61 protein-coding genes and 1 riboswitch (1 of these 62 only partly in view) are annotated in these 57,504 nt (G+C 48.0%); of the genes, 7 read left to right on the top strand and 54 right to left on the bottom strand.

Annotated elements, in window-relative coordinates:
• The 8 genes from gcvT to comGA form a co-directional block, all read right to left on the bottom strand.
• On the bottom strand, positions 1-938 hold the 5' portion of the coding sequence (gene gcvT, locus QMA09_RS06815) for a glycine cleavage system aminomethyltransferase GcvT (protein WP_290212524.1). 163 nt of this gene lie to the left of the window's left edge; the window shows 938 of its 1,101 coding nt (coding positions 1-938); it begins with the start codon at positions 936-938; its stop codon lies off the left edge, out of view.
• 142 nt (positions 939-1,080) lie between these two features.
• Positions 1,081-1,173, bottom strand: a riboswitch (glycine riboswitch).
• Between the two features lie 140 nt (positions 1,174-1,313).
• Entirely contained in the window at positions 1,314-1,826 is a 513-nt protein-coding gene (locus QMA09_RS06810) for a shikimate kinase (RefSeq protein ID WP_290212523.1), read from the bottom strand.
• 205 nt (positions 1,827-2,031) lie between these two features.
• Positions 2,032-2,463: a competence type IV pilus minor pilin ComGF gene (gene comGF, locus QMA09_RS06805; RefSeq protein ID WP_290212522.1), complete on the bottom strand. Its 432-nt coding sequence runs from the start codon at positions 2,461-2,463 to the stop codon at positions 2,032-2,034.
• Positions 2,460-2,708, bottom strand: coding sequence for a hypothetical protein (locus tag QMA09_RS06800; RefSeq protein ID WP_290212521.1), 249 nt, complete (start codon positions 2,706-2,708; stop codon positions 2,460-2,462). Before QMA09_RS06800 ends, comGF begins: the two co-directional genes overlap by 4 nt.
• Positions 2,709-2,748: 40 nt before the next feature.
• Entirely contained in the window at positions 2,749-3,189 is a 441-nt protein-coding gene (comGD, locus tag QMA09_RS06795) for a competence type IV pilus minor pilin ComGD (RefSeq protein WP_290212563.1), read from the bottom strand.
• Positions 3,174-3,488, bottom strand: coding sequence for a competence type IV pilus major pilin ComGC (gene comGC / locus QMA09_RS06790; protein ID WP_135501250.1), 315 nt, complete (start codon positions 3,486-3,488; stop codon positions 3,174-3,176). The genes comGD and comGC overlap by 16 nt, the downstream gene beginning before the upstream one ends.
• Before the next feature lie 12 nt (positions 3,489-3,500).
• The gene (comGB, locus tag QMA09_RS06785; protein WP_290212520.1) at positions 3,501-4,544 is read right to left on the bottom strand and encodes a competence type IV pilus assembly protein ComGB; all 1,044 of its coding nucleotides are present in this window, start codon (positions 4,542-4,544) and stop codon (positions 3,501-3,503) included.
• Positions 4,516-5,541: a competence type IV pilus ATPase ComGA gene (comGA, locus tag QMA09_RS06780; protein WP_135501255.1), complete on the bottom strand. Its 1,026-nt coding sequence runs from the start codon at positions 5,539-5,541 to the stop codon at positions 4,516-4,518. Before comGA ends, comGB begins: the two co-directional genes overlap by 29 nt.
• Positions 5,542-6,261: 720 nt before the next feature.
• Here comGA and QMA09_RS06775 point away from each other — a divergent pair.
• Positions 6,262-6,504 (top strand): DUF2626 domain-containing protein, encoded by a 243-nt coding sequence (locus QMA09_RS06775; protein WP_135501257.1) that lies wholly within the window; start codon positions 6,262-6,264, stop codon positions 6,502-6,504.
• Between the two features lie 58 nt (positions 6,505-6,562).
• Here QMA09_RS06775 and QMA09_RS06770 read toward each other — a convergent pair whose 3' ends face one another.
• Positions 6,563-7,198, bottom strand: coding sequence for an MBL fold metallo-hydrolase (locus QMA09_RS06770; RefSeq protein WP_290212519.1), 636 nt, complete (start codon positions 7,196-7,198; stop codon positions 6,563-6,565).
• A gap of 140 nt (positions 7,199-7,338) precedes the next feature.
• Between QMA09_RS06770 and QMA09_RS06765 the strand changes: the two genes are divergently transcribed.
• Entirely contained in the window at positions 7,339-7,518 is a 180-nt protein-coding gene (locus QMA09_RS06765; RefSeq protein ID WP_135501260.1) for a DUF2759 domain-containing protein, read from the top strand.
• A 121-nt stretch (positions 7,519-7,639) separates the two neighbouring features.
• Here QMA09_RS06765 and QMA09_RS06760 read toward each other — a convergent pair whose 3' ends face one another.
• From QMA09_RS06760 to QMA09_RS06700, 13 genes are all read right to left on the bottom strand, one after another.
• Entirely contained in the window at positions 7,640-9,583 is a 1,944-nt protein-coding gene (locus tag QMA09_RS06760; protein WP_290212518.1) for an LTA synthase family protein, read from the bottom strand.
• A 181-nt stretch (positions 9,584-9,764) separates the two neighbouring features.
• Complete coding sequence (locus QMA09_RS06755) at positions 9,765-9,959, bottom strand: YqgQ family protein (protein WP_135501264.1); 195 nt, start codon at positions 9,957-9,959, stop codon at positions 9,765-9,767.
• Complete coding sequence (locus tag QMA09_RS06750; protein WP_290212517.1) at positions 9,956-10,531, bottom strand: 5-formyltetrahydrofolate cyclo-ligase; 576 nt, start codon at positions 10,529-10,531, stop codon at positions 9,956-9,958. The genes QMA09_RS06755 and QMA09_RS06750 overlap by 4 nt, the downstream gene beginning before the upstream one ends.
• Positions 10,532-10,654: 123 nt before the next feature.
• Positions 10,655-10,804, bottom strand: coding sequence for a 50S ribosomal protein L33 (gene rpmG, locus QMA09_RS06745; RefSeq protein WP_036809376.1), 150 nt, complete (start codon positions 10,802-10,804; stop codon positions 10,655-10,657).
• Between the two features lie 162 nt (positions 10,805-10,966).
• Complete coding sequence (phoU, locus tag QMA09_RS06740; protein WP_290212516.1) at positions 10,967-11,626, bottom strand: phosphate signaling complex protein PhoU; 660 nt, start codon at positions 11,624-11,626, stop codon at positions 10,967-10,969.
• A 19-nt stretch (positions 11,627-11,645) separates the two neighbouring features.
• Entirely contained in the window at positions 11,646-12,455 is an 810-nt protein-coding gene (gene pstB / locus QMA09_RS06735; RefSeq protein ID WP_290212515.1) for a phosphate ABC transporter ATP-binding protein PstB, read from the bottom strand.
• Between the two features lie 27 nt (positions 12,456-12,482).
• Entirely contained in the window at positions 12,483-13,361 is an 879-nt protein-coding gene (gene pstA, locus QMA09_RS06730; protein WP_290212514.1) for a phosphate ABC transporter permease PstA, read from the bottom strand.
• 1 nt (position 13,362) lies between these two features.
• Complete coding sequence (gene pstC / locus QMA09_RS06725) at positions 13,363-14,289, bottom strand: phosphate ABC transporter permease subunit PstC (protein ID WP_290212513.1); 927 nt, start codon at positions 14,287-14,289, stop codon at positions 13,363-13,365.
• A gap of 70 nt (positions 14,290-14,359) precedes the next feature.
• On the bottom strand, positions 14,360-15,304 hold the full coding sequence (locus QMA09_RS06720) for a PstS family phosphate ABC transporter substrate-binding protein (RefSeq protein WP_290212512.1): 945 nt from the start codon (positions 15,302-15,304) through the stop codon (positions 14,360-14,362).
• A gap of 144 nt (positions 15,305-15,448) precedes the next feature.
• On the bottom strand, positions 15,449-17,656 hold the full coding sequence (locus QMA09_RS06715) for a peptidoglycan D,D-transpeptidase FtsI family protein (RefSeq protein ID WP_290212511.1): 2,208 nt from the start codon (positions 17,654-17,656) through the stop codon (positions 15,449-15,451).
• A gap of 112 nt (positions 17,657-17,768) precedes the next feature.
• Positions 17,769-18,377, bottom strand: coding sequence for a superoxide dismutase (locus tag QMA09_RS06710; RefSeq protein ID WP_135501279.1), 609 nt, complete (start codon positions 18,375-18,377; stop codon positions 17,769-17,771).
• Positions 18,378-18,488: 111 nt separating this feature from the next.
• A complete protein-coding gene (locus tag QMA09_RS06705) occupies positions 18,489-18,968 on the bottom strand; it encodes a DUF456 domain-containing protein (protein ID WP_290212510.1) in 480 nt (159 codons plus the stop codon).
• An 84-nt stretch (positions 18,969-19,052) separates the two neighbouring features.
• Positions 19,053-20,684 (bottom strand): Na/Pi cotransporter family protein, encoded by a 1,632-nt coding sequence (locus QMA09_RS06700; RefSeq protein ID WP_135501283.1) that lies wholly within the window; start codon positions 20,682-20,684, stop codon positions 19,053-19,055.
• A gap of 201 nt (positions 20,685-20,885) precedes the next feature.
• Here QMA09_RS06700 and QMA09_RS06695 point away from each other — a divergent pair, with 201 nt between their 5' ends.
• From QMA09_RS06695 to QMA09_RS06685, 3 genes are all read left to right on the top strand, one after another.
• Positions 20,886-21,371: a DUF1189 family protein gene (locus QMA09_RS06695; protein ID WP_290212509.1), complete on the top strand. Its 486-nt coding sequence runs from the start codon at positions 20,886-20,888 to the stop codon at positions 21,369-21,371.
• A gap of 135 nt (positions 21,372-21,506) precedes the next feature.
• A complete protein-coding gene (ispG, locus tag QMA09_RS06690; protein WP_135501287.1) occupies positions 21,507-22,628 on the top strand; it encodes a flavodoxin-dependent (E)-4-hydroxy-3-methylbut-2-enyl-diphosphate synthase in 1,122 nt (373 codons plus the stop codon).
• Positions 22,629-22,640: 12 nt separating this feature from the next.
• Positions 22,641-23,231, top strand: coding sequence for a hypothetical protein (locus QMA09_RS06685; RefSeq protein WP_290212508.1), 591 nt, complete (start codon positions 22,641-22,643; stop codon positions 23,229-23,231).
• A 259-nt stretch (positions 23,232-23,490) separates the two neighbouring features.
• Here QMA09_RS06685 and QMA09_RS06680 read toward each other — a convergent pair whose 3' ends face one another.
• The 5 genes from QMA09_RS06680 to QMA09_RS06660 all read right to left on the bottom strand — a co-directional run bounded on the left by QMA09_RS06680 (position 23,491) and on the right by QMA09_RS06660 (position 27,831).
• Positions 23,491-23,901, bottom strand: coding sequence for a Fur family transcriptional regulator (locus QMA09_RS06680; RefSeq protein WP_135501291.1), 411 nt, complete (start codon positions 23,899-23,901; stop codon positions 23,491-23,493).
• Positions 23,898-24,752, bottom strand: a complete 855-nt coding sequence (locus tag QMA09_RS06675; RefSeq protein ID WP_135501297.1) for a metal ABC transporter permease — start codon at positions 24,750-24,752, stop codon at positions 23,898-23,900. Before QMA09_RS06675 ends, QMA09_RS06680 begins: the two co-directional genes overlap by 4 nt.
• 2 nt (positions 24,753-24,754) lie before the next feature.
• The gene (locus QMA09_RS06670) at positions 24,755-25,519 is read right to left on the bottom strand and encodes a metal ABC transporter ATP-binding protein (protein ID WP_290212507.1); all 765 of its coding nucleotides are present in this window, start codon (positions 25,517-25,519) and stop codon (positions 24,755-24,757) included.
• A gap of 111 nt (positions 25,520-25,630) precedes the next feature.
• Positions 25,631-26,524 (bottom strand): deoxyribonuclease IV, encoded by an 894-nt coding sequence (locus QMA09_RS06665; RefSeq protein WP_290212506.1) that lies wholly within the window; start codon positions 26,522-26,524, stop codon positions 25,631-25,633.
• Between the two features lie 11 nt (positions 26,525-26,535).
• Positions 26,536-27,831, bottom strand: a complete 1,296-nt coding sequence (locus QMA09_RS06660; RefSeq protein ID WP_290212505.1) for a DEAD/DEAH box helicase — start codon at positions 27,829-27,831, stop codon at positions 26,536-26,538.
• Between the two features lie 125 nt (positions 27,832-27,956).
• Here QMA09_RS06660 and QMA09_RS06655 point away from each other — a divergent pair, with 125 nt between their 5' ends.
• Positions 27,957-28,937, top strand: coding sequence for a 4-hydroxy-3-methylbut-2-enyl diphosphate reductase (locus QMA09_RS06655; protein ID WP_135500762.1), 981 nt, complete (start codon positions 27,957-27,959; stop codon positions 28,935-28,937).
• A 62-nt stretch (positions 28,938-28,999) separates the two neighbouring features.
• Here the strand turns inward: QMA09_RS06655 and QMA09_RS06650 are convergent, their stop codons facing one another.
• The 8 genes from QMA09_RS06650 to ccpN form a co-directional block, all read right to left on the bottom strand.
• Positions 29,000-30,109, bottom strand: a complete 1,110-nt coding sequence (locus QMA09_RS06650; RefSeq protein ID WP_290212562.1) for a Nif3-like dinuclear metal center hexameric protein — start codon at positions 30,107-30,109, stop codon at positions 29,000-29,002.
• On the bottom strand, positions 30,096-30,809 hold the full coding sequence (locus QMA09_RS06645) for a tRNA (adenine(22)-N(1))-methyltransferase (protein ID WP_290212504.1): 714 nt from the start codon (positions 30,807-30,809) through the stop codon (positions 30,096-30,098). Before QMA09_RS06645 ends, QMA09_RS06650 begins: the two co-directional genes overlap by 14 nt.
• A 75-nt stretch (positions 30,810-30,884) precedes the next feature.
• Entirely contained in the window at positions 30,885-31,277 is a 393-nt protein-coding gene (cccA, locus tag QMA09_RS06640) for a cytochrome c550 (RefSeq protein ID WP_290212503.1), read from the bottom strand.
• Positions 31,278-31,405: 128 nt separating this feature from the next.
• A complete protein-coding gene (locus tag QMA09_RS06635) occupies positions 31,406-32,545 on the bottom strand; it encodes an acyl-CoA dehydrogenase (protein ID WP_135500759.1) in 1,140 nt (379 codons plus the stop codon).
• Between the two features lie 129 nt (positions 32,546-32,674).
• Positions 32,675-33,829 (bottom strand): RNA polymerase sigma factor RpoD, encoded by a 1,155-nt coding sequence (rpoD, locus tag QMA09_RS06630; RefSeq protein WP_135500758.1) that lies wholly within the window; start codon positions 33,827-33,829, stop codon positions 32,675-32,677.
• A gap of 34 nt (positions 33,830-33,863) precedes the next feature.
• Entirely contained in the window at positions 33,864-35,672 is a 1,809-nt protein-coding gene (dnaG, locus tag QMA09_RS06625; protein ID WP_135500757.1) for a DNA primase, read from the bottom strand.
• A gap of 200 nt (positions 35,673-35,872) precedes the next feature.
• Positions 35,873-36,676 carry a pyruvate, water dikinase regulatory protein gene (locus QMA09_RS06620; protein WP_135500756.1) on the bottom strand — a complete coding sequence of 268 codons (804 nt, stop codon included), beginning with the start codon at positions 36,674-36,676 and terminating at the stop codon, positions 35,873-35,875.
• Between the two features lie 10 nt (positions 36,677-36,686).
• Positions 36,687-37,325 carry a transcriptional regulator CcpN gene (gene ccpN, locus QMA09_RS06615; protein ID WP_135500755.1) on the bottom strand — a complete coding sequence of 213 codons (639 nt, stop codon included), beginning with the start codon at positions 37,323-37,325 and terminating at the stop codon, positions 36,687-36,689.
• Between the two features lie 312 nt (positions 37,326-37,637).
• On the opposite strand from ccpN, the gene QMA09_RS06610 reads away from it, so the two are divergent.
• Positions 37,638-39,014, top strand: a complete 1,377-nt coding sequence (locus QMA09_RS06610) for a glycine--tRNA ligase (protein WP_290212502.1) — start codon at positions 37,638-37,640, stop codon at positions 39,012-39,014.
• A 201-nt stretch (positions 39,015-39,215) separates the two neighbouring features.
• On the opposite strand, the gene recO is transcribed toward QMA09_RS06610, so the two are convergent.
• The 19 genes from recO to hemW all read right to left on the bottom strand — a co-directional run bounded on the left by recO (position 39,216) and on the right by hemW (position 57,363).
• Positions 39,216-40,010, bottom strand: a complete 795-nt coding sequence (gene recO, locus QMA09_RS06605; protein WP_135500753.1) for a DNA repair protein RecO — start codon at positions 40,008-40,010, stop codon at positions 39,216-39,218.
• 11 nt (positions 40,011-40,021) lie between these two features.
• Positions 40,022-40,942 (bottom strand): GTPase Era, encoded by a 921-nt coding sequence (gene era / locus QMA09_RS06600; protein ID WP_135500752.1) that lies wholly within the window; start codon positions 40,940-40,942, stop codon positions 40,022-40,024.
• Complete coding sequence (locus tag QMA09_RS06595) at positions 40,926-41,336, bottom strand: cytidine deaminase (RefSeq protein WP_135500751.1); 411 nt, start codon at positions 41,334-41,336, stop codon at positions 40,926-40,928. The genes era and QMA09_RS06595 overlap by 17 nt, the downstream gene beginning before the upstream one ends.
• 19 nt (positions 41,337-41,355) lie before the next feature.
• Positions 41,356-41,709, bottom strand: coding sequence for a diacylglycerol kinase family protein (locus tag QMA09_RS06590; protein WP_290212501.1), 354 nt, complete (start codon positions 41,707-41,709; stop codon positions 41,356-41,358).
• Entirely contained in the window at positions 41,696-42,178 is a 483-nt protein-coding gene (gene ybeY, locus QMA09_RS06585; protein WP_290212500.1) for an rRNA maturation RNase YbeY, read from the bottom strand. The genes QMA09_RS06590 and ybeY overlap by 14 nt, the downstream gene beginning before the upstream one ends.
• A 14-nt stretch (positions 42,179-42,192) precedes the next feature.
• Positions 42,193-44,316 carry an HD family phosphohydrolase gene (locus tag QMA09_RS06580; RefSeq protein WP_290212499.1) on the bottom strand — a complete coding sequence of 708 codons (2,124 nt, stop codon included), beginning with the start codon at positions 44,314-44,316 and terminating at the stop codon, positions 42,193-42,195.
• A gap of 109 nt (positions 44,317-44,425) precedes the next feature.
• Positions 44,426-45,388 carry a PhoH family protein gene (locus QMA09_RS06575; RefSeq protein WP_135500747.1) on the bottom strand — a complete coding sequence of 321 codons (963 nt, stop codon included), beginning with the start codon at positions 45,386-45,388 and terminating at the stop codon, positions 44,426-44,428.
• A 147-nt stretch (positions 45,389-45,535) separates the two neighbouring features.
• Complete coding sequence (locus QMA09_RS06570; protein WP_290212498.1) at positions 45,536-45,979, bottom strand: hypothetical protein; 444 nt, start codon at positions 45,977-45,979, stop codon at positions 45,536-45,538.
• Between the two features lie 26 nt (positions 45,980-46,005).
• Entirely contained in the window at positions 46,006-46,992 is a 987-nt protein-coding gene (gene floA, locus QMA09_RS06565) for a flotillin-like protein FloA (protein WP_135500745.1), read from the bottom strand.
• A gap of 3 nt (positions 46,993-46,995) precedes the next feature.
• Positions 46,996-48,321 (bottom strand): NfeD family protein, encoded by a 1,326-nt coding sequence (locus QMA09_RS06560; RefSeq protein ID WP_290212497.1) that lies wholly within the window; start codon positions 48,319-48,321, stop codon positions 46,996-46,998.
• A 288-nt stretch (positions 48,322-48,609) separates the two neighbouring features.
• Positions 48,610-48,783 (bottom strand): 30S ribosomal protein S21, encoded by a 174-nt coding sequence (gene rpsU / locus QMA09_RS06555; protein ID WP_008431605.1) that lies wholly within the window; start codon positions 48,781-48,783, stop codon positions 48,610-48,612.
• Between the two features lie 95 nt (positions 48,784-48,878).
• On the bottom strand, positions 48,879-49,547 hold the full coding sequence (gene deoC, locus QMA09_RS06550) for a deoxyribose-phosphate aldolase (protein ID WP_290212496.1): 669 nt from the start codon (positions 49,545-49,547) through the stop codon (positions 48,879-48,881).
• Between the two features lie 42 nt (positions 49,548-49,589).
• The gene (locus QMA09_RS06545) at positions 49,590-50,327 is read right to left on the bottom strand and encodes a 16S rRNA (uracil(1498)-N(3))-methyltransferase (protein WP_290212495.1); all 738 of its coding nucleotides are present in this window, start codon (positions 50,325-50,327) and stop codon (positions 49,590-49,592) included.
• Between the two features lie 12 nt (positions 50,328-50,339).
• Positions 50,340-51,281 carry a 50S ribosomal protein L11 methyltransferase gene (prmA, locus tag QMA09_RS06540; protein WP_290212494.1) on the bottom strand — a complete coding sequence of 314 codons (942 nt, stop codon included), beginning with the start codon at positions 51,279-51,281 and terminating at the stop codon, positions 50,340-50,342.
• 15 nt (positions 51,282-51,296) lie between these two features.
• Entirely contained in the window at positions 51,297-52,409 is a 1,113-nt protein-coding gene (dnaJ, locus tag QMA09_RS06535; protein WP_135500740.1) for a molecular chaperone DnaJ, read from the bottom strand.
• A 110-nt stretch (positions 52,410-52,519) separates the two neighbouring features.
• A complete protein-coding gene (dnaK, locus tag QMA09_RS06530; protein WP_135500739.1) occupies positions 52,520-54,346 on the bottom strand; it encodes a molecular chaperone DnaK in 1,827 nt (608 codons plus the stop codon).
• 23 nt (positions 54,347-54,369) lie between these two features.
• On the bottom strand, positions 54,370-54,960 hold the full coding sequence (gene grpE / locus QMA09_RS06525; protein WP_290212493.1) for a nucleotide exchange factor GrpE: 591 nt from the start codon (positions 54,958-54,960) through the stop codon (positions 54,370-54,372).
• A 19-nt stretch (positions 54,961-54,979) separates the two neighbouring features.
• Complete coding sequence (hrcA, locus tag QMA09_RS06520; protein WP_290212492.1) at positions 54,980-56,011, bottom strand: heat-inducible transcriptional repressor HrcA; 1,032 nt, start codon at positions 56,009-56,011, stop codon at positions 54,980-54,982.
• Positions 56,012-56,220: 209 nt separating this feature from the next.
• The gene (gene hemW, locus QMA09_RS06515) at positions 56,221-57,363 is read right to left on the bottom strand and encodes a radical SAM family heme chaperone HemW (RefSeq protein WP_290212491.1); all 1,143 of its coding nucleotides are present in this window, start codon (positions 57,361-57,363) and stop codon (positions 56,221-56,223) included.
• Positions 57,364-57,504 lie beyond the last annotated feature (141 nt).

The raw sequence follows: 57,504 nt of genomic DNA, 5'->3' as shown, positions 1-57,504 counted from the left end.
TCACCGATTTCCTCGCCATTCGCGAATACTTTATAACCGTGGCGCGGGATGCCTTTGTCGATCATTTCAATGCCTACAAGTTTGCGCGGGATCCCATCAGCTTTCTGGGCTGCAAGCGCTGCTTTGCCGTTGAAATCCTGCTCTTTGTCCAATTTGACGACAAAATTGATGCCAGCTTCCAGCGGCGAAATGTCTTTTGTCAATTCCTGGCCGTAAAGCGCCAGGCATGCTTCAAAGCGCAATGTATCGCGTGCCCCTAAGCCCGCAGGCAATGCGCCGTCTTCTTTGCCTTCTTCCAAAATCTTGTCCCATAACGCCACAACGGCTTCCGGGCTTGCATAAATTTCAAAGCCATCTTCACCGGTATAGCCCGTACGGGATAATAAGACCGGATAGCCGCCAACTTCAACGTCGGCTTTGAAACGGAATGGCCGGATCGAAGACAAATCTTCTTCCGTCAACCGCTGAAGAATCCCAGCTGCCTGGGGTCCTTGGAAAGCCAATAAGCCATAATTTTCAGATTCGTTTTTGAGAACGACGCCATCTCCGGCGTTTTTTTGCATCCATTCAAAATCTTTTTCGATGTTCGAAGCGTTAACGACCAGCAGGTAATCATTGTCGGCCAGTTTGTAGACCAGCAAATCATCCACTGTTCCGCCGTCTTCATAGCACATTGCCGTGTATTGGGCTTGTCCGTCTTTGATCTTGGAAACGTCGTTTGTCACCAAGTTCTGAAGAAACTCGAGGCTGCCTTCGCCTGACACAAAAATTTCGCCCATATGGGATACATCAAATAATCCAGCTTTCGTTCTTACTGCTTCATGTTCTTCTTTGATGCTCGAAAATTGGACCGGAAGTTCCCAACCGCCAAAATCGATCGTCTTACCGCCATACTTTGAATACGCCTCAAAAAGAGGTGTGCGCTGCAATTCTCCCATTCGTCTTCCTCCTTGGATGTCAAATTCCACAAAAAAAGGACAGAGATTCCCCTGGAATAGGGAAATCTCTGTCCTGGAACCTGAAAGTTTACCTTTACGGCTTTCCTCTTTGGTAGCTGCTGAGCAGCGTTCTCCAGAGATGCGTCCTGCACGAGTCTTTTTGCCTGAGAGATTCATGACATATTGTCATTTGCTCCTTCGGCGACGCTTTCGCGTTCTCTCCCCGTGCACTCATCCGCCCAAATCAAATGTTTGGTCCAAACCGTTATACAGAATAGTATAACTTTGTCTATATCCTAACATTGTATAAGCGGAAGCGCAATCTTTTTTAATAGAACTAATCAAACACGAACGATTATTAATTTGACAATCAAATCATTCGCCTTTTAGGCGGTTTACTTGAAAAGCAGCGTATTGCGTAATCTGCCGCAGCGTGCGAAACTCCGTGCGGATTGTGATATGCGCCGCTTCTTTATAAAAACGGTACCGTTTTTTAAACATCGCTTCAATCTCTTCCCGAGATGAGTTGCGGACAATCGGCCGGTTCGGATCTTTATGGATCCGCCGCCAAATCTCCCGGAATGGGGCGTCGAGGAAAAGGACCAGCCCTGTCGCCCGCATGATCTTGCGATTTTCTTCACGCATCGATACACCACCGCCTGTGGAAACGATGCAATTGTCGTGACTGAAATTCTTCAAAAACTCTGTTTCGAGATCCCTGAAATGTTCTTCGCCAAACTGCGCAAAGATTTCGGGGATCGCCATTCCAGTCTGCCGGACGATTTCCTTGTCCATATCATAGAAAGGGACTTTCAATAAAAAACTGAGCCTTCTGCCGACGGCACTTTTGCCGCAGCCCATAAATCCGACCAAATATATTCTTTTCATCTTACCACCCATTGCATCCTGCTACTCAGGTATTTTATGTTGCGCGATTTCTTCTAGTAGTTGTATCGTAGCATGTCTGTGCAAATTTTCCAAACTGTCATACGTCTTATATTGAATAATATAAACAGTTACTGCGTGCGACATGAGGATAAGGGCAGAAAGGAAAAAGACTGCGGACACTGGATAAATCGAACCTTTTTCGCATCTAAGGCTGCGTGAAAACATATTCCTCCTCCAAAATTATGCCATCGGTGAATTCTACTTGCAGCAGCAGGCTGTGGCCGCGCAAAGAAAAACTGGTCTTTTTGACGCCCGTCAGCATGACTTCATGCCCTTTCTGAAAATACTGCTTGCGGATGACCTTGTCATAGCTTTCAATATCGTATTCATCTATCCCTCGGACAATTCTTACGCCGGCGCCAGTATTGATGATCACAAGCGATTCTGCGCCCGATAAATAGCTTTGCAATTCCCCTGCAAACAAAAACCATTCCGCTGCCCGGGGATCGGCTTCTTCGAAAAAGCCCCGCATAAAAACAAAGAATAAGACAATGAGCGGCAGAAATATCATTAGCAGCAGCAGCTCAAAAAGCGAGGTGAGAAACGTAAAGCCTTTTTCGTCCGCCACTCGGTTCATTCGATGCATTCCTTTTGCTCTTTATTCCGGGAATCATCGTAATACACACAAAGCTGTTCTGCTATTTCCCATCGGTAAAGTATACCTCCGGATTTCCGCTCACCCCTTGCTACGCCATATCCCGCAATCTCAATTGCGGCTTCATGCAAGGTTTCATAAGCGGCGAGCCGCTCTTTTTTCGCGTGGAGCGATTGCTGCAGCCCTTGCATCACAGGAAGCAGCGTGCCGAACATCATGAAAAGCATGGCCAGGCTCAGCATTGTTTCCGGCCATGAAAAACCGTTTTCATCCAGAAAACACCAGCCTCCCTTTGCCGATATGGACGATCAGCGATTTCTCGCCATCGCTCGTATCGAATAATAAGGTGCCCGCAGCCGTAACAGAACCGTTGGCAGAAAAAGACACCGCCTTCAGATTGCTGGCAGCTTTCAGTTTGACGGTTGCCGGCAGCTTGCGCGGGGGCAGTATCGCTTTGAATGACTGGACGACTTCATATCGCCCTTCCGTTTCCCGAAATACCACCATAACCGGTGCCTTCGTCCGATACGATTCGCTCTGCGCATAATAGATGTCGCGCATCAGATTGTCGAAAAAGCGGTCTTCTTCCCTGTCCGTCGCCATTGCTTGATATGACGGCACGGCTATCAGCGATACCGTCATCAGTAAACCGAGCACCAGCAGCATTTCCAGCAGCGTAAAGCCATTTTGCTTTAAGAGGCTGTCGATGACACGACACCGTCAATTGAGATATTAATGGTGTCGCCGTTCGGGCAGCTTGTCTCGCCATCTTTCAAATATCCGTTTGACACAAGGCTTTCCAGCGTCGGCACCGCCTTCTCATCCATGCGGTAAGATTCAACTTGCCCTTGAACCATGTGGACAAAAGCTTTGCAGCCTTTTTCATCGACCGATGCTGATTGTTTGGTGACATTGGGAATGGCGATGGCAATCAAGACAGTGATGATCAGCATGACGATAAGCATTTCAATAAGTGTAAATCCTTTTTGATTTTTAATAAAACGCATGGTTTTTCCCCCTTAGATAGTGTGGACCAAATTGTACATCGGCAGCAGAATCGCTAAATAAGCACCGATAATGCACGCCGCAATCATGATGAAAAAAGCAGGCTGGATAATTTTCAAGAGGCGCTGTGTCTGGGCTTCGATCCTCTCCATCATCACTTCGCTGTAAAGGATCAATTCCTTGCCTAAAAATCCGGCCATCTCTCCGTGCTGGACAAACGCCGCCATATCTGGCGCGAAAAACGGATGTCTTCGCAATGCATCGGACAACGGCACGCCTGTCACGACTTCGCTGCGGCATACTTCCGCCATGAATTGGATAATCGAATGGTGATTCTGTTTTTGCAGCAGCTGCAGCGATTCCTGCAGCGAGATGCCGCTGTGGAGCAGCGTTCCCAGTTCCCGCGACAGCAGATGCGACCAATAGAAAACCATGGTCTTGCGCAATACAGGAAGACGCGTCAGCCAAGCGATTTTTTGCGCCGGCCCCATTTTCCTCAACATCGCCGCAAAAGCAGACGCGCCGATGCCGGCAATAGCAAAACAGCTGATGAACAAATCCGGAAGGTTCAGCAGATAGGCCGGCACACCCGCCCCTTCACCGTCTGCGTTCAGCGAGGCCATCAGCTTTTCAAGGTTCGGCACATAGCTTGTGCGGAAAAACAGGAACAAACCGGAAGTGAAGAACAGCAGCGAGACGGGATAAACCAAAATATTGCGCAGCTTTTTCTGAACTTGTTCGGTCCGGGAAAAGCTTTTTGAAATGCTGTCAATCGATTCCGGAAGCCGCCCGTGGTGCTCGGCTATTTCAACCGGGAATAGCACATTGTCTTTAAAGCCCAGGAATTTCAAGATCTCCGCCGCGTTTCCGCCGCCCTTTAGAATCGATGTCACGCCGTTCAATGCTTCATCCAGTTTTGGCGTGTGCATCGGCAGCAAAAGCGTCAGCGCTGTCGGCAGCAGATAGCCTTCCCGTAAGAGGACGGCTAGCCGGGACAGAAAATTCTCGCGGTCACGGAAGATAATCCGCTTATTTCTCTGCAGAAGCTTCAAGGGCACCGATTTTCACCCCCTCACGGATCTGGCCGCCAAACGATAAATGCTCGGGCAATACATACAGCTGCTGATTTTTTGCGGACTGCAGCGCTTCATCGAGCCGTTCTCCATGGAGAATTTCATACAGTGCCCGGTAAGCGGCACTGGACTGTTCGATATCCGCGTAGACCGGCACTATGCGCTGTGCGGAAATGGCAATAAGCGTTTGGGCCATGTCTTCAAACGACACGCCAAGATCGTGCAGGCGGTGCAGACAGCCAACTGAATGGCGCGCATGGATCGTCGAAAAGACCAAGTGGCCGGTTAACGCAGCCCGTACGGCAATTTGGGCAGTGTCAGCGTCGCGGATTTCGCCGATCATGATGATATCCGGATCGTGGCGCAAAATGGCTTTCAGGCCGGCCGCGTAGCTGAGCCCAGCTTTTTCATTTACTTGGATCTGCAGAATCGACTGGTTCTTGCGCTCGACCGGGTCTTCCAGTGTGATGATATTGCGGTTGAGTTTTTCTGCGCAATGCTTCAATAGCGAATACAAAGTCGTGGATTTTCCGCAACCGGTCGGGCCAGTTAGCAGTATCAGCCCTTGGTCCGCTTCCGACAATTTTTCCAGCAGCCGTGCGGAATCCCGAAAAGCGGCCAATTCATGGATGCTGCGCGCCACTTCTTCTGCCATCACACGGATGACAATGCTTTCTTTCGTCAAGACAGAAGGCAGCGTTGATATTCTAAAATAATATGGAAGTTCTTGAATCGGGAGATGGAAAGAGCCGGTTTGGGGTTTTCTTTTTTCGCTCATATCTAAAAGGGAAAGGTATTTGAAATAGGCAATCATGCGATCACCGAGGTCAAGGGGGATTTTCATCACTTGCCGCAACGAGTGGAACGTGCGGAAAGAGACGTCGTAGCCGGTCGGGCCGGGTTTGATGTGGATGTCTGTGGTGCCGCTCTCTGCCGCTTGGGCGAGCAGCTGAATGCATCTGCGTTCAACGATTTCCTGCATAGCCGCCTCCTGTCCTGAGTTTTGAACAAGAGCCGCCGCCCTGTTCCCCCATAGTATAACCGGCGTTTTTTCAGAAGGAAATAGAATGTGCCAAAATAAATTTTTGATCGCCGTATCCGTGCCAAATCTCATTTTCCACAATATTTTTAACCTTACCTATTTACAGAAGTTGAACAAATGATTTATCAAAGTCGATATGAAGCAAAACAGCTACGCTTGCCGCGGGCGAGCGCCAAGCCTCCTCAGTCGCTTCGCTCCTTGCGACGAAGCGCATAGCGTTGCAGGAGCAGTAAGGTTTTCTCCGCTGTTTTGCTCCATATCGAGAGATATCTTAGCAAAGGCGCGTCAAAGGGCTGGGCAAGGAGATGGCCAAATGGAATTTGGAACATTTCCTTTGCTTCGAAGCTAGCGCAGCGATACAGAAGCAGAAAGTTCTTAGCAATGAGACGAGTGTTCTTCTCGGCTCATAGCGAGAGCCAAGGAGGTGCCGGGCACTTTTGGCAACTCCTTTGCGACGAGCTTGCGCAGGAGCAATAGTCTTTGCTCTGCCCAAAGCTTCCGAAGCGGTATATAAACTCGAAATTATTTCAAATTAAACACCTTGGAAAATTCATACACTTGTTTGTCACAAAGAATCGTCATCTCGCTGTTTACACATTCACTCCGTTTCCTATATAATAAATAAGAGATTATTGTGTTGTGGCAAAGGAGGGATTACCCATGGATAAGATGTTCAAATTAATGGGATGGTGGACTGGCATTTTTGCAGTTCTGTTTTATGTAGGCGATATGGTGGAAGTATCATTATTAATGGTCGCTAACACTGGATTTTTTGTACTTCTTGGATTCTTAAATATTTCTGAACGCATGTACATGTACATTTTCGCAGCTTACTTAACTGTATTCTTCGTAGGATTCACGTATTACACAACGTTCATCCATATTCCCGGAGCTGGACATTAATTAACGAAATCAAAAGCAAAAAGCGGCCAACTTTGGCCGCTTTTTTATTATGCATTTTTTAACCGCGCAAGAATGGATTTGATTGTTTCTCTTGCTCTGGTGTCGTTTCCGGCCCGTGGCCCGGGTAAAGGATCATGTGCTCCGGCAACGTCAATAACGAGTCATTGATCGACTGCAGGAGCTTCTTCTCAGAACCGTCTACAAGATCCGTCCGCCCGATGCTGCCGCGGAACAATGTATCGCCGACTATCGCAAAGCCTTCTTTTCCGAACGAATAAGACACGCTTCCTGGCGAATGGCCGGGTGTATGGAAAACATCCATCTTGAAGCCGTTGATTTCCAGCTGCTTTTCTCCGTCGAGCAGAATATCCGCATCTTTCAACCGGTAATCAGGCACCATTGAATACTTGCCTGAACCGTTCAGATTGGGCTTGCCCAGCCATTCTTTCTCCAGCTTATGCAGATAGGCGGGAATTTCGTATTTCTCCCTTAGCGTGTCGACAGCTCCAATATGATCGAAATGCGCGTGCGTCAATAAAATCGCCACTGGCGTCAATTGTTTTTTCTGAAGAAACCCGATGATTTTATCCGCTTCTTCGCCCGGGTCGAAAATCAGGCATTCTTTGGCATCATTCGAAATGATGTAGCAATTGGTTTGGACCGGTCCTAATTCCATTTGGTTAATTTTCAGCATTTTCTTCACCTCGGTTTAAATTATAGCATTTCAGAGTTCATCGGTCTGACAATATTATCTCTCGACAAACATCCGGAATTTCTTTACAATAAAAGAGAAGAAGACGGCACTGGCTGTTAAAGTTGAAGGGAGTGTCATAGATGAACTTGCTTATGGTTATTTTTGGTCTAATTGCTGTATTAGCGGCGATTGGCTCTGTACAAACCTTAAAAAACAAAGAAATTTTAGGATTCCTTTTTAACTTCGGTACGTTTGTGATTTTCGGTGCTTTCACAGTAGCGACCATCATTACACAAGGATATCCACCAAGCCTGCACTAATCCCTGAAAGCTGATGCGTATGCATCGGCTTTTTATTTTTTCTAAAAACAGGCTGTGAATGATCACATGAAAAAAGCGTCCCGCACATATTGTACGGGGACGCTTTTTATTGAAGTTTATTTTATTCTTTTGTTTCAGCTTCTTTTTGGAGCTGCTCTTGTTCAAGCTTGGCTTCTTCTTCCTCAGTCAAAATCAATTGGCCGTTCTTCTCATCATAGAATCTGAGCAAATCGCCATTGATGATTGATTCGGAATAATCGAGTTCCTGCAGAGCCGGCTCAATGAAAGGCTGGCATTGCGCCATGTCCGTTTCTTCCCCGGTTTCGCTGTCGTAGCAGACATTGCCTGCATAGACATTTTTGTCAGTGACGAATCGTCCATCACGGAACACGACGAATTCTTCATGCTCTTTAGAAAACAGATCGCCGCCGAACTGCATGTCTTTTTCAGTTTCTATGCCAAGCAAGTGCATGATTGTCGGGCGCATATCGATTTGCCCGCCAACTTCTTCTTCGACATAGCCTTTATCGGATCCCGGGATATGCACGAAGAATGGCACTTTTTGCAGCTGTGCAGACTCATAAGGCGTAATTTCTTTGCCCAGGTATTGCTGCATCGCTTCGTTGTGGTTTTCTGAAATGCCGTAATGGTCGCCGTACATGACGATTACGGAGTTTTCGTAAAGGCCTTTCGCTTTCAATTCATCGAATAGCGTTTTCACTGCTTCATCCAGGTAGCGTGCTGTCTGGAAGTAACGGTTCAATGTGCCTGAATTCGAATCGTATTCGTCGATCAGCATGTCTTCTTCATCCAAGTAGAACGGATGGTGGTTGGTCAGCGTCAGCATGCGGCTGTAGAACGGTTCCGGCATTTCAGCCATCAGGTCAACCGACTGTTCCATGAACGGAATATCTTTCATGCCCCAATTCACGGCGTCGCCTTCACCGACTGTATAGCTTTCAACGTCCTGAAATTCTTCGATATTCAGCGATTGGTACATCATATCGCGGTTCCAGAAACTCTTCGTATTGGCATGCTGCACAGCCGTGTGGTAGCCGTTTTCTCCTAGGCTTTCAGCCATGGAATTATACGTATTGCCGCTGTGCGTGAAGAACACCGCGCCTCCGCTTAACGGATACAGTGAGTTCTCCAATAGGAATTCCGAATCGGACGTTTTCCCGAGTCCGGTTTGGTGATAGAAATTCGGGAAATAAATCGTGTCGTCATCTTTCGTCAATTCGTTGAGGAAAGGCGTGACCGTCTGGCCATTCATTTCTTCATTGATGACGAACGACTGAAGCGATTCGAGCGTTACGACAATCAAGTTCTTGCCTTCTGCCGCTCCGAACATTTCTTGGGATGGATCCGGCTGGTTCGATTGCACATAGCTGTTCACTTCGACAAGCTCAGAGCCGTCAGCGAGTGCACGCTGCGCCTGAGATTTGGATTGGATGTAAATATCGTATAAATGGTAATTGTACATGCCGATATTTTTTACCAGCATTTCGCGGTCGAAACTGCGCGTCAATAATTGAGGGCGCTCCGTTTCTGCCAAGCCAAGGTTAAAGAACAGCACAGCTGCAGATAAAATCAGGTACGATTTACGCTGGGCAGCTGTCAGGTCTTTCGCTGAAGGTTTGATGTTCAGCAACTTGATGGCAACAAAAATGATGATGACATCTGCAAAGAATACGATGTCTGTCCAGAAGATGCTTTCTGAAGCACTTGACCCCAAGTCACCGAAGTTATTGGTCTGAAACAGGACTGGAAGCGTGATAAAATCGCTGAAGAACCGATAAAAAGCCACATTGCCATACAAGATGATCGACGTGATAATCGCGACCGACATAATGTATCGGTTTTTCACCTTATCGCTCTTGAAGAACAACGAAATCCCGTAAACGAACAACAAAAGGCTCAGCGGGTTGAGAAATAATATAAATTCCTGCAATGCATTATCAATGGTAATGGAAAAACTCGTTTTATAAACAATATAAGTTTTGAGCCAAGTAGCTATGATGGCGATTGCCAGGATAGAATGTTTAGGCCATTCCTTTTTAAACATCCGGCATATCCTCCTTTTATTAAAAATCATGTTTTATTAATGAAAATCATACTTTACAATATCTTATTGCGTCCTTTATGTCCACTCTACAAACCTGCGTTATACTGATGAGATGCTTCTATAATAGGACTCCCCGTTATAAGACGTTTCAAACCTCGAAACGTTTCACTTTTTTTGAAATTTATTTTTTTCGGCTTGAACTTTTTTGCCTTAAAATCAACAAAGCTGTTGAATATTCTTTCGGCGTAATAAATTGCAAGCGGTACAACTCCTTGATCTCATCTTCCATCATTTCCAGGTCTGCCTGGTAATCGCCGGTATATATGAACGTACCATAGCGCTTCAACAATTGCATCACATCATATAATGTCTTCAACGCGGCACCTTCCCCGTTTCAATATAACCCTTTTCCGTATAAATGCCTTCCACAGGAATATCATGAGCTTCGGTTTCGATTGCTTCTGCCAATTGGACACCGAATGCAAGCGACCTCGTGTGCCCACCGTATCCTGCAAGATAGCGGTCGTAATAACCGCCCCCAAAACCGATGCGGTAGCCCTTCCGGCAATAAACGACGCCTGGCACGATCATCAAATCGATTTCATCGGGTGCGGCGTAGCGCGTAATAGAGGTCTTCGGTTCTTGTAAATTCATGTAAACTACTTCAAGTTGGCTAAAATCATCGATGATGTAAAAATCCATGCCTCTGCTTTTTGGAATGCATTTCGGCACAGCCGCTTGCTTCCCTTCCTGCCAGATCCGCTCGATGAGCTTTTTCGTGTCAACTTCAGGATGAGCCGAAATGGTCAGGCCGATAATATTCGCGGATTTAAAAACAGGATCCGCAGCCAAGCCCTCAATAATTGCCGCCGACATCGCCGTATGTTTTTCTGCATCAATTTCTTTCAGTTTCGCCAATACCAAATTCCGTTGCGCGGATTTCTCCATAACCCAATCTTCCTTTCCTATGTATATTCTTTCTTTATATAGGGCCGGGCTCATGTGTCGCCTGAACACAGCCCTATATAAAGAAAAAAGCCAAAACCCCTTGAGGTTTTGGCAGTCAAACAATTACTTCGTTTCACGGTGTAGAGTCATTTTCTTTTCACGTGAGCAATATTTTTTCATTTCAAGACGCTCAGGGTTGTTGCGCTTATTTTTAACAGTGCTGTAGTTACGTTCGCTACATTCTGTACAAGCTAAAGTGATGTTAACACGCATCGGTATCCCTCCTAATTCTTTCAAAGATCGGTTGTAAATAAGCATGATCTATACGACTTAATAATTATAGCACATCCAGCCGGAAAGTCTACCGATATTCCTCAACTTTTACCGGCTCCTGCAAAAATAAAATTCCCCGGCCCAACTGTCCGGGGAAAGATCTTATTTATTTAAATCGTAATGGCGTCCGCGTACAAGGTAGAACAGCTGCTCTGCGATATTCGTTGCGTGGTCCGCTGAACGTTCCATATAGCGGCAAACGAACGCGAGCTGGGTGATCTGGTTGATCTTGTCGGGGTTTTGAGCACCCGCCAGCATCAATTTATTGATGACTTCTCCATATAGCGCATCAACTTGATCGTCAAGTTCAGCAATTTCTTTTGCCTTGATGATGTCTTCTTCGACGAACGCTTCGATGACTTGCGTCAACATCGCTGTCGCCAAAGCGTGCATTTGCTGGATTTCATGGATTGGCGAAAGCAATTCCTCTTTGCCGATGCGGATCGTTTCTTTCGCGATATTGACCGCGTAATCACCGACACGCTCCATGTCTGTTGCCACTTTGATGATAACAATCAGGCGGCGCAAGTCTGTTGCGACCGGCGATTGTTTGGCAATCAGCAAAATCACGCGGTCATTGATTTCTTCTTCCAGCTGGTTGATGTCCGCGTCGTCTTCAATCACTTCAAGCGCCGCGTCGATATCGTGTGCAGCAAGTGCATTGACTGCTTTCGTCAATGCGTTTACCGCCATATTGCTCAATAAAATCAGCTGCTCTTGGGCAGAGTTTAATTCGTAATCGAATTTTTCGCGTACTGACATTTTTCTATTCCTCGCTCTCTTAGCCGAATCGGCCTGAAATATAGTCTTCGGTCCGTTTATCGGACGGATTGGAGAAAATCGTATCAGTGTCGTCATATTCGATTACTTCCCCGTTTAAAAAGAACGCTGTTTTATCAGAAATCCGTGCTGCTTGCTGCATATTATGCGTGACGATGATGATGCTATAGTCTTTTTTCAATTCCTGCACCAGTTCTTCGATTTTCAAAGTGGAAATCGGGTCCAATGCTGAAGTCGGCTCATCCATCAAGATGACATCCGGCTCAATCGCCAATGCACGCGCGATACAGATCCGCTGCTGCTGGCCGCCTGATAGGCTATAGGCATTCTCGTCAAGACGGTCTTTTACTTCTTCCCAAATTGCTGCGCCGCGAAGACTCTTCTCCACGATTTCGTTCAGGATTTTCTTGTTTTTGATGCCATGGATGCGCGGGCCGTAAGCAATGTTGTCATAAATCGATTTCGGGAACGGGTTCGGCTTCTGGAACACCATGCCGACCCGTGTGCGCAATTCTTCCACGCCATAATCCTTATCGAAAATATTGCGGTCGCGATATAAAATTTGGCCGGAAGTCTTAACCGATGGCACCAATTCAACCATGCGGTTCAAGGTTTTGATGTAAGTCGACTTGCCGCAGCCGGACGGTCCGATAATGGCCGTTACTTCGTTTTCTTTAATGTCCAAATCGATGTTCTTGAGGGCGTGGTTATCTCCGTACCAAAGGTTCAGCTGTTTCGTTAAATAAACAGACTTTTTGTCCGTTTTTTGGACAGGCTCTTTTTTTGTTATAGACGTTTTAATCGTTGTCATGTTGAAACCCCTTCCGCATAAAGTGCTTTAATAGCGTTTTTGGAATTTATTGCGGATGATGACCGCAATTGAATTCATGATCAGCAAGAAAATCATCAAGACGATAATCCCTGCTGCAGCCACCACTTGGAATTCTTGCTGCGGGCGGCTTGCCCAGTCGTAAATTTGAATCGGCAAGGCTGTAAATGTATCGAATACACCTTTTGGCAAAAACTGGATGATAACCGGTATACCAACCACGATTAGTGGTGCTGTTTCCCCGATGGCGCGCGATAATGCCAAGATACTGCCTGTTAAAATACCAGGAACTGCTGTAGGTAAGATGATGTTAGCTACAGTTTGCCACTTTGTTGCGCCCATGCCAAGCGAGGCATCCCGTAATTCTTTTGGTACTGCACGGATTGCTTCTTGTGAAGCGACAATGATGACCGGTAAGATCAAAAGACTCATCGTGAACCCGGCGGCAAGTATGCTATTGCCAAGTGCCATGGCACGAACGAAAATAGTTAAACCCAAAAGTCCGAAGACTACAGACGGTACGCCTGCCAAATTTGAGATGTTCAGGCGGATAAATGTTGTCAAGCGGTTTTGTTTAGCGTATTCCTCCAAGTAAATGGCAGAACCGACTCCGAGAATAATTGAAGTCGGTGCGACGACCGCCATCAGCCAAAGCGAACCGACTAGCGCAGCTTTAATGCCGGCCTGTTCCGGGAATCGTGAAGCGAAATTCGTCAGGAAGTCCAGCGACATGTGGCTAGCCCCTTGAGATATGATGCGATATAACAAAACAACCAATGCCAGAAGTGCCAAAAGGGTTGCTGCCATGAAAAGCCCTTTGAAAATTGTGTTGACTACCAAACGGCCGTTCATGCGTTTAACTACTTTTTCCTGTTCGATGTATCTCATATTAATATTCCTCCCTGAAACGTTTTGAGACGTACTGGGCGAGGATGTTCATTAGCATGGTGAAAAGGAATAATGTGAAACCTACAGCATAGATGGAATAATAGATTGTTGTACCGTATCCTACATCCCCTTTTGAAACTTGGACGATATATGCAGTCATTGTTTGGATGGAACCGGTAAAATCGCCGTCCAGTTTTGGCGTCGATCCACCAGCAAGCGAAACGATCATGGTTTCCCCGATTGCGCGCGATACTGCAAGCACAACCGATGCGATGATGCCCGAGAAAGCTGCTGGTACAATGATTTTCCAAGCAACTTCAAATTTTGTAGAGCCCATCGCCAACGCACCATCGCGAATTGATTTCGGCACAGCCGACATCGCGTCTTCTGACAGCGAAGCAATCATCGGAATGATCATGATGCCGACAACAATTCCGGGAGAAATCGCATTGAAGATTTTGATTTCCGGGAAAAAAGTCTGAAGTAACGGCGTTACGAATGTCAATGCGAAAAAGCCATAGACGATTGTCGGGATGCCTGCCAATACTTCCAGAACCGGTTTGACGATGCGGCGCACCGTTTCACTGGCGTATTCACTCAGGTAGATAGCAGCTGAAATGCCGATTGGTACAGCCACGATTACTGCGATTAACGTTACTTTTAATGTCCCCACGATTAAAGGCAAGATGCCGTATAATTCTTGTTTATTCGAGAATGGCAGCCAAGTGGTGCCAAATACAAAGTCGAAAACCGAAACGCGTGTAAAGAATGTGATGGTTTCGATGATTAATGTCAAAACGATGCCGATTGTTGTCAACACAGACACTGAAGCGATGAGCAATAAAATCCACGGAATGATTTTTTCAATAAACTTCTTGTTTTTCTTGCCTTTCGACTGCGCGATCATTTCCTGCACAGATGCACCCATAACGAATCCCCTTTCAACCGCAAAAGGCGAGCAGCGGCTGCTCACCCTTTAACTAGAACTTAATTAGTATTTATTTTTTTAAAGCTTCCAATTTTTCCATATCTTCTTCGTATTCTGCTTCAGGAGCTGCTACATAGCCGACTGCGTCAGCCATTTCACCTGCGTTTTCAATCGTGTACTGCATGAAGTTATAAGCTGCTTCGTTTTCAGTTAACGAATCGTTGCTAGCGTAAGTGAATAATGGGCGTGATAGCGGCGCGTATTCACCAGACTCGATTGTTTCACTGTTCGGCTCAACTCCACCGATTTTAACAGCTTTCAACGTGTCTTTGTTAGCTACGTAATATGCGTAGCCGAAGAATCCGATCGCGTTTTTATCGCCTTGAATACCTTGGACAAGCACGTTGTCATCTTCAGATAACGTAGCTGCGCTGTTCAGTTCTTCTTCTTCAAGAATCACTTCATTGAAATAATCGTATGTTCCAGAAGATGTACCAGGAGAATAGAAGACGATTTCTTCAGCAGGCCATTCTGGATTGATGTCAGACCATTTTTTGGTCGTACCATCTTCAACCCAAAGTTTTTTCAAATCTTCTACCGTCAAATCCTCGACCCAGTCATTGTCTTTGTTGACAACTACAGTCAAGCCATCGTACGCCAGCAAGAATTCAGTGTAATCGATGCCTGCTTCTTCAAGGCTTGCGATTTCCTCTTCTTTAATTGGGCGTGATGCGTTTGAGAAATCAGTTTCGCCTTGCATGAACTTTTCGAAGCCGCCGCCAGTGCCGGATACACCAACAGTTACTTGCACGTCTGGCTCAACTCCCGCATATTCTTCAACAATGCCTTCTAAGATCGGTGCAACAGTCGAAGAGCCGTCACCAGTTACTGATCCGCTTGCCGACCCGCCTTCTCCATTTTCACCAGGTTGCGTCGCGTTACCGCCTCCGCATGCTCCCAGCATTAATGCAGATCCAAGGATTGTTGATGCCATTGCGTATTTCCAAATTCTCATTTGACGTTTCCCCCTAAATTTCATGTTTGCTTTACAGTCCTTACTATAAACCCTGATTGTTGAGTACATATAAAGGCAATGTTAAGAAATTGTAAACGCAAAAAAGCGCCGGTAGCATGGGATTTCCATGCGCCTGCGCTTTTCTTATTCGGGGATTGCTTCATCTTCTTCGCCTTCTTGAATCACATTTTTCGTAAATGGTGCTTTGATGACAGAAGATGGTTCAGCAGATTCTTTGTTTTTCAGTTCAAAATATTTATCGACCGCTTCGCGCGCAATTTTATGCGTTGTCGTCGGCACCCGGCTAGGGTCTGTCGTGATATAGGGAACCATCACCGCATATGCGATCTCGGGGTTGTCATATGGTGCAAAGCCGACATGTGCCGTATTGACGGAAGGCTCCGCATAAAAAGGACTGTCCTTGTCGTCGTAATACTGGATCTGGGCTGTTCCGGTCTTCCCTGCGCCTTCATACGAGGCGTCGTTAAAGAACGAACGCGCCGAACCGGAATTTCCGGAATACACGAGGCGCATGCCTTTTTTCACCTGGTCAATTTCTGCTTGCGTATTATTGATGCGGTTCAAAACCGTCGGCTCGATAACCGTTTCAACCGGGCCGAGGCTTTGGCCGTCATCTGATGGCTGGCGGATTTCTTTCACGACATGCGGTTTCATTCGGTAACCGTCATTGGCGATTGTGGAAATGTACTGAGCCAGTTGCATCGGCGTATACGTATCGTATTGGCCGATCGCCAAATCCAGGAATGTACCCGGCTGGACTTTCGTATAATCTCCGGCATAGCCGGTGCCTTCATTCGGCAAATCGATTCCGGTTTGAACCCCAAGACCGAATTGGGCGAATGAATTGCGCATCGTTTCCCAATGTTCAGGCTTGACGCTGAACCCGCGATTGTATTCATACGTATTGCCGGACAGCGCCAAAGCTATTTTAAACATATAAACGTTTGACGAGCGTTCAATTGCTTGTAAGTCGCTCATCGGAATGCGGTTGAACATTGTCCGGTTGAAAATAGAACCTTTCATCGAAGCACCAGGAAATTGCAGTGGCTCATCAATCATGACTTGGTTCAATTCGACAGCGTCTTGATGGTAGCCTGTCAAAAGCGTCGCGCCTTTGACAACAGAGCCGCTCGGATAGGCTGCCGTAATGGCGCCGAATGAATAATCACGCACAATCTGTTTGCCGTTGTCATCTTTGCCGAGCTGCTTGCCGACCATTGAAATGACTTCACCGGTTCTCGGATCCATCATGACGACATAAGCATCTTTTACCAGCTGTGAGTTCGGACCCGCTTTCAGTTCAAGCAGATGCTTTTCGACGATGTCTTCCACAGCGCTCTGCATTTCGGAATCGATCGTCAATACAAGGTCTTTGCCTGGCTTGCCTTCATCAACAGGAACGGTCTCAACTACGCGGCCTTTGCCATCCGTTATGTTTTTGACGATGGATTTCTCGCCTTGCAATTCTTCTTCATAAAATTGTTCGAGGAAACTCACTCCGACACGGTCATTGCGCGAGTAATCGCGCGCTAAGTAATAATCCAGCTTATTCGCCGGAATCCCTTGTTCAGGTGTAGTGGTGCTGCCAAGAATCGTTAAATCGCTCGTTTTGACGCGCTTCCAGTCAGTAACCGTATTGACGCCTTTTAATTTCGGGTCTGTCAACCGCTCTGAAACGCGCGCGAATTCAGCGTCTGTCACGCCTTCATTCTTGATGATTTGTGGAGCCAACGCATAACCTGACGTCATTTCACGGAAAATCGCCAAGGTTTCCAATTGCTCCGCTGTTAGGCTATCCAGTTCTTTATCAGTGATTTTTTCTCGCACGAGCGCATCGATTTTCTGGTTTTTCTCTTTTTCTATAATGTCTTCAGCTGCAATTGCCGCTCTTTCTTCATCGGTCACTTTTGCTGCTGCTTTTTCACCGTTCAGCATTATGTAAAAATCCTGTTTATCACGCAACGTGACCCGTTTAGGATCTTTTTCAATCAGCTTCGCAAGTTCCGTGGCCACTTCAAGCATTTCTTCCCTCTTCGTTGTCTGCATCGCTGTATACGTGATTGCGTTCACGGGATTGTTATCCACTTGGACTCGGCCTTCACTATCAAAAATACGGCCGCGCGGAACACTGGTATTGACCGGGACTTCTTCTGTCCGCGCCAACGCCCGAGTGTAATCCTCGCCTTTGACGATCTGCAAGTAACCCAATCTTAAAATCAACACAGAAAATAGAAGGAATATGGAGAAAAAGAGGACATTCATCCGAAAGACGGTATGTGATTTCAGTTTTGCTTTCGCAAGCGAAACACGTCTTTTCTGGGGGGTATTCATTTTTTGCGCACTCCTTCCGCCAAAATATGCACTTGTTAGTATATCATCGAACATAGAAAAACACACACTTTTTCAGACGAAAAAGTGTGTGTAAAGTTTCAATTATTTACAATTATTTTGCTGCTTCGAAACGTTTAGAAACTTCATCCCAGTTTACTACGTTCCAGAAAGCCGCCAAGTAATCAGGACGGCGGTTTTGGTATTTCAAGTAGTAAGCATGTTCCCACACGTCTACTCCAAGAACCGGTGTTTTGCCTTCCATTACCGGTGAATCCTGGTTTGGAGTCGATACAACTTCCAATTCGCCGTTAGAAACGATCAGCCAAGCCCAGCCTGAACCGAAACGTGTTTTGCCAGCAGCTTCGAATTTTTCTTTGAATGCATCAAAGCTGCCGAATTTAGCGTCGATTGCTTCAGCAAGTGCACCTGTTGGAGTTCCGCCGCCGTTAGGAGACAATAACTGCCAGAAAAGTGAGTGGTTCGCATGTCCGCCGCCGTTGTTGCGTACTGCTGTGCGGATTGACTCAGGTACTGCATCAAGATCAGCGATCAATTCCTCAACTGATTTAGAAGCCAAGTCATCGTGCCCTTCCAATGCAGCGTTAACGTTCGTGATGTAAGTATTATGGTGTTTTGTGTGGTGAATGTTCATCGTCTCTTTGTCGATATGTGGTTCAAGTGCGTCATACGCGTAAGGTAATTCCGGTAATTCATAAGCCATGATTAAATTCCTCCTTGAGTCTAATTGTCTACCTTTACAGGTTATCAAAGTTTCCGGACCGTTACAATCAAAATGCATGAGCTGTCCGTTTAATCAGACTTTTGGCCGACTTCAGATGACGAAGAAGAACAACGCAACCATGACCGTCTGGATGATGCCTTTCGTGAATACCGAAGTGATGAACCCTACTACCGAACCGACACCCGATTTGACCGCCTGCTTAGGCGTAGAACGGTTTACAGCCAGTTCCGCAAGAATGGCGCCGAGGAACGGGCCGATTAAAATGCCGGCGATCGGGATGACGAACGGACCGATGAGGAGCCCCAGCGTACTGCCCCATAACCCTGCTTTTGAACCGCCGAACTTTTTGACGCCGAAAGCATTGGCGAGCATATCAGCGCCGAACAGCAAGATGACGAATAGCGACTGGATCAGCCAGAACCACCAAGGCAGTTCGCTGAAATCGAAAAACAGCCCATAAATAAGAAAACCTCCGAATATGAATAAAACTGCCGGGATGATCGGATAAACCAGCCCGATAAATCCGATGGCGAAAAACAGCAGCACAAGCACCCACCCGATTATTTCCATGTCACTCCTCCTATTAAATAGAAAACTCCCTTTCATCGTGCCCCACATTTTAAAAAATGTAAAGCGATGAAAGGGAGTGTTTCATTATGCGCGGTTGCCTAAGATGGCTTCTGCGATATTCACTGAATGGTCGCCGATGCGCTCAAGGTTGCTGACGATGTCGACAAAGACGATTCCGGCTTGCGCTGAACATTGTCCTTCAGTCAAACGCAAAATGTGCTTTTTACGGAATTTGCGTTCCATTTTGTCGATTAAGTCTTCTTGCTCTGCTACTTCGCGTGCCAATTCATGATTCGTTGTGTCTAATGCATCAAGTGATTTTTGCACAGTAGCAATCGTCAACGTGAACATTTCCGTCAGGTCTTCCAAAGCATCTTCTGAAAGGATGACACGGTTGTTTTCCTGGTAGTCGATCAATTCGATGATGTTCTCGAAATGATCGCCGATCCGTTCAATGTCGCGCACTGTTTCCATCAACACTGTGTGGCGGGTTGAATCGCCAGCTGACAATGATTCTGCAGAAATCAACACAAGGTAATCTGTGATTTTGCTGTCGAGGTTATTGATTGCATCTTCCAATTGATAACCCATTTCAGCATTTTTCTTGCTCTTTGTTTTCAAATAAGCATACGATTCTTCCAAGCCTTGGACTGCGTATTGGCCCATGCGGAGGATTTCCTCTTTAGCTTGGCCAAGTGCGATTGAAGGAGAAGCTTCGATAAAGTTCGGATCTAAATGTTTCGGTTTGAACTCGATCAGCACTTCTTCACCCGGAATCACTTTTGTGACCAAGTATGCCCATGCACCGATCAATGGGAACTGGATAATCGTGTTTGCAACGTTGAATGAACCGTGGGCGAATGCGATCTGCATCTTCGGTTCAAGCGCTAACACGCCCGAAATCCATTGGACATAAGCAGTGAAAGGAATGATGAGAATCATGAAAATGATCGTGCCCACTATATTAAACAAAACGTGGACTGCGGCTGCACGGCGCGCAGCGATAGACGTCCCTAGAGCAGCCAAAACAGCTGTAATGGTCGTTCCAATATTGTCTCCGAACAAGACCGGCAATGATGCCTGCAAGTTCAAGATGTCTTCGGCGTATAGACCCTGCAGAATGGCTACAGTCGCACTTGAACTTTGAACAATAACGGTAAAAATAGTACCAACTAGAACGCCTAGTATTGGCATTTCACTGAGATTAATGGTCATATCAATAAACGCTTGGGACTCGCGCAAAGGTTTCATGCCATCACTCATCAGCTCTAGACCATAGAATAGGCCTCCGAAACCGAAAATAACTTGGCCGATATTTTGGATTTGATTCTTTTTAAAGAAGAAAATCATTGCAGCACCAATTGCCATAATCGGCAACGCGTAGGCACCAACATCAAGGCCGATAATGAACGCTGTAACGGTCGTCCCGATATTCGCCCCCATAATAACGCCTATTGCTTGTCTTAGCGTCATAAATCCGGCGCTTACAAGACCGACGACGATGACGGTAGTTCCTGAACTCGATTGAATCAGAACTGTAACGACAATCCCGACCAAAACGCCCATGAAAGGATTGGTTGTAAATCGGTCTAGAATTCCACGAAGCTTATCGCCCGCAGCTTTCTGCAATGCATCCCCCATGTATTTAATGGAGAATAGAAAGATCCCTAGCCCTCCGAAGAAGATAAAGAGCATTTCCTGCCAATTTGTTTCCACTTAAACATTCAACTCCTGTATTTGCGATTTCACACCTAGTCTATTATGAGGAGTTCACTATTGAATTGTAAACACCTTTATTTAAAATTTACATTCCCGTAACAAAGCGGAAAAATATTCTCGTTCTGCCGTGGTACGATAAAGGTATATATAGAAAGGGCGATGTTCGTGAATATTTTTCAATTATTCAAGGCTAGTTTAATGGAACCTAAAAAACAGGCAGCCGTCCGTATTATGACAATCGGCCGCATTCTCCGCTTTGTATTTGCCGTCATTGCCGTCATGACACTCATTTCGTTTATCGGATTGGCATCCGGCTTGAGCGATACAGCGAGCAATGTAGAAGGATTGCTGGAGTTTGTGGAAGAAATCGAATGGCTTCTTTACCCGTTCGCTTTCATCTTCTTGTTTGTGTCAACGACCATTTATCATTTTGTGAAAATCAGCCTTTTCGCCTTCGTAGGCTTGGCGTTTCTTTCTATAAGAAAGCGCCGCGGCGAATACCGCCATTTGTGGCGGACGGCAGCTTTGGCTGTCACGGTTCCGACATTTATTTCATTCGGTTTAAGCTTCTTGGATGCCGGCTTATGGATTTCCGGGCTGACAAGCTTGTTGACGATCGCCTATCTTTACTTGGCGGTGGGCTATTATCCAAAGCTCCCTCCTGCTAAAAACACAGGTGCGTAACCGTCTTTCTTGTCTTTTATAGGAATAGACTGCTAAAATGGCTATAGGTAATGGAACAAATTAGGGACGCTTCGAGTAGCAGAAATGCGGGCTGGCGCTAATTCACCGGCCTCCCAAAAAAGGAGAGAATTTTAAATGAGTGAAATTATTCACCGTACAAAAACACGCCCCGTTAAAGTCGGAGACCTGACAATCGGTGGCAGCAATGAATTATTCATTCAAAGTATGGCAACAACCAAAACCCACGACGTCGAAGCGACAGTCGCTGAAATCCTGCGTTTGGAAGAAGCAGGATGCCAGGTTGTCCGCGTCGCTTGCCCGGATGAGCGTGCAGCTTATTCAATCGGTGCAATCAAAGCACGCATCAACATCCCGCTTGTTGTTGACATCCATTTTGACTATAAATTGGCGTTGATTGCCATCGAACAAGGCGCCGACAAAATCCGCATCAACCCGGGCAACATCGGCCGCCGTGAAAAAGTGGAAGCGGTCGTCAATGCGTGTAAAGCAAAAGGCATCCCGATCCGAATCGGCGTCAATGCCGGTTCATTAGAGCGTAAAATCCTTGAAAAATATGGCTACCCAACGGCTGACGGCATGGTCGAAAGTGCGTTGCACCATATCAAAATCCTTGAAGACCTGGACTTCCATGACATCATCGTGTCAATGAAAGCCTCAGATGTCAGCCTGGCAATCGAAGCTTACGAAAAAGCATCAAAAGCATTCGATTATCCCCTTCACCTCGGAATCACGGAATCCGGCACATTGTATTCAGGAACAATCAAAAGTGCTGCTGGCCTTGGCGCCTTGCTGGCAAAAGGCATCGGCAACACGCTCCGCATTTCTTTGAGCGCCGATCCGGTTGAAGAAGTGAAAGTGGCGCGTGAATTGCTGAAAGTGTTCGGTTTGTCTTCAAACGCTGCGACATTGATTTCGTGCCCGACTTGCGGACGCATCGAAATCGACTTGATCACGATTGCCAACGAAGTGGAAGAATACATCTCGCACATCAAAGCGCCGATCAAAGTGGCTGTTCTCGGCTGCGCGGTCAACGGACCGGGTGAAGCACGCGAAGCGGATATCGGCATTGCCGGTGCACGCGGCGAAGGCTTGCTGTTCATGAAAGGCAAAACCGTCCGCAAAGTGCCGGAGGAAACAATGGTCGAGGAATTGAAAGTGGAGATCGACAAAATCGCACAGGAATATTTCGACAAGCAGGCTGCTGAAAAAGAAGCCGCTGGAAAATTGGAAGTATAAGGTTGTGAAGCAATGAGATACCGTTTCGGCATTGATATCGACGGCACTGTAACGTGCCCGACATCGCTGATCCCGCACATCAATGAAGCGTTCAACAGCGAGTTGACGCTCGAAGACATCAAGCAATACGATTTGACTGCAGCACTTCCCCACCTCCCGAGAGGCGAATTCTACGATTGGTTCCGCGGAGCCGAATCAACGATCTACGCTGCCTCTCCGGTGTCGGAAAACGCAAAGTCGATTTTGGACAGCTGGAAAGACCGCTACGAGTTGTATTACATCTCAGCGCGCAGCGAGAACGTCAAAGACATCACAGTCGACTGGTTCGCCCAGCATGCGATCCATTACGACCACATCGAATTGATCGGTTCGCACAATAAAATCGCAACGGCTAAAAAGCATGCCGTCGATTTGTTCTTCGAAGACAAGCATGACAATGCTGTCGAGATCTCCGAAGAGCTCGACATCCCGGTGATTTTATTCGACACTCCCTACAACCGGGAGCCGATTCCGAAAAACGTCATCCGCGTCTACAATTGGCTGGAAGCCCAGCAATGGGTGGAGAAAGAATTCGCCATCCAGGACAGTTTGCAGACGAAATAAAGATAGAATGCCATCAGCTTGAGCGCTGATGGCATTTTGCGTCTATATTGACCTATTCGATGAGTTTATGTGCGTTCAGAATGTTTTATGCGCGTTCAGCGTAGTTTATGCGCGTTCAAAAAGTTTTATGCGCGTTCAGCGAGATTTACGTGCGTTCAGAACTTTTTACGCGCGTTCAGCGAAAATCCACAATCATATCATGATACACAAAAGCCGGCTCATCCGTTGAGCCGGCTTTCCCCATGTTTTATTGAAATAATTATTTGCACGCCGGGCATTTGCCGTAGATTTCGAATTTGTGGTTGGCGATTTCGTATGCCGGCAATGCCGCGCCGACCATTTCCATCGGACAGACAGGAATTTCTTTAATCTTGCCGCAGTCCATGCAGATGAAATGGTGGTGGTGATGGTCGCTTTCGCATTGCATGCGGAAATGGCGTTCGCCGGACAATTCCGTTTCCTCGAGAATCCCTAAGCCGACGAATGTCGCCAAATTGCGGTAGACGGTGTCGAAGCTCATGCTCGGATAATCTTTCTGCATGACGTCGAGAAGGTCGCGCGCCGTCAAGTAGCGGTCGTCCTGCGAGAAGAGTTCCAATATCTGCGTGCGTTTAGACGTTTCCTTGTAGCCGTTCTGTTTTAAGATGTCCCATGCTTTATCGATGTTCATGCGACTGCCCCCTTCTTCATTGACACTGAAAGCTTTTTGAAACCGATGACAAACAGCAGCAACATGATTGATGTGACGACGATTGTACCGCCGGGTGCCAGGTCGAAATAAAATGCCGTGACAAGGCCGGCGATGACCGAAATTTCACCGAAGACGATCGACAGGATGATCGTCCCTTTAAAGCTTTTCGACAAGCGCATTGCTGTTGCAACCGGAATTGTCATCAGCGACGACACCAAGAGGATGCCGACGATGCGCATGGAGCCCGCGATGACGAGCGCCGTGACGATCATGAAGAGGAAATGGATCCACTTCGCTGGCAGGCCCGAAGCTTTTGCGTATTCATCGTCAAACGACAAAACGAATAATTCCTTGAAGAAAATACTGATAAACAAAAAGACGATGACGGCGATTCCTGCGACAATGCCGAGGTCTTCACGGCTGACAGCCGAGACGGAACCGAATAGGTAGCCGAACAAATCGCTGGAGAAGCCTTCAGCGAGCGAGATGAAAATCGCGCCGAAGCCGATGCCCGCTGACAGGATGATCGGAATCGCCAATTCTTCGTAATGCTTGTAGAGGCTCCGCAAGCGTTCGATCAGCACCGAACCGAATACGGAAGCCGCAATGCCGAGGAATAAAGGATTCAGCAGCGCAAACGCTGCAACGCTCTGGCTCAAGTACAAGCTGCCCGCGATGCCGGCAAGCGTCACATGGCTGAGGGCGTCGGCAATGAGCGACAGCCGGCGCACGACGATAAAGACGCCAAGAAGCGGCGCAATGACGCCGATGATCAAACCGGCGGCAAAGGCGTTCTGCAGGAATTCATAGGAAAATATTGCGTCGATCATGGTCAATGGGCACCTCCGGCGTGATGGATTTTCCGCACGGAATGGCCGTACCACGCTTTGCGCTTTTCATCGCTCATCGTATCCAGCTGATCTTTATAGCCATGGAAATGGATGGTCTGGTTCAAGCACGCGACATGGGTGATCTTATCGGTCACGGTGTCGACGTCATGCGTCACCAGCACAAGCGTGATGTTTTTATCGCGGTTCAGCGATGCCAGCATATTGTAAAACGACTGGACGTTCTGATGGTCGATGCCCACTGTCGGTTCATCGAGAATCAGCACTTTCGGCTTGGCGACGAGCGCGCGCGCAATAAAAATCCGCTGCTGCTGTCCGCCTGAAAGTTCGCTGATGCTGCGGTGGCTGAAGGCGTCCATGCCGACCGCTTCCAGCGCTTCTTTTACTTGTGCTTTGTAATTTTTCGGCATCCGGTGGAACAAACCGGACTTTTTCGCCAGTCCGCCAGCTACGACTTCCTCGACTGTCGCCGGAAAGCCCGAGTTGAACGAATTGGATTTTTGCGACACGTAGCCGATCCATTCGCGATGCTTGAAATTTTTCGAGTCTGTCCCGAACAATTCAATCTTGCCTTTTGTCGGCTTGATCAAACCGAGCATGATTTTCAATAACGTTGATTTACCGGAGCCGTTGGGGCCGAGAATCGCCAGGAAATCCCCTTCTTCCACTTTCAACGAAATATTCTCAAGTGCTTTTGTTTGTTCGTATTCAAAACTGATGTCTTGAATGTTGATTAATGGCGCGTTCATAACACTGCCTCTTTTCCAATTCATAATGATTACGATTTACATCATTAGAAAAGTATAAAACAAGCACGGACGCTTGTAAACCAATAAAACTCATAAAAAAAAGCCCTCTCTTTACAGAGGGGCTTTCAATTCTTCGATGACGCCTGGCGTGAAAACACCGTTTTTGAACATTTCGATTTCAAATGCGTATGGCGCTTTTTTGTTTTTCGCGTCAATGCCGACGTATGGCGTTTCCAGGATTTTCGGCACGTGTATCAATTGTTCATGATGGACGATGCCGTGCAGCGCCTGGAAGCCTATTTCGCCGAAGCCGATGTTTTCATGGCGGTCTTTGGCGGCTCCGCGGACGTTTTTGCTGTCGTTAATATGGAGCACTTGCAGGCGGTCAATTCCGATAATGCGGTCGAATTCCGCAAGCACGCTGTCAAAGTCTTCATTGATGGCGTACCCTGCGTCATGCGTATGGCAGGTGTCAAAGCAAACCGACAAGCGTTCGTTATGGGTCACCCCGTTGATGATCGCTGCCAGCTCTTCTAAATTCCGGCCGATTTCCGTGCCTTTCCCAGCCATTGTTTCAAGTGCGATGTTCACCGGAAAATCCTGTGACAGGACTTCGTTCAAGCCTTCGATGATTTTTGCAGTACCCGCTTCAACGCCAGCGCCGACATGGGCACCGGGATGAAGCACGATTTGCTTAGCGCCGAGCGCCGCCGTGCGTTCGATCTCTTTTTGGAGAAATTCCACGCCCAGCTCAAAAGTTTCCGGTTTCACGGTATTGGCGATATTGATGATGTACGGTGCGTGAACGACGATATTCGACATATTATGCTGCGCCATATGCGCCTGCCCCGCTTCGATATTCAACTCTTCAATCGGTTTGCGGCGCGTGTTCTGCGGTGCGCCGGTGTAGACCATAAAAGTCGTCGCTCCGTATGAAAGAGCTTCTTCGCTTGCACCAAGCAGCATTTTTTTCCCGCTCATTGATACGTGTGATCCCAATAACATGAAAAAACTCCTTACTTTTTGCGATTTTTGCGGCGTTCGACTTTTTTGATTTCGTCCATTTTCCATTTCATCTTCTTCTTATAGCCAGGTTTGACGGCTTTCGGCTTATGGACCATTGATTTTGCTTTTACATCCGCTGCATCTGCTGTTCTGACACGGTTTTTACGGCTGTGGCGGTCTTTCAGATCAACGAATTCGCCGTTGACGATGTCTTTCTGTTGGAACGGAATGCCCATCTTTTCGACGCGGACGATTGCATCTTCTTCTTCCGGATTGAAAATTGTGATGGCCAACCCTTTCATGCCAGCGCGGGCTGTACGTCCAACACGGTGGATGAAGAACTCCAAGTCTTCCGGCAATTCATAATTGATTACATGGCTGACGCCTTGGATGTCAATGCCTCGTGCAGCCAAATCCGTCGCTACGATGTATTGATATTCCAGATCGCGGACTTGTTTCATCATTTTCACCCGTTCGCGCGGCGCTAAATCGCCGTGCACACGGCCGACGCGGATTCCCGCTTTGCCAAGTTCTTCAGCAACATAATCCGCATTGAATTTCGTATTGACGAAAATGATCGCCAAATAAGGGTTGATGATTCCCATGATCTCTTTCAATCGTTCAACTTTGCGCTTGCTGCGGGCAGGAATCAGGTAAAAATCCAACCCTTCTGCTGTCGGACGCTTGTCGCCGATTTTGACATGGACTGGTGATTCCATGTATTTTTTCAGGAATGGCTTGAGTTTTTCCGGAATCGTCGCCGAGAAAACATACATTTCCAAATGCTCCTGCATTTTGCCGGCCACTTGGTCGATTTCTTCGATAAAGCCCAGATCGAATGCCAGATCCGCTTCGTCGACAACCAAAATTTTACCGGTATGGACCAAAAGTGCGTTTTCTTTCACTAAATCCCGCAAACGCCCTGGCGTACCGATGACGATATGCGGCTGCGTCTTCAATTTATTGATGGAACGCTGTTTGTCTGTGCCGCCGATAAAGCTCTTCACTTCAATATCGGAGCCTTCGACAAGCTTCATCATTTCATTGTAAATCTGCGTTCCGAGTTCGCGTGTCGGCGCGCAAATAACCGCCTGCACTTCTTGGCGGCTCGTGTCGATCCGTTCTGCGATCGGAATGATGAAACTATGTGTTTTGCCTGTCCCTGTATGGGATTGTCCAATCGCGCTTGTGCCTTTCAATATATGGGGCATAATTTCTTTTTGGATTGGCGTCGGCTCGGTAAAGCCCAGTTTTTCTACCGCTTCTAGTATAAACGGCTTCAAATTGTATTCGTTGAATTTTGTCATGGGATTGAATCCCCTCCTTATGCTCTTGACATTATAGCACAAAATCACTTTTTCCGTAATGCAACTTTTGTAAAGCCGCGCCGTCTCCGTTATAATGAAGATATGATTTTGAAAGGAGTGCGGTTATGAAAGTAATGAAAATATCGCCAAGGGGCTATTGCTATGGAGTAGTGGATGCAATGGTCATTGCGAAAAATGCGGCAATGGATGAAACCTTGCCACGCCCGATCTATATACTTGGAATGATCGTCCACAATAAACACGTCACCGACGCTTTCGAACAAGACGGCATCATCACGCTTGACGGTAAAAACCGGCTCGAAATTTTGGAGAAAGTGGAAACAGGCACGGTCATTTTCACCGCACACGGCGTTTCGCCGCAAGTGCGTGAACTGGCTAAACGCAAAGGCCTCGTATCGATTGACGCCACTTGCCCGGATGTCACCGTGACGCATGACCTGATCCGTGAAAAAACGGCTGAAGGCTACCACATCATTTACATCGGCAAAAGCGGTCATCCGGAACCGGAAGGCGCAATCGGCGTCGCACCGGACCTCGTTCACCTTGTAGAAACTGTCGAAGATGTCAATGAACTTGAGCTGAATTCCGACAAGATCATCGTTACGAACCAGACGACGATGAGCCAATGGGATGTTGTGGAGTTGATGGAACGCCTGAAAGAGAAATTCCCGCATTCCGAAGTCCATAAAGAGATTTGCCTGGCGACCCAAGTCCGGCAGGAAGCGGTCGCGACACAAGCAGTCGACGCCGACTTGCTGATTGTCATCGGCGACCCGATGAGCAATAACTCAAACCGCTTGGCGCAAGTATCACAAGACATTGCCGGCACACCGGCATACCGCATTTCCGATTTGTCCGAACTGAATCTGGACTGGCTGCAAGGCATTGAAACTGTCGGGGTCACAGCCGGCGCTTCAACGCCAACGCCGATTGTCAAAGAAGTGATGGTGTTCTTGGATAAATACGATCCGGAAGATCCGTCGACGCACGATTTGGCGCGTTCTGTTCCGCTGAACAAAATATTACCGAAAATCAAGCACCCGAAACCGTCGGACCGCATCGAACCATACCCGGTCGGCGAATAAAGCCATAAACAGCAAAAAGACACGCCCCCAATCGGAGCGTGTCTTTTTTATCGTGCATGGATTTATTTGAAACGGAACGGTTCGGTATTGGTTTCCGACGCCAGGAATGTGCAATTCAAGCCGCTATGTTGTGCCATATAATCCACGACCCCTTGGATCATCACTTTTTCCACATGATGGCCTGGGTCGACAACGGCAAGGCCGATCGCTTCCGCATCTTGGGCGACGTGGAAGTAAAGGTCCCCCGTCACATAAACATCCGCTCCCGCGCGTTTCGCAGCGGTGATGTATTTATTGCCATCGCCGCCTAGCACAGCAACTTTCTTGACCGGTTTCGCGAAATCCCCGACGACGCGCACGGCAGGAACGTCGAGCCGTTCTTTGACGAATTCCGCAAAGTCCTCCAATGACATGCCGGTTTCGAGCGTGCCGACACGTCCGAGGCCCATTGGCAATTCCTTGTTTTCAAGGGCGAACACATCGTATGCCACTTCCTCGTAAGGATGTGCAGCAATCATCGCCTTGATGGCGCGGTCTTTTTCCTGTTTCCGGATGACCACTTCGATTTTCGATTCGGCCGTCTTTTCCATCTTGCCGACTTCGCCGATAAACGGATCCGCGCCTTGCGTAGGACGGAAACGCCCCGTGCCCGATAAAGTGTAGCTGCAGAATTCGTAATCGCCGATCGCGCCTGCGCCTGCTTTGCCTAATGCTTCACGCACTTGGTCTTCGTGGCTTTCCGGAACGAAGACGGCGATTTTCACCAATTCCGCTTCGTAGGTCTGCACCATTACGGATGTATCCTGAAGGCCGAGTGCGTCCGCCAGCAAATCGTTGACGCCGCCTTGTGCAACGTCAAGATTGGTGTGCGCGGCATAGACGGCAATATCATGCTTGATGAGCTTTTCCATCAAGCGCCCTTGCGGAAAATCCGTCTGCAGGTTTTTCAACGGGCGGTATATCGGCGGATGGTGCGCGATGATCAAAGATGCCCCTTTTTCGATGGCTTCATCGACAACCGCTTCGTTGACATCAAGCGTCACCAAAACCCGTTCGATTTTTTTGTTCAATGTGCCGACGTGCAAGCCCACCGGGTCGTCTTCCATCGCCAAATATTTCGGCGACCATTTTTCAAACTCTTCGATGATTTGCTGTCCGTTAGGAAATTTCACCATTCAGCACCTCTTCAACCAGTTTTATTTTTTGTGTCAATTCCTGCTTCTTCTCCCCAATATCGGCGGCTTCGGCGTTCGCATCCATCGACGCGACAATCTTTTGCCATTGCGTCATTTCGCGCTGCCATTTTGTGTGGAAAACGTCTGAACGCTGTGCCATGAGCACCGGTCCAAAAAGCAGCTCTTTCTCCTTGAACTCTACAGCTTTTCCTGCAGGCTCAAGCACAATGATTTCATAAATCTTGCTGTTTTCTTCCAAAATTTCTTCGTTGACGATGTGCCAGCCATTTGCTGCCGCCCATTCGCGAATCGCTTTTGCATGCACATTGGGCTGCAGGATCAGACGCTGGACGCCTTCGAGACGCGCTTTGTCCTGTTCCAAAATCGACGCGATCAACGGGCCGCCCATGCCGGCGATCGTAATCGCCGTCACGCCGTCAGCAGGCTCAATTGCCGCCAGGCCGCTGGCAAGCCGTACCGTAATCCGGTCTTCCAGGCCTTCCTGGCGGACTTGTTTTTTCGCTGACTCGAAAGGCCCTTTCACCACTTCTCCCGCTATGGCTCTTTCCGCGAGCCCTTCTGCCACTAAATAACACGGCAAATACGCGTGGTCGCTGCCGATATCGGCAACAATTGCGCCTTCCGGTACGTGGCTTGCGACCCGGCCAAGCCGGTATGATAATTGTTGAGCGTTCATGTAATGCCTCCTAACTGAAATAAGCTGAACAATGAAAGAAAAACCCTTAGCTCAAAGAACTAAGGGTTTTCAATACTATTCGAGTGTCAAAATCCACTCAGCCATTGCTGGTGCGTTTTCGGCTTCAACAAGGCCGGCTGGCATAGCGCCTTTACCGTTTACTAAAATTTCTTCAATTCCTGCTTGGTCAAGTTGCGTGTCGATCAATGATGGACCTACTCCGCCTTCATAGCTTGAACCGTGGCAAGAAACACAGCTTTGTTGTGCGACAGCTTCAGGATCGAATTCAGCAGCAGCTTCTTCGCCGCCTTCAGCGCCTTCTTCTCCACCTGCTCCGCCTTCTTCTTCAGTTGCATGTTCTTCAGCGATTTCCTCTTGGTTGCCAACGCCTTCTAATGATAAGAAGAAAATTAGACCAATACCGAAAGCCATGATTAAGATATAAGGTACAATTGCATTTTTTTGCATCCGTTACCCCTCCTCTTCAAGTTCTGCGTTAATGATAGTGTTCGTATCATTCATTATTGTACTGTATTATTTACAAAACGAAAAGTCTTAACGGATAAGTTTTAGCAGATTGTGACAAAATCAGTAATTTAGCAGCCGATTTGGCGTGCGATGACCATGCGCTGAACTTCGGAAGTCCCTTCGCCGATTTCCAGCAATTTCGCATCGCGCATATAGCGCTCAACTTCGTATTCCTTCATATAACCATAGCCGCCGTGGATTTGGATCGCTTCATCCGCTACTTCCATCGCCATTTCAGAAGCATATAATTTCGCCATCGATGCCTCTTTCGTGAATGGGCGCCCCTGGTCTTTCAGCCAAGCCGCTTTGTAGACCATATTGCGGGCCAATTCGATTTTCATCGCCATATCCGCTAATTTGAATTGTGTAATCTGGAATTCCGATAATGTTTTGCCGAATTGCTTGCGCTCTTTCGAATAATTCAATGCTTTATTGAATGCCGCCTGAGCGATTCCTACAGCCATTGCAGCGATGCCGATGCGCCCGCCGTCCAATGTGACCAAGAACTGCCTGAAGCCTTCTCCACGCTTGCCTAGGAGGTTTTCTTTCGGTACGCGGACGTTTTCCAGCACCAATTCCGTCGTGTTTGATGCATTCAAACCCATTTTATCGTAATTGTCGATGATCGTGAAACCTTCAGCATCTGTCGGCACGATGATTGCACTGATTTCTTTTTTGCCGTCGTTCATGCCGGTGATGGCCGTAATCGCCAAGTGCTTGGCGTGGCTAGCATTTGTGATGTATACTTTCGATCCGTTGATGACCCAGTCATCGCCGTCTTCCACTGCGCGCGTTTCCGTGCCGCCCGCGTCAGATCCCGCATTCGGTTCTGTCAGCCCGAACGCGCCGAACGATTCACCTGTGCAGATCGGCGTTAGGTATTTTTCTTTCTGTTCTTCGGTGCCGAATAAATTCAGCGGTGCGCCGCCAAGTGAAATATGGGCCGAGTACGTGATGCCTGTCGAAGCGCATGCGCGGCTCAATTCTTCGGTAACAATTGCGAAACTGGTTGTATCCGCTCCTGCGCCGCCGTATTTCTCATCAAACGGCAAGCCCATCATCCCCATGTCGGACAGCTGTTTGAAAATCTCGGTAGGAAATTGTTTCGTACGGTCGCGCTCAATGGCGCCAGGAGCGACCACTTTATCGGCAAACTCCTTGACTGCTTTTTTGATCATCTGGTGTTCTTGCGTTAAATCGAAATTCATTTTCATTACATCCCCTTTGTGTATGCGCTTTCAGTATTCATTATATAGGAAAAATTTAGACAAACTCAACCTTTAACCCGAATTAGCGCAAAAAAACCGTTCCCTTTTTTTAGAGGGAACGGTTTCGGCTTATTCCAGGAAGTCTTTCAATCGTTTGCTGCGTGAAGGGTGGCGCAATTTGCGGAGCGCTTTCGCTTCAATCTGGCGGATACGTTCGCGTGTGACGCCGAAAACTTTGCCCACTTCTTCAAGTGTGCGCGTGCGGCCGTCGTCAAGGCCGAAACGCAGGCGCAAAACGTTTTCTTCACGGTCTGTCAAAGTATCCAGAACGTCTTCAAGCTGTTCTTTCAATAATTCGTATGCAGCGTGGTCCGATGGCGACTGCGCATCGGAATCCTCGATGAAATCACCCAAATGTGAATCGTCTTCTTCGCCGATCGGCGTTTCCAACGATACAGGTTCTTGTGCAATTTTCAGGATTTCACGGACTTTTTCAGGCAAAAGATCCATTTCTTCGCCGATTTCTTCCGGTGAAGGTTCGCGGCCTAAGTCCTGCAGCAATTGGCGCTGGACGCGGATCAATTTGTTGATCGTTTCGACCATGTGCACCGGGATGCGGATTGTCCGCGCTTGGTCAGCAATCGCGCGCGTGATGGCCTGGCGGATCCACCAAGTGGCGTACGTACTGAATTTAAAGCCTTTTGAGTAATCGAATTTTTCCACCGCTTTGATCAGGCCCATATTCCCTTCCTGGATCAAATCCAGGAACAGCATGCCGCGCCCGACATAGCGTTTTGCGATACTGACTACGAGGCGCAAGTTCGCTTCTGCCAACCGTTTCTTGGCTTCTTCGTCGCCTTGTTCAATCAATTTTGCGAGACGGACTTCTTCTTCTGCTTTCAAAAGGTCGACACGCCCGATTTCCTTCAAGTACATTCTGACCGGGTCATTGATTTTGACGCCGGGAGGAACGCTCAAGTCGTTCAAGTCGAATTTGTCTTCAGTCGGTTTCATGAGGCGGTCCAAATGCTCTTCGTCATCTGATTTGCGTTCAAGCTCAATGCCATGGCCTTCGAGCTGGTCGATGAATTCTTCCACTGCATCCGATTCCATTTCAAAAACCGCTAATTTATCGGCAATCTGCTCATAATTCAGTTCTCCGGTTTTTTTACCTATTTCAATTAATTGCTTTTTCGCTTCTTCGACTGTTGCTTCTGGCGCTTCTGAACTCAATGACACATTGCTTGCTTCTACTTCGTTTTGGTGTTCTGATTTCTCAGCCATACGACTTCCTCCTTTAAAAAAACCGGAATTGATTTTACAATGATTTCCGTAAAGCAATCACTTCTTGGGCAAGAAGCAGTGCACGTTTCAAATCATGCTGTTTTTCCGCCTCTTTTGATTGCTGGATCTTAAGATTGATTTCCTGTTCGACCAAATGCTTTTCAAGATGCTTGATGCAGTCTTTTATTTCCTCATCGGAATGTTCCGGGTCGCGTTCGGTCATTGCGGTCTCCATGACGATTTTGCGGAGTTCCGGATCCTGCAGCGTTTCCAAAAATTTATGGAAATCGGCTTTGTCCCATTCTTCGTAAAAGCCGAGGAGCTGGACATACAGCGCTTGGTATTCTTCACTGATAAATGGCATGCCCGACTGGACCGCCGCTAATTTTTCCATGACTCGCTGATCGGCCAATGCATGGGAGAATAATAGCCGTTCTGCACGATTCAGCGAAGTCGTTTTTTTAGGGCTCCGCTTCGCCGGTTGGGTGTTGACGGGCTGCTCTTTCGGCGGCCGGCTGCGTTCAATCGATTTGTTTTCAAGCTTTCGGTAATGCTGTAAAATCGCCTCTTCAGACAACCCTGTCTCATTAGACAATTGCTTAATGTACAAGTCCCGCTCAATCGAGGACGAACGGCCTGCCAGCAATTGCAGCACTTCCTGGATATATTGCAGCAAGTCATTTTCATATTGAAAATTCTTGTGCCTGCGTGCATGCATCATCGCGAACGCGATAAAAGCATGCGGTTTGCCGATGATTTGGTCTTTAAAGGCTTCGCTGCCATTTTCCCGGACATAATCATCGGGGTCCATTTTGCCTGGCAGAACCGCTACTTCAACTTTGAAATTTTCTTCATTCAAGGCGATTGCGGCCCGTTTCGCCGCTTCCCACCCTGCATCATCCCCGTCAAAGCAAATGACTGCTTCCTGCGCAAAACGCTTCATCGCACGGATATGCTGGGCTGTCAGGGATGTCCCCATCGTCGCCAAACCGTTTTCAACGCCGGCTTTGGATGCCGCAATGACATCCATAAAGCCTTCGAATAAAACGATTTTCCGGTTTTTGCGTATCGCGCCTCTTGCATGGTTGACGTTGTAGAGAACCTGGCTTTTTTGGAAAATGGGCGATTCCGGGCTGTTCATGTACTTGGCTTCCTGTTTCGTGTTTTCAAGGACCCGTCCCGAAAATGCGATGGTTTTGCCGCTTTCGTTCATGATCGGGTACATAATTCTACCGCGAAAACGGTCAAAATAGCCATTGCCCTGCTCACGCTGGATCGCCAATCCGCTTGCCGTCAATTCCTCTTCGCTAAAGCCTTTGCGCTGCAGCGCCGTTGCCATGTAATTCCACTCTGGAAGAGACCAGCCAATGCGGTATTTCTCAATCAATTCACGGGTGAATCCCCGATTCTCCAAATAATCCAATGCTGCCTGCCCTTCTTCTGTATTGAGCAAGATGTGATGATACATATCAGCAGCAAATTCATGCATCACAATCAACTGGCTGTCGCTTTTGGAAATCGCCGGTGCCGAATCGCCCGGGGCATTGACTTCCACTTCAATTCCTGCGCGTTGGCCAAGCTTTGCCAAAGCTTCCTGGAAAGTCACATTTTCAATATCCATTAAAAATGTAATAACATTTCCGCCTGCGCCGCAACCGAAGCAATGGAAAATCTGCTTGTCGGATGTTACAGAAAATGAAGGTGTGCTTTCACCATGGAAAGGGCATAGGCCAAACCAGTTGCGCCCCCTTTTCGTCAGCTGAACGTACTCGCCGACTATATCTACAATATCTGCCGTAGAGCGGATTTGCTCGATTACTTCTTCAGGAACTCGATTTGACATTTCATCACCATTCTTTTTTGCTTAACATATTTAATTCGAGATTCTTTGGTGAATTCCTTCATCTTTTTGCAAAAAGATGACGCACGTTTTGCGCGCCTTAGTATAGTTTTATCCACAATTCTTCATTATAAAACGTTTTCCTGAAATAATCCACACATAAAACAGAAAAACCGCCTATACAGGTGGCTTCATCTGTCGTTCTATTTTCGTTTATTTAAAATCAGGTTGGCCGTTTCTTCTACTGCCCGGTTTGTGACATCGAGAACTTCACAGCCGATGCGGTCGACCACTTTATAGAAATGGGTGATTTCTTCATGGATGCGGTTGATTTGCGCGTAATTGGCATCGTCGTTCAAGCCGAGCGCAATCAAGCGTTCTTTGCGGATGTGGTTGAGCTTGTCCGGTGATATCACCAGGCCAAAGCATTTAGCCGGGTCCACTTGATACAGCTCCTCCGGCGGGTCCACTTCAGGCACCAGCGGGACATTCGCCACTTTCAGGCGTTTATGCGCCAAATACTGCGACAGCGGCGTCTTGGAAGTTCGGGAGATTCCAACAAGCACAATATCGGCCATCAGGATGCCGCGCGGATCGCGTCCGTCGTCATACTTGACTGCAAATTCGATCGCTTCGACTTTTTTGAAATAATCGTCGTCGAGTTTCCGAACGAGTCCGGCTTCTTCAAGCGGCTTCGCGCCGAGCTGGTCTTCGAGCGCATCCATCAGCGGCCCCATCAAATCGACTGCGGGAACACCGAGTTTCACCGTTTCTGCGGACAGATACATTCTCAGTTCTTTCGAAACAAGCGTATACACGATAAATGCGTTTTGCTGAGACGCCAGTTTGATGATTTCATGCAGATGTTCAATCGAATCAATGTATGGGAAGCGTTTCATCACCGCATTTTGATCCGCGTATAGATACTGGCTTACGGCGGCTTTGGCGACCAATTCACCCGTTTCTCCTACTGAATCGGAGACAACGAACAAGCGGAGTTGTTTCATTTTATGCACCTCACAATTCATGGCTTTCCGATAAAGATAAAAATGCGCGTGTAATATTCGTCTTGGTCAGGCGGCCGACAACCTTGAATCCGTCAGGCTGCTCTTCAACGACCGGGAGCGCGTCGATTTGCTGGTTGATCAGGCGATGTGCCGCTTGGATCAGCGAATCGTTCTTGGTGCAGAATGTAATGTTCGGCATCCTCGTCATAATGATATGTACAGGGATAGCGCCCAGATTCTGGCTGCCTAGGCTCGTCCGCAGCAAATCTTTGCGGGACAGTACGCCAGTCAAATAAGAATTCTTATCGACGACGAACAGCGTTCCGACATCGTCAAGAAACATCTGGCTGATGGCATCATAGACACTGACGTCTTCCCGGACAACAACCGGGATCGATTGGAAATCCTTTACTTTCATATTGTTCATCGTATCCGAAATGTCCTGGCCCGGTTTTTTGCCGGAATAAAAATAACCGACACGCGGTCGGGCATCCAGGAACCCTGCCATCGTCAAAATGGCCAAATCGGGCCGTAATGTAGCACGCGTCAAATGCAGACGATCTGCAATCTGCTCACCCGTAATCGGGCCATTGCCTTTGACGATGCGCAATATCTCTTCTTGTCTCTTATTGAGTTCGATCGGACTCACCGCCTCAAAATATGTTATACTCAATGTTAATTATTATATACTAATTAAAGCCATATTGCGAAGAAAAGAATGCCATGTTACAATACTATAGAATTAAATAGCTGGCAATGATAGAGATTAGAGTACTGTTGCATAAAGCGAGCGGGGATGGTGAAAGCCCGCAACGACAGGAAAAGGCACTCTGGAGCCATATTTTTTAAGAGGGTTGCATGCTGTGCAGCCAATCGGGGTGGAACCGCGGGTCATAACGTACTCGTCCTCGGACTATATGTCCGGGACGTGTGCGATTTTTTATTTTATGGAGGTTTTTTTATGTCAATGGAAGATGTAGTAGCGTTAGCAAAACACAGAGGCTTTGTATTCCCAGGCTCTGAAATTTATGGAGGCCTGGCAAATACGTGGGATTACGGCCCACTTGGCGTCGAATTGAAAAACAACATCAAAAAAGCATGGTGGAAAAAATTCGTCCAGGAATCGGTGCATAACGTCGGTTTGGACGCCGCCATCCTGATGAACCCGAAAACGTGGGTGGCTTCCGGCCACGTCGGAAACTTCAACGATCCGATGATCGACTGCAAGAGCTGCAAAACGCGCCACCGCGCAGACAAATTGATCGAAGACGCGCTTGACGCAAAAGGCATTGAAATGATCGTCGACGGCCTGTCTTTCGAACGCATGGCTGAATTGATCCAAGAACACGAAATCAAATGCCCAGTTTGCGGCAAACAAGATTACACGGACATCCGCCAATTCAATTTGATGTTCAAAACGTTCCAAGGCGTTACTGAAGCTTCCACAAACGAAATCTTCCTGCGCCCTGAAACGGCTCAAGGGATTTTCGTCAACTATAAGAACGTCCAGCGCTCGATGCGCAAGAAAATGCCATTCGGCATCGCACAAATCGGCAAAAGTTTCCGAAACGAAATCACACCAGGCAATTTCACGTTCCGAACGCGCGAATTTGAGCAAATGGAACTTGAATTCTTCTGCAAACCGGGCGAAGACTTGGAATGGTACGCGTACTGGCGCGATTTCTGCAAAAACTGGCTGTTGAACCTCAACATGTCAGAAGACAATATGCGCCTGCGCGAACACGATGCAGACGAATTGTCCCATTACTCGAACGCCACTGTCGACATCGAATACAAATTCCCATTCGGCTGGGGCGAACTTTGGGGCATCGCGGACCGCACAGACTTCGACTTGAAGCGCCATATGGAGCATTCCGGCGAAGATTTCAATTACATCGACCCGGTTACGAATGAACGCTATGTGCCTTATTGCATCGAGCCTTCACTTGGTGCGGACCGTGTAACCCTTGCTTTCCTTGTGGACGCTTACCACGTGGAAGAACTTGAAAACGACGATAAGCGTACTGTGCTGAAACTGCACCCTGCCCTTGCGCCGTATAAAGCGGCAATCTTGCCATTATCGAAAAAATTGGCTGACGGCGCGACTGAAGTATTCGCTGATCTTGCCAAGCATTTCATGGTGGACTACGACGATTCCCAGTCAATCGGTAAACGCTACCGCCGCCAGGATGAAATCGGTACGCCGTTCTGCATCACATACGATTTCGATTCAGTCGAAGACGGCCAAGTTACTGTCCGCCACCGCGACTCAATGGAACAGACGCGCATGCCAATCGCTGACGTTCAATCTTACATCGAAAAACACATCCAGTTCTAAACATTTAGACCGGTGCATCTTCGTGATGCACCGGTTTTTTTTTATTCGATTCCTTTTTAGCAGCTTCCGGATCGTATTGGAGTGCTTCCCGACAGTATTGGAGCAGTTGCGGACCGTATTTCACCTCGAACGGACCGTATTCCTAAAATGCGGACAGTATCCATCTCCCTAATATATTTTCCTCACAAAAAAAAGACCCGCTCAGGAAAATTCATCCTGCTGCGGGTCTTTTTCTGGTTTTTTCGGCAGAAACTCCGGCGTCCGGTCAAGCTGTTCGAGGAAGCTCCTCGATTTCAGCCGGATTCCCGCCTGTTCTTCGTAAATCGAACGGACGATTCCTTTGACGATCGATTTCGTTTCTTTTTTCAGCTTCAGCGACCCGACACGCTCGATCGGCACGAAATAAAACGTGCGGATAAGCTTGACGAGCGACGGGCTGAGCCGGATGATGTAGCGGTCGATATGGAAACAGCGATGGCATAAGAAGCCCATTTCCTGGAACGAGAAGGCGAATTCGCCATCTGTCGCTCCGCAATTCGCACATTCGTGCAGCGTCGGCGTCAATCCAGCGGTCGGCAGCATTTTCCATTCCACGAACAGCGAAATCGCTTCCGGGTCGTACTCTTCTTCGATTGCATGAAGTGCCTGGTACAGCAAATCGTAAATCGCTGGCTGCGGCTCGTCCTGCTCCGTCAGCCGGTCGATCAATTCGACGATGTAGCTGGCATAAGCGGTTTTCATGATGTCTTCCCGGATATGGCGCAGCGATTCCAGCTGGTCCCCGCCTTGCAGCGTTCCCATGCCTTTGCCTTTGAAGATGGAAAAACTGCCATGCGTGAAAGGCTGTGTCACTGCCGCCAAACGGCTGGACGGTTTTTTCGCGCCCCGCGCCATGCACGTGATTTTGCCGGCATCGCGTGTGAATAAGGTCACGATTTTATTATTTTCACCATACGGGCGGGCGCGGATCACAATACCTTCGATTTGATTCAGCATAAGCCGGCTCCTTAGTATTCGTCGTCTCTAAACCCGAAATCGCGGAGGTGCATTGCTTTGTTGCGCCAATCTTTCTGTACTTTAACCCAAAGGTCCAAATAAACTCTTGAACCAAGCAAGTTTTCGATATCCTTGCGGGCGCGTGAGCCGATTTCTTTCAGCAAGACGCCTTTTTTGCCGATGACGATGCCTTTTTGGGAATCGCGTTCAACCATGATCGTCGCCTGAACGCGGATCATGCCCTCATGCTCTGCGTCCGGTGCGATTTTCTCGATAACGACAGCAATCGAATGCGGAATTTCTTCACGCGTCAAATGCAGCGCCTTTTCACGAATCAGTTCAGAGATGATGAAACGCTCTGGATGGTCCGTCACTTGGTCGGACGGGTAATACTGCGGCCCTTCCGGCAAGCGTTCGGCGATTTTCGCCAACAGGTTGTCGACGTTATTGCCTTGAATGGCCGAAATCGGCACAGCTTCAGCAAAATCGAATTCTTTTTTATAAGATTCGATGATTTTTGGCAGATCATCCGGGTGGACCTGGTCGATTTTATTCAAGACCAGGAATACCGGGACGTCGATGCCTTTCAGCATATCGAGGACAAAACGGTCCTGTTTGCCGATGCGCTCATCTGCACTGGCAACAAAAAGCAGCACGTCCACTTCACGGAACGTGTTCTTTGCCACTTTCAGCATGAAATCGCCCAATTTATGGCGTGGTTCGTTGATGCCTGGCGTGTCGATGAAAACCATCTGGCTTTCGTCAGTCGTTACAACGCCTTGCACTTTATTGCGGGTTGTCTGCGGTTTATCGCTCATGATGGCGATTTTCTGCCCGACAACACGGTTCAAGAATGTCGATTTCCCGACATTCGGGCGGCCGATAATCGAAATGAAACCTGATTTGAAACCGTTCTTATTTCCCTGCTGCATAATCTAAATCCTCCGTTGAAAACGCGCCTGGAAGCAGTTCACTGACTGTCGTTTCCTGTACGTCGCCTTGCAAATTTGTTAAGTAGACCGGCATATCCGGCGCACAGAATTCCGCAATTACTTGGCGGCATGCTCCGCACGGCGAAACCGCGCCTTTTGTATCGGCGACAACAGCAATCGCTGCAAAATCTTTATCGCCTTCTGATACGGCTTTGAACATCGCTGTACGTTCCGCGCAATTCGTCATTGAGTAAGCTGCATTCTCGATATTGCAGCCGTGGTATACTTTTCCGCTTTTGGTAATCAGCGCGGCGCCGACCTTGAATTTCGAATAAGGCACATATGCCTGTTCGCGTGCTGTTATGGCTTCTTTGATCAATTGTTCTTTTTCCATTGCGAATCACCTCTGTAAGTTAAAACCATTTTGGTAGAAATATTAGTAAACCAATTATAGCACTTGCGGCGGCAAATACCAAAACTGCGCCCGCCGCAATGTCTTTCGCTTCTTTCGCCAATGGATGCAGTTCCGGAGATGCCAAATCAACCACTCGCTCAATCGCGGTATTGATCATTTCCAGCGCAAGCATCCCACCGATCACGCCGATGAGCGCCAGCCATTCACTGCTGGATACGCCCGTTAGCGCAGCAGCCACAATCACCACAATCGCCGCCGCTAGATGGAATTTCATATTGCGTTCGCGCTTGGCTGCAGCCGCAATCCCTTGGCCAGCAAATTTAAAAGACTGTAAAAATTTATTCCCCGCCATGCTCGCCACGCGTTATGCCGAGTGAAGCAAGGATTTTCTCTTGTCTTGCGAACATTTCCTTTTCTTCTTCTGCATCCATATGGTCGTAGCCAAGCAGGTGCAAAAAGCCATGGACCGCGAGAAAACCAAGTTCCCGTTCGAACGAATGGCCGTAATCCGCCGCTTGTTCCTTCGTGCGGTCCAGTGAGATGACGATGTCTCCAAGCATGCGCGGCTCTTCGGATCCGACGATTGCCTGCTCTCCCTCGCCCAATTCTTCCATGGCGAACGAAATGACATCGGTCGGCGTGTCCTTGCCGCGGTATTCTTTATTCATATCCTGGATAATAGCATTCGTCACAAAAGTCACCGAGACTTCCGCTTCGCCTACATTTTCCGTCTCTGCAGCGTGCTTCAGCACTTTTTCCACAAATGACAGTTCACTGTTTCCCAATGTTTCCGTTTCGTCCATCAAATCGATTGTCAGCATGGCTGTCCCTCCCATTATTTCGTTTCTGCCGGATATTCGATGCGGGAATGGAATATCCCGTTCAAGGTTTCGCACATGACCTGTTTGATCGCATGGATTTCTTTCATCGTCAGATCACATTCATCGAATTGCCCATCTTTCAGTTTATCTTCTACAATCGCATTGACCAATTTTTTTATCTTTTCTGATGTTGGTTCTTTCATTGACCTGACAGCCGCTTCTACGCTGTCAGCTACCGATATGACAGCCGCTTCTTTTGACTGCGGCTTCGGCCCCGCGTAACGGTATTCTTCTTCATCCAGCGCCGGATCTTTTTCCTTCGCTTTGAAATAGAAGAATTTCAGCAGGCTGGTGCCGTGATGCTGTTCCGCAATATCGACGATTTCTTTCGGCATCTTATGCTCGCGGAGAATGTCCGCCCCCAGTGTACCATGGGAAATGATGATATCGCGGCTCATTTCAGGCGGCAGCGAATCATGCGGATTTTTCATATGGACCTGATTTTCAATGAAAAACTGCGGCCGCACCGTTTTGCCGATGTCGTGGTAATAACAGCCGACGCGCGCAAGCAAACCATCCGCTCCGATCGCCTCGCACGAAGCTTCCGCCAAATTCGCCACCATTACGCTGTGATGATAGGTGCCAGGCGTTTCCATCAAGATGCGTTTGATCAGCGGATGATTGGGGTTCGACAGCTCGATCAGCTTCATCGTCGACAAAATGCCGAACGCACTTTCAAAGAACGGCAGCAAGCCGATCGCCATTGCCCCGGAAGCAATCCCCGATACAAGCGCGGCTGCGAAATAAAAGCCGATTTCACGCCAGTCATACTGGCTTTGGGCAATCAATAAATAAAAACCGATGAACAACGCATTGGTGGCGGCAACCACCATACTTGTCTGCAGCACTTTGCCGCGGCGCCCTTCCTGGTCGATCAGGTAAACGCCAGCCAATCCCCCGAAAAGGATGTAAAGTGTGATTTCCATCTGCAAGGTGAAGGCACTGCCCTCTTGCAACATCATACCCCCGATGGCCCCTACTAAAAACGTCGTGTAAATTGCAGCCCGTTCATTCAGCACCAACCGCACAAGCATACCCGCTAACGCAGAAGGAAACAGGAATGCGATGATGACATCGAAATTGCCGCTGACCGAAGCCACAAGTTTCATCAACGACAACGAAATTAGCAGCACCGCCCCGATGACGAGCAGGCATTTTAATTTATTGATCCGCTGTTTATTGGTGCGATGCATGATAACTGCAAGAAGTCCGACGGCGATAAAGACAAACAATGCGAGCCCAAAGACCGGTTTATAATCCGCCTGGTCTTGCGTCATGCCGCTCAATTGCAGCTGGCGATAGATTTCCTTATCCACAACTTGGCCTTCCTGTACGAGAACCTGGCCTTGAAGGATGCGCGTCGGCTCAATGCTTGCCATAGCCTGTTTTGCTTGGGCTTGCGTCAATTCCTCATTGATGATGTCATTCGGGACAATCGCGAAACGCCCGATTGAAATCGCCGCCTGCAGGACAGAAGCCGGAATTCCGGTTTCCTCCCGCAATTGCTGTTCGACTCGATTGCGGGCCCCTGGCAATTCGTCCAACCGGACCGGTTCAGCGAGTTCCGCTTCGACAAGCCGCTTAATGATCGCTTCCATTGCTTGCAGGCTGTCTTCAGGCAACAGCAGCAGTTCGCGCTGCATCTCTTGAGTCAGCCGCAGGCCATTGTCGCTCGTCTCCATGAGCCGTAAGCTTTCGCTCAGGGCGTCCAGCATCTCAGGCATCTTCGGTCCTTCTTCCGGCTTCTGCCCCGGCGTTAAGCGGGCATCGCTGATGTAGCCGAATAGCGACTCGATGACCGCCAACTGATTGCCCGCGCTTTCTTCATTGAATTGGTAGCTCGGCAATATTTCCGCAGCTGCACGCTGTCTTTCTTGTTCCGTCCTGACAGGGTCTTCCACTGTTTTTGCTGAGCGGATTGTTTCGTCCGACAGCTGGAACAATTCAATATCATAACTTTCGCCCGCTACTGAACTATAAAGGAACCCGAAAATCGCCAAACCGATGCCCAGCAGCAACGCTATCGACAGCGTCCGGTAACCTGCTTTTTCATATATTCGCTTCCATCGTTCTGCCATAACGACACCCCGCTTCTAGTACTTCTATCATACCAATTAACTACGGGGATATCACGGAAGATTTCTATATATTTGAAATTCTGTACTTAAATCGACTAAAAAAACCAGCCTAGACAGAAGGCTGGTTTTCATATGCTTCAATGATTTTTGACACAAGTGGATGGCGGACAACATCGCCGCGCTCTAAGTATTGGACGTGGATGCCTCGAACGCCTTGCAATACTTTTTCAGCTGCGATGAGCCCCGATTCCGCTCCGCGCGGCAAATCGATTTGGGTTTTATCGCCGGTGATGATCATCTTGGAACCAAAGCCAAGACGTGTCAGGAACATTTTCATCTGCGCTTTCGTGGTATTCTGCGCTTCATCGAGAATGACAAACGCTTCATCAAGCGTACGCCCTCTCATATAAGCGAGCGGAGCCACTTCAATCGTGCCGCGCTCGATGAAACGGTTGGTCTGCTCCAAGCCAAGAACGTCGTGCAAAGCGTCATACAACGGCCGCAGATAAGGATCGACTTTTTCTTTCAAATCGCCAGGCAAAAAACCGAGGCTTTCGCCAGCTTCAACAGCTGGACGGGTAAGGATGATTTTTTTGACATGGCCATTTTTCAATGCCTGAACAGCCAAGACAACAGCCAAATACGTTTTTCCGGTACCAGCTGGCCCGACCGCAAAAATCAAGTCGTTGTTGCGGATGCCATGGACATATTGGCGCTGGCCGATCGTTTTCGCACGGATCACTTTGCCAGCGGCGTTGCGTGCCACTTCTTCGTCGTATAATTCAGCGAAATACTCGATCGTGCCGGATTTCGCCATTTCGATCGCCGAGACGATGTCGCGCTGGTCGATGTTGATGCCTTTGCGGATCACTTTCAGCAATTGCTCTATTAATAATTTACCTACTTGCTGGCCTTCTTCCGAGCCTGACAGCCGGATGACTTCACCGCGGGTAATTATTTGGATTTGTAAAGCTTCTTCGATCAATGTCATGTGGTTATCGGAAATCCCGAGCAGCAGCACCGCTTCATTTGGATCCTTCACATGCAGTTCTAGTAATGGGTTGTCTGTCATGTAGTCGCTCCTTGAAATTTCAAATTTATTATAAATCAACTGTATCATTTATGAGGAAGAGTTGTAAAACAATTTCCTTCTTAATTAGTTTACATAATAATATTATTAAAAATAAAAAACCGGCCCATGTTTCAGGCCGGCTTGCATTCATCTTTTTGATTTGGGGGGCAATAGGATTTCCGAATAAATGATCGCCTTTTGCAAATCTTCCGCTTCTAACGGGAAAATATCGGATAACTCTTCTTTCTTGCGCATATCGCGGACTTCTTCAGGTGCTTTATGGGCCGACAGCCTGCCAGTTGAAGCGAGCGGTTTCATCGCCTGCTGAATTTCTCGCTGCGGCAATCTTGATTTCGCTTGGTCGACTTTGTCCATGACCTTTTTCGCCTGTTCCGGATGTTCTTTCATCTGTGTCTGCAATTCACCGTACTTTTCTCTGGCGTAGTCTTCAACCCGTCTCAGAGTGCGCTGTCCAGTTGTCGCCGGGGCACGCCGCCTTTTGTCCGGTGTTTCCGACGCGCCATCCGGTTTTTTGTTATTGAAAAATGCGCCAATCGCCATGATGACGAGTGCCATTATGAGACCTTCCATGCGAAAACCTCCTTTGCCGGCGGCTGTTATTTATCGTCTGATTTATCCGAGCCGGTCCGTGCAATTGAATCTCTCATGCTTGTGTCCGCTTGGACGTTTTTATAATTGATGTAATCCATGACACCGAAATTGCCAGCACGGAGTGCTTCTGACATCGCCATTGGAACTTCCGCTTCCGCTTCGACAACTTTCGCTCTCATTTCGACAACTTTGGCTTTCATTTCCTGCTCGCTGGCAACAGCCATTGCGCGGCGCTCTTCGGCTTTCGCCTGAGCGATTTTCTTATCGGCTTCAGCTTGTTCTGTCTGAAGTTCTGCGCCGATGTTTTTGCCGATATCCACATCCGCAATATCGATCGACAGGATTTCAAATGCTGTACCTGAATCGAGCCCTTTGCCAAGAACCGTTTGCGAAATCAAATCCGGATTTTCAAGGACTTTTTTATGGCTTGAGCTTGAACCGAGTGTCGAGACAATCCCTTCGCCGACACGGGCTACGATCGTTTCTTCACCCGCACCACCGACAAGGCGGTCGATGTTCGCGCGTACGGTGATTCTGGCTTTCGCTTTTACTTCAATTCCGTCCATCGCAACACCTGCGATAAATGGCGTTTCGATGACTTTCGGATTTACCGACATTTGTACGGCTTCCAAAACGTCACGCCCTGCAAGGTCGATTGCCGCTGCACGTTCGAACGGCAATTCGATGTTGGCACGGTGAGCCGCGATCAATGCGTTAACGACGCGGTCGACGTTACCGCCCGCCAAGTAATGGCTTTCCAATTGGTTGATGGTGACGGTCAATCCCGCTTTTGATGCTTTGATCAACGGGTTGACGATGCGTGATGGAATAACGCGGCGCAGGCGCATCCCGATTAACGTGAAAATGCTGATTCTGACGCCTGCAGCTAATGCCGAAATCCAAAGCGTGATCGGCACAAACGTGAAGAATATTGCGAGTACGATGATAATGCCGATAATTATTGCACCTAATCCAATTGCTTCAATACCCATAAATTATTCCTCCTCTTCTTTTTCAAGTTCGCGGACAACGATCCGCGACCCTTCGACCTTGATGATCTTCACTTGCGTTTTAGGATCGATAAAGCGGCCATCTGAGACAGCATCTATCCATTCATCGTCAAGTTTGATCGTTCCAGAAGGCCGTAATGCTGTTGCTGTCATCGCTAGCCGGCCGACAAGCTCCGGACGGTTGACCGCTGATACATAGCCGCTTTTCGTATCGGTTGCATCCGTTAAAATCAGCCGCTTGAATAAATGCGGCCGTTTGCCGAAAAATTTCACTATAATCACCATCCCTGCTGTAGCTGCTATCATTGCAATAAGAATTGAGATGGCCGTGGCCATCGGATCTCCACCAGCCAAAAAGATGCTGCCGAGCACTGCTGCAATGCCCAAAATGCCGGCAATGCCTCCCGGCACAAAAAACTCGGTGATCAACAGACCCAGTCCGATGACCAGCAGGACGATTGATTCGTAGCCGGCCAACCCTGCCACCAAATGCCCATAAAAGAAAAGCATCAATGAGAGCAAGCCCATGAATCCTGGAATGCCGACCCCCGGTGTAAATAATTCAAGCAGCAAGCCGAGCGCCGCAATCGACAGCAGAAATGGGACGACAACAGGATTCGTCAAAAACCTGGCCAATGTCTCGGAAAAGGTTTCATCTACGGCAACTAATTGTGCATCCTGCCATCCTTTCGCCGTCAGCAATTCTTCTATAGAAGAAACTGTCCCTTCCGAATAGCTCACTTCCCGGGCTTCGGCAGCGTTCAAGGTCAACAGTTGCCCTTCAGCCGCCTGCAGTTCAGGCAAGTCGATTCCAGCATCCGCCATTGCCAATGCGTATAGCGGATCGCGCCCTGACGAAGCGGCAGCATTTTCCATTGACGAGAGCCAAGCGCTGTTCGCTTTGTCTCCGGCCGCATTGCCCGCTTGGTCGATCACTTGTGCAGCGCCCATACGGCTATTGGGATGCATGTAGATTTCATCCGCATTCAATGCCAGAAACGCACCGGCCGACAAAGCATCCCGGTTGACAAAAGCGATGGTCTCGAGCTTAGTGTCGCTCAACAGTCTGGCAATGCCATCTGCTGCGTTAACAAATCCGCCCGGCGTATCGATTTCGAAAATGACCGCTTCCGCATCCGCGTCTTCCGCTTCCTCAAGCGCACGTTCAATGAACGCCTGCAAGCCCCGCTCGACCTCATCTTCAATCGGTACAACATAAACAGTGGGTCCAGCCGCATTGAACGCCGGCAGCAGCATTGCAAAAGATAATAACAGAAATCCAAAAGCCACAAAGGCTTTGACGCTGCGCAAAGGAATCGCTCCTTTCATTTTACTGCTGTCTTATTCTACGTACAGCAGCGGAAATGGTTTCACATTCCGCTGATAATTCTATTATAAATGAAACATTTCGTGAAAACGAAAGAATGCGCTTACAAAACGGAGCGCTTCCGGCAAAGAGTGATGAAATTATGAACGGCTGGAGGCAAGTTGTGGCCACGTGCAAAAAAAAGATATAGAAAAACCGCCTGCACATAGAATGTGCAGACGGTTTAGGCTGTCGTTCATATTTTTTAATAGTCAATTTTAAAGTAAAGTCAATTAAAATTTACGTTTACGCGCAGCTTCTGATTTCAGTTTGCGTTTCACGCTCGGTTTATCATAATACTCGCGCTTTCTTACCTCTTGCATTGTTCCGGATTTAGAAACAGTGCGTTTGAAGCGGCGAAGAGCATCTTCAATTGATTCGTTTTTACGAACAGTTGTTTTTGTCATCTCTTTTTCCCTCCCTCCGAACACACGTTGAAGCAGATAACAACTAGTGTTATATACTATAAAATTATAACGCAATCCCTACCTAAGGTCAATACTTAATAATCGGAATTTGAAGTTAGCCCCTGCATGATCTGCACGCCAGAGCTGGCGCCGATGCGAGTCGCTCCAGCATCGATCATTGCTTGAAGATCTTCAAGGCTTCTTACGCCGCCAGATGCTTTTACGCCCAGGTCCGGACCGACCGTTTCGCGCATTAGCTTAACATCCGCTACTGTTGCTCCGCCAGTAGAGAAGCCGGTAGAAGTTTTGACGAAATCTGCGCCCGCTTCTTTCGACAAGCGTGAAGCAACTGCTTTCTCTTCATCAGTCAATAGGCAGGTTTCGATGATCACTTTGACGATCGCTTTGCCTTTTGCTGCTTCAACGACCGCTTTGATGTCGTTTTTCACAAGTTCTTCGTCGCCGCTCTTCAATGCGCCGATGTTGATGACCATATCGATTTCTTCCGCGCCTTTCGCAATTGCGTCAGCTGTTTCGAACGCTTTTGTTTCTGAAGTCGATGCGCCAAGCGGGAAGCCGATTACTGTGCAGACTTTAACCGGGCTGTCAGACAATTCTTTGGCTGATACCGATACCCATGCAGGGTTAACGCAAACAGAAGCAAATTTATATTCAGCAGCCTCTTGGCATAGTTTGACGATCTGTTCTTTTGTCGCCTCTGGCTTTAATAATGTGTGGTCGATATAAGATGCGATGTTTGTCATGTTTAAAACTCCATTCTGTTTTTCGTATTAGTTGTCATTCAATCACTCGAATTCATAAGACATTGCAGCCAATGCATATAAAGGAGCCGTTTCGGTTCGCAAGATGCGCGGCCCAAGAGAAGTGAAGATCGCACCATTTTGTTTCAAGGCCACCACTTCATTTTCTGAAATTCCGCCTTCCGGACCGAAGATCAATAGGAATGAACTTTTATCATACATTGATTTTAAAATTTCAGCAAACCGCGTTCTAGCGCCTTCTCGCGCCTCTTCTTCATAAGCGACGATGACAGCGTCAAAGTCCGCAGCCTTCTCCACCAACTGCTTGAAGCTATGGACGTTATGTATCTGCGGGATGTGCGTCCGGTGAGATTGTTCTGCCGCTTCTTTGGCAATCTTCTCGAGCCGGCTGCGTTTCTTTTCGCTTTTTCCCGCATCCCATTTGACGATGGACCGCTCTGCCGCAAACGGAATCATTTCGTACATGCCGAGTTCTGTCGCTTTTTGGACAATCAAATCAAGTTTGTCGCCTTTCGGCAATCCACAAGCAATCGCCACCCGTTTCGGCATTTCCACTTCCGTTTCGATTGCCGAACCGACTTTTGCTTCAATATCAAAATCTGCCGCCTGGATCGTTGCAAGAAAAGCTGTTTCTTCAATGACTGCGATAAATTGATCCCCGATGCTTTGGCGCATAACTTTGGCGATGTGCTTCGCATCATCGCCAGTTATGGTTATTATTCGGTTTTCGGGAAATTTGCCTTCTATGAAATATCTCTGCATTTCCGCACCCCGTTATTCCGGTTTTTTTGAAATAATCGTTACCCAGTCTTCCATCATCATGATGTCTTCAACGACAAAGCCAGATGCTTCAAGCGCTTCTTTCACATCATTCTTTTTAGCGGAAATGATGCCGGAAGTGATGTAATGGCCGCCTGGTTTTACCACTTGAAACGCATCATCAGTGAAGGAAATGATGATTTCGGCCAAAATATTGGCAACGACGACATCTCCAGGCTCTTTGATCGTATCCAGCAAATTGCCTTGAACGACCGTTGTGCGGTCCTGGACTTTATTGAGTTTGACGTTGATTTTTGCAGCAGTGACGGCAATATCGTCCAAATCCAATGCATGCACATGGGATGCGCCGAGCAATGCCGCGCCAATCGCCAAGACACCTGAACCCGTGCCGACGTCAATGACGCGCTGCCCAGACTTCACTGTCTTTTCAAGCGCCTGCAGGCTCATGACCGTCGTCGGATGTGTGCCGGTGCCAAACGCCATTCCCGGATCCAGTTCAATGATCAATTCATCGCTTGATACCGGTTCATAGGTTTCCCATGTCGGGACGATTGTAAAGCGTTGGGAAATTTTGACCGGATGGTAATATTTTTTCCATGCAGTTGCCCATTCCTCTTCGTTCACTTCACTGATCGTCACGACATTGGCCCCGATATTGATGTCATACGAAACCAGGTTATTGATCGCCAATTTGATGGCTTCAACCGTTTCCCCCAAAAAGCTGTTGACGGGCAGATACGCTTTCAGGATGACGCCTTCTTTCGGGAAATCATCCGGATTCAGCGAATAGATTTCGCCGAATTTGTATTCGCGCTCTTTCGTCAAATCCTCCGCATCTTCGATGACGACGCCGCTTGCACCCGCTTCGTGCAAAATATTGGAAACGGGTTCAACGGCTTCATTTGTCGTATGGATTGCTAGTTCTGACCATTTCATGTAGGACTGGCTCCTTTATTCACCTTTTATGGTGCGTTTGATTTTATCGAAAAGCGAACTGCCTTGTTCTTCCGGAATGTCACCGCTGATTTCAGCAAACTCGCGAAGCAATTGTTTTTGGCGCTCGTTGAGTTTTGTCGGTGTTTTGACGCGGATGACAATGTGCTGGTCTCCAGTGCCATAGCCGTGTACATTTTTAACGCCTTTGCCTTTCAAGCGGAAACGTGCGCCGCTTTGGGTGCCGGCAGGAATTTTAAGCTTCACTTTGCCAGAAACAGTCGGCACTTCGATTTCGTCCCCGAGTGCTGCCTGTGCAAATGTGATCGGCAGATCCAAATAGATGTCGTCGCCTTCACGTTCGAATTCTTTATGCGGTTTGACGCGGAATACGACATAGAGATCTCCTGCTGGTCCTCCATTGACGCCGGCGCCGCCTTGGCCCGATACGCGCAATTGCTGGCCATCGTCCACGCCTGCAGGAATGGTGACTTTGATTTTTTTCGTTTTGCGGACTGTCCCTTCACCGCGGCAAGTCGTGCATTTTTCCTCGATGATTTGGCCTGACCCTTGGCAATGATGGCAAGCACGTCGGTTGACCATGCGGCCGAACGGCGTATCCTGTGCAACATTCAACTGGCCTGAACCTTCGCAATACGGACAAGTTTTCGGCTTCGTGCCAGGTTTTGCGCCTGAGCCGTGGCATGTTCCGCATGTTTCGTCTTTCGGCAATTCAATTTCCGTTTCTTTTCCGAATACGGCGTCCATGAATTCGATTGTCATCGAATACTGGAGATCGTCACCTTTTCTTGGTGCATTCGGGTCGCGGCGTCTTGTGCCGCCGCCGAAAAACGTGCTGAAAATATCTTCGAATCCGAAGCCGTCAGCACCGCCGCCGCCAAATCCTTGGTTTGGATCCTGATGGCCGAATTGGTCATATTGCGCACGTTTCTGGTCGTCGCTCAGCATTTCGTATGCTTCTTTTACTTCCTGGAATTTTTCAGAAGCGTCCGCTTCTTTATTGATATCCGGGTGGAATTGCTTCGATAATTTCCGGTACGCTTTTTTTATTTCTTCTTTAGAAGCTGTCTTGGATACCCCAAGCACCTCGTAATAATCTCGCTTGTTCATACGTCACTCTCCCTCTTGCAATCAACTGTTATTGTACACGGTTCTAATTGCGGTTGCAAAGACATTGAAAAAGCCAAAGCAGCTTGCTTTGCTTTGACTTTTTCATGTTTTTATTTTTTGTCGTCGTTTACTTCTTCAAAGTCTGCGTCAACGATATCGTCGTTTTCTGGTGCGCCGCCTTGTTCACCGGCAGCTTGCTGTGCTTGTGCAGCCTGCTCGTATGCTTTCATCGAAAGGCCTTGCAGAATTTCCTGCAATTTATCTTTCTTCTCGCGGATTGTGTCGATGCTGTCGCCTTCAAGCGCCGACTTCAATTCGTCGCGTGCATCTTCAGCTTGTTTTTTCTCTTCTTCAGTTACCACTTCGCCAAGATCCGCGATCGTTTTGTCCGTTTGGAAAACGGCTTGGTCTGCTTCGTTGCGAAGTTCAACTTCTTCTTTCACTTTCGCATCTGCATCCGCGTTTTCTTCTGCTTCTTTGATCATGCGGTCGATTTCTTCATCTGTAAGTGAAGTATTCGATTGGATTGTGATGGTCTGCTCTTTTTGTGTACCAAGGTCTTTCGCTTTTACGCTGACAATACCGTTTTTATCGATGTCGAAAGTAACTTCGATTTGCGGTACACCGCGCTGTGCCGGTGGAATATCCGCCAATTGGAAACGGCCAAGTGTTTTGTTGGCTGCGGCCATCGGGCGCTCACCTTGCAATACATGGATATCAACAGCCGGCTGGTTGTCAGCTGCAGTCGAGAATGTCTGTGATTTAGAAGTCGGGATCGTCGTGTTGCGCTCGATCAATTTCGTGAACACGCCGCCCATAGTTTCGATGCCGAGTGACAACGGTGTAACATCAAGCAATACAACATCTTTCACGTCGCCGCTCAAGACGCCGCCTTGGATTGCTGCACCCATTGCAACTACTTCATCCGGGTTAACGCCTTTATGCGGCTCTTTCCCAGTCAATTTCTTAACGGATTCCTGTACTGCCGGAATACGTGTAGATCCGCCGACCAAAATGACGCGGTCCAAATCTGAAGCTGAAATGCCGGCATCTTTCAATGCTTGGCGAGTTGGCCCCATCGTGCGTTCAACCAATGCATGCGTCAATTCGTCGAATTTCGCGCGTGACATTGTCACTTCCAAGTGCAACGGTCCAGCTTCGCCAGCCGTGATAAATGGCAATGAAATCTGAGTGGAAGAAACACCTGAAAGGTCTTTTTTCGCTTTCTCAGCTGCATCTTTCAAGCGTTGAGTCGCCATCTTGTCTTTGGAAAGGTCGATGCCGTTCTCTTTTTTGAATTCCTGCACCAAATAATCGATGATCAATTTATCGAAATCATCTCCGCCCAGACGGTTGTCGCCGGCAGTTGATTTAACTTCGAAAACGCCGTCGCCCAGTTCAAGGATCGATACGTCGAACGTACCGCCGCCAAGGTCATAAACGAGGACAGTTTCGTCTTTGTCCATTTTATCGAGGCCGTATGCAAGTGCTGCTGCAGTCGGCTCGTTGATGATGCGCTCTACTTCAAGTCCGGCAATACGGCCAGCGTCTTTTGTCGCTTGGCGCTCTGCATCATTGAAGTAAGCAGGAACAGTGATAACCGCTCTTGTCACTTTTTCTCCAAGGTATTCTTCTGCGTAGCCTTTCAAGTATTGAAGGATCATTGCAGAAACTTCCTGTGGCGAATATTCTTTGCCTTCAGCAGTCACTTTTTCTTGTGTACCCATTAGGCGCTTGACTGACTGGATTGTGTTCGGGTTCGTGATGGATTGGCGTTTTGCTACTTCGCCGACTTGGCGCTCGCCATTTTTGAATGCGACAACAGAAGGAGTTGTACGGTTGCCTTCTGGATTTGGAATGATTTTTGGTTCGCCGCCTTCTAATACTGCGACTGCTGAGTTAGTTGTACCTAAGTCAATACCGATAATTTTGCTCATTTAAAATTCCTCCATTACTGTTTTTATTCGTTTACTTTTACCATTGCCGGACGAAGCACTCTGCCTTTGAGTGTATACCCTTTTTGGAGTTCCATTAAGACAGAACCCGCTTCAGCCGAATCATCTTTTTCCTGCATGACAGCTTGGTGGACATTCGGATCGAATGCTTCCCCGACTGATTTGATTTCTTCAAGCCCTTCGCGTTTGACCGCTTCAAGCAATGATTTCTGGACCATTTCGACTCCTTTTAATAAAGAAGAAGATTCTTCGCTCCCTGTCCCCATTGCGAGGGCGCGTTCGAAATTATCAAGGACCGGAAGAAGATCCACCAGCACCGACTGGGCACGGAATTTTTCCGCTTCCTGCCGGTCTTTGACCGCCCGGCGCTTGTAATTATCGAAATCCGCCATCAGGCGCAGGTATTTATTGCGTTCTGCTTCCAGTTCTTCGCGCAGTTTTTCTGTTTCATCCACTGCTGGTTCTTCGGCAGCCGCTTCAGGCGCCTCTGCATCGGCTGGCTCGGCGATTGTTTCGCCGGCCGCAACCGATTCTTCCTGCAATACGTCTTCTGTAATCGTTTCTTCGGTTTTTGGAGCTTGTTTTTTCTTAGCCAAATCCAGTTCCTCCTTTTGTTCACTTGCCCCGCAATAACCGGGTCAGTTCTTTAGACAAGTCGCCGCTCAGCGTATCCAGAAGCGTCACGACTCGTTTGTAATCCATGCGCTTCGGCCCTACTATCGCGATCGAACCTGTCTGTTCCTCCCCGATCGCATAAGCGACGGTAATCACGCTGCAATCTTCCATCGCAGACAAGGTGTTTTCCGAGCCAATGCGAATCTGTAGTCCGAGGCTGCCGGCTGGCATGATCATCGGAATGTGCTTCGATTCTTCCATAACATCCATCAAGCTTCTGATTTTATGGATGTCATGGAAATCCGGCTGTTTCAGGATATTCAGCTTGCCCGCATAATAGACATTGTCTTCATGCGGCAACACGACCGCTTGCCGGAAAGTTGTAAAAAGTTCGGCATAGCGGTTGATATGCTGCCTGAATATCGACAAGGTTTCCTGTTCGAGCCGCATGTGCAAGTCGTTCAACGAAACACCTGCCAGCCGCTCGTTCAAGATGTTCACCATCTTCTCGATGTCAGACGGATCAAGGCCAGGAGGGATCGGGAATACCCGATTTTCAACATGGCCCGAATCAGTGACGATAATCGCCACAGCGCTGTCTGCGCCAAGCGGCACAATCGACAGCCTTTTCACCGTATGCTTCCGGACGTCGGGGCCGAGCAGAATCGCCGTGTAATTGGTCAATTCCGATAAAATCATCGCTGAACGCTTGATAACTTCTTCCGTTTCAGCGATTTTATCATCGAAAATCGACTGCAGCTGCAAGATATCCTGCTTCGGCAGCGGACGCAGCGTCAGCAAATGGTCGACATAATAGCGATATCCCTTTTGAGACGGGATGCGCCCAGAAGAAGTGTGGGTCTTTTCAAGAAAGCCCATCTTTTCCAAGTCGGCCATCGCATTGCGGATGGTTGCCGGGCTGAATGGAAGTTCGGATTTTTTTGATAGTTGGTTCGATCCTACCGGCTGAGCTGACTCAATATAATCATCAACTGTTACTTTCAATATGAGCAACTGCCGTTCTGTTAACATGATCATCACCTCTGTTAGCACTCTATAGGTTCGAGTGCTAAGACTATATTAAAATTAACAAATTCCAGAAACCTTGTCAACGGATGAGGTCTCTTTTTCGTATTTTTATTCGGCAATGCGAAATGCCGCTGTCTTTTAACTGAAGCCAAATCAAAAAGGATGGACCTATTTAACAGGTCCATCCTTTCTATGCAAAGCTTTAACATGATTTATTCGCCCAGCAGAAATTGCTCGAACACTTCGTTGCCGACAAATCTTCCTTGGCGCGTCAACTTCAAGCTGCCGCCTTCAGCAGTCAGATTGCCTTTCGCGATTTCTTTCTCCAAGATTCCACCGTAGACCGCTTCGAGCGGCTGGCCAAATTTCTCCTGGAAGCGTTCAGTCGATACGCCATCCGTCTTGCGCAGGCCGAGGAACATTTCCTCTTCCATCTTTTCATGGACCGGCACTTCATGCGTATTCAACACCGGACGCTGCCCTTCGTCGAGCGGCGCCATGTATTTTTTCAGCGGGCCGGCGTTTGAATAGCGAATGCCGTTTACATAGCCATGGGCTCCTGCACCGACTCCGATGTATTCGGCGTTGTCCCAGTAAAGCAAATTATGCCTGGAATGAAATCCAGGGCGGGCAAAATTCGAAATCTCGTATTGCATCAAACCACGCGCTTCCATTTCATTCATCAGCTTGTTGTACATATCGGCTTCCAAATCTTCTGTCACCGTGTTGAGCTTGCCTTTCGTCATCAAGTTATAGAAAACCGTTTTCGGTTCGATGATCAGCGAATACGCTGAGAAATGCGGCAAGTCGAATTCAAATGCCTGGCGCAGCGTATCTTCCCATTCTTCCATCGTCTGGCCAGGAAGGCCGTACATCAAGTCGAATGAAATATTCGTAAAGCCCACTTCGCGTGCCGCCTTTACAGCGTTGTGGACATCGTTATTGCTATGTGTGCGGCCGAGCCGCTTCAACAAGTCAGCATCAAACGACTGGACGCCCATGCTCAAACGGTTGACGCCGCCGTCGAACAAAACCTGCATCTTCTCGCGCGTCAATTCATCCGGATTGGCTTCCGACGTCCATTCCAGATTTTCCGCCATCGGCACATATTCATGGACGTACGCCAATAATTTACGCAGCTGGTCCGGCGTCAGTGAAGTCGGCGTACCGCCTCCGAGGAAAATCGTTTCCAGCGGCTTATCAAGCGCGCCTTCCTGTTTCCACAGCGCCAGCTCTTTGCCAACCGAATCGATGTAGGCATCTACGGGCTGGTCTTTGAAGAACACTTTATTGAAATCACAGTAATGGCAAATCTGATGGCAGAATGGGATATGGATATACAATCCTTTTACCATGTCATCCCTTCTTTCTAAATAAGTTGAGTTAGATATTTTTATATTTTTTGGATATTCCGCAAAATAACTGCGCTTTCCGCGGGCTCGCTCCCAAGCCTCCTCGGTCGCTTCGCTTCCTGCGGGGTCTCGGGAGTCTCGCTA

The organism is Planococcus sp. APC 3906 (assembly GCF_030407685.1).
GTDB classification, from domain to species: domain Bacteria; phylum Bacillota; class Bacilli; order Bacillales_A; family Planococcaceae; genus Planococcus; species Planococcus koreensis.
The sequence above is the reverse complement of the archived record's forward strand: the minus strand, read 5'-3'. Positions and strand labels throughout refer to the sequence as shown.

Bases quoted from the DNA above. Each gene is read 5' to 3' on its own strand.
- QMA09_RS06545 (WP_290212495.1), bottom strand. From the start codon at position 50,327: ATGCAGAGATATTTCATAGAAGGCAAATTTCCCGAAAACCGAATAATA.
- QMA09_RS06775 (WP_135501257.1), top strand. From the start codon at position 6,262: ATGGATAAGATGTTCAAATTAATGGGATGGTGGACTGGCATTTTTGCA.
- dnaG (WP_135500757.1), bottom strand. From the start codon at position 35,672: ATGTCAAATCGAGTTCCTGAAGAAGTAATCGAGCAAATCCGCTCTACG.
- era (WP_135500752.1), bottom strand. From the start codon at position 40,942: ATGCAGCAGGGAAATAAGAACGGTTTCAAATCAGGTTTCATTTCGATT.
- QMA09_RS06810 (WP_290212523.1), bottom strand. From the start codon at position 1,826: ATGAAAAGAATATATTTGGTCGGATTTATGGGCTGCGGCAAAAGTGCC.
- cccA (WP_290212503.1), bottom strand. From the start codon at position 31,277: ATGCAAAAAAATGCAATTGTACCTTATATCTTAATCATGGCTTTCGGT.
- QMA09_RS06590 (WP_290212501.1), bottom strand. From the start codon at position 41,709: ATGGCGGGGAATAAATTTTTACAGTCTTTTAAATTTGCTGGCCAAGGG.
- QMA09_RS06710 (WP_135501279.1), bottom strand. From the start codon at position 18,377: ATGGCTTATGAATTACCGGAATTACCTTACGCGTATGACGCACTTGAA.
- pstB (WP_290212515.1), bottom strand. From the start codon at position 12,455: ATGACAACGATTAAAACGTCTATAACAAAAAAAGAGCCTGTCCAAAAA.
- dnaK (WP_135500739.1), bottom strand. From the start codon at position 54,346: ATGAGCAAAATTATCGGTATTGACTTAGGTACAACTAACTCAGCAGTC.
- QMA09_RS06620 (WP_135500756.1), bottom strand. From the start codon at position 36,676: ATGAAACAACTCCGCTTGTTCGTTGTCTCCGATTCAGTAGGAGAAACG.
- QMA09_RS06665 (WP_290212506.1), bottom strand. From the start codon at position 26,524: ATGTTATTGGGATCACACGTATCAATGAGCGGGAAAAAAATGCTGCTT.
- ybeY (WP_290212500.1), bottom strand. From the start codon at position 42,178: ATGCTGACAATCGATTTGATGGACGAAACGGAAACATTGGGAAACAGT.
- dnaJ (WP_135500740.1), bottom strand. From the start codon at position 52,409: ATGAACAAGCGAGATTATTACGAGGTGCTTGGGGTATCCAAGACAGCT.
- QMA09_RS06685 (WP_290212508.1), top strand. From the start codon at position 22,641: ATGAGATACCGTTTCGGCATTGATATCGACGGCACTGTAACGTGCCCG.
- QMA09_RS06660 (WP_290212505.1), bottom strand. From the start codon at position 27,831: ATGACAAAATTCAACGAATACAATTTGAAGCCGTTTATACTAGAAGCG.
- QMA09_RS06750 (WP_290212517.1), bottom strand. From the start codon at position 10,531: ATGGAGAAATCCGCGCAACGGAATTTGGTATTGGCGAAACTGAAAGAA.
- QMA09_RS06570 (WP_290212498.1), bottom strand. From the start codon at position 45,979: ATGGAAGGTCTCATAATGGCACTCGTCATCATGGCGATTGGCGCATTT.
- rpoD (WP_135500758.1), bottom strand. From the start codon at position 33,829: ATGGCTGAGAAATCAGAACACCAAAACGAAGTAGAAGCAAGCAATGTG.
- ispG (WP_135501287.1), top strand. From the start codon at position 21,507: ATGAGTGAAATTATTCACCGTACAAAAACACGCCCCGTTAAAGTCGGA.
- prmA (WP_290212494.1), bottom strand. From the start codon at position 51,281: ATGAAATGGTCAGAACTAGCAATCCATACGACAAATGAAGCCGTTGAA.
- deoC (WP_290212496.1), bottom strand. From the start codon at position 49,547: ATGACAAACATCGCATCTTATATCGACCACACATTATTAAAGCCAGAG.
- QMA09_RS06645 (WP_290212504.1), bottom strand. From the start codon at position 30,809: ATGAACGCTCAACAATTATCATACCGGCTTGGCCGGGTCGCAAGCCAC.
- QMA09_RS06800 (WP_290212521.1), bottom strand. From the start codon at position 2,708: ATGCTTTTCATGATGTTCGGCACGCTGCTTCCTGTGATGCAAGGGCTG.
- QMA09_RS06680 (WP_135501291.1), bottom strand. From the start codon at position 23,901: ATGAACATCGATAAAGCATGGGACATCTTAAAACAGAACGGCTACAAG.
- QMA09_RS06575 (WP_135500747.1), bottom strand. From the start codon at position 45,388: ATGACAGACAACCCATTACTAGAACTGCATGTGAAGGATCCAAATGAA.
- comGC (WP_135501250.1), bottom strand. From the start codon at position 3,488: ATGCGTTTTATTAAAAATCAAAAAGGATTTACACTTATTGAAATGCTT.
- comGF (WP_290212522.1), bottom strand. From the start codon at position 2,463: ATGAACCGAGTGGCGGACGAAAAAGGCTTTACGTTTCTCACCTCGCTT.
- QMA09_RS06765 (WP_135501260.1), top strand. From the start codon at position 7,339: ATGAACTTGCTTATGGTTATTTTTGGTCTAATTGCTGTATTAGCGGCG.
- pstC (WP_290212513.1), bottom strand. From the start codon at position 14,289: ATGGGTGCATCTGTGCAGGAAATGATCGCGCAGTCGAAAGGCAAGAAA.
- rpsU (WP_008431605.1), bottom strand. From the start codon at position 48,783: ATGACAAAAACAACTGTTCGTAAAAACGAATCAATTGAAGATGCTCTT.
- QMA09_RS06705 (WP_290212510.1), bottom strand. From the start codon at position 18,968: ATGGAAATAATCGGGTGGGTGCTTGTGCTGCTGTTTTTCGCCATCGGA.
- hemW (WP_290212491.1), bottom strand. From the start codon at position 57,363: ATGGTAAAAGGATTGTATATCCATATCCCATTCTGCCATCAGATTTGC.
- pstA (WP_290212514.1), bottom strand. From the start codon at position 13,361: ATGAGATACATCGAACAGGAAAAAGTAGTTAAACGCATGAACGGCCGT.
- QMA09_RS06580 (WP_290212499.1), bottom strand. From the start codon at position 44,316: ATGGCAGAACGATGGAAGCGAATATATGAAAAAGCAGGTTACCGGACG.
- QMA09_RS06770 (WP_290212519.1), bottom strand. From the start codon at position 7,198: ATGCTGAAAATTAACCAAATGGAATTAGGACCGGTCCAAACCAATTGC.
- QMA09_RS06715 (WP_290212511.1), bottom strand. From the start codon at position 17,656: ATGAATACCCCCCAGAAAAGACGTGTTTCGCTTGCGAAAGCAAAACTG.
- QMA09_RS06695 (WP_290212509.1), top strand. From the start codon at position 20,886: ATGGAACCTAAAAAACAGGCAGCCGTCCGTATTATGACAATCGGCCGC.
- hrcA (WP_290212492.1), bottom strand. From the start codon at position 56,011: ATGTTAACAGAACGGCAGTTGCTCATATTGAAAGTAACAGTTGATGAT.
- comGA (WP_135501255.1), bottom strand. From the start codon at position 5,541: ATGCAGGAAATCGTTGAACGCAGATGCATTCAGCTGCTCGCCCAAGCG.
- QMA09_RS06635 (WP_135500759.1), bottom strand. From the start codon at position 32,545: ATGAATTTCGATTTAACGCAAGAACACCAGATGATCAAAAAAGCAGTC.
- recO (WP_135500753.1), bottom strand. From the start codon at position 40,010: ATGCTGAATCAAATCGAAGGTATTGTGATCCGCGCCCGCCCGTATGGT.
- QMA09_RS06675 (WP_135501297.1), bottom strand. From the start codon at position 24,752: ATGATCGACGCAATATTTTCCTATGAATTCCTGCAGAACGCCTTTGCC.
- QMA09_RS06760 (WP_290212518.1), bottom strand. From the start codon at position 9,583: ATGTTTAAAAAGGAATGGCCTAAACATTCTATCCTGGCAATCGCCATC.
- rpmG (WP_036809376.1), bottom strand. From the start codon at position 10,804: ATGCGTGTTAACATCACTTTAGCTTGTACAGAATGTAGCGAACGTAAC.
- QMA09_RS06720 (WP_290212512.1), bottom strand. From the start codon at position 15,304: ATGAGAATTTGGAAATACGCAATGGCATCAACAATCCTTGGATCTGCA.
- phoU (WP_290212516.1), bottom strand. From the start codon at position 11,626: ATGTCAGTACGCGAAAAATTCGATTACGAATTAAACTCTGCCCAAGAG.
- QMA09_RS06610 (WP_290212502.1), top strand. From the start codon at position 37,638: ATGTCAATGGAAGATGTAGTAGCGTTAGCAAAACACAGAGGCTTTGTA.
- floA (WP_135500745.1), bottom strand. From the start codon at position 46,992: ATGGGTATTGAAGCAATTGGATTAGGTGCAATAATTATCGGCATTATC.
- QMA09_RS06655 (WP_135500762.1), top strand. From the start codon at position 27,957: ATGAAAGTAATGAAAATATCGCCAAGGGGCTATTGCTATGGAGTAGTG.
- QMA09_RS06595 (WP_135500751.1), bottom strand. From the start codon at position 41,336: ATGGAAAAAGAACAATTGATCAAAGAAGCCATAACAGCACGCGAACAG.
- QMA09_RS06670 (WP_290212507.1), bottom strand. From the start codon at position 25,519: ATGAACGCGCCATTAATCAACATTCAAGACATCAGTTTTGAATACGAA.